41 protein-coding genes (2 of these 41 running past the window's edge) are annotated in these 57,671 nt (G+C 63.4%); 15 read left to right on the forward strand and 26 right to left on the reverse strand.

Annotated elements, in window-relative coordinates; translation table 11 throughout:
* On the forward strand, positions 1–583 hold the 3' portion of the coding sequence (locus E8E95_RS26385; protein ID WP_280355087.1) for a lipopolysaccharide kinase InaA family protein. The gene continues 35 nt to the left of window position 1, outside the view; 583 of the gene's 618 nt are visible here — the last part of the coding sequence; its start codon lies off the left edge, out of view; the stop codon is at positions 581–583.
* Between the two features lie 63 nt (positions 584–646).
* Here E8E95_RS26385 and E8E95_RS26390 read toward each other — a convergent pair whose 3' ends face one another.
* The 15 genes from E8E95_RS26390 to glnE all read right to left on the reverse strand — a co-directional run bounded on the left by E8E95_RS26390 (position 647) and on the right by glnE (position 18,343).
* A complete protein-coding gene (locus tag E8E95_RS26390) occupies positions 647–1,834 on the reverse strand; it encodes an O-antigen ligase family protein (RefSeq protein WP_280355088.1) in 1,188 nt (395 codons plus the stop codon).
* Positions 1,835–1,850: 16 nt separating this feature from the next.
* The gene (locus E8E95_RS26395) at positions 1,851–2,879 is read right to left on the reverse strand and encodes a glycosyltransferase (RefSeq protein WP_280355090.1); all 1,029 of its coding nucleotides are present in this window, start codon (positions 2,877–2,879) and stop codon (positions 1,851–1,853) included.
* A complete protein-coding gene (locus E8E95_RS26400; RefSeq protein ID WP_280355092.1) occupies positions 2,866–3,744 on the reverse strand; it encodes a glycosyltransferase in 879 nt (292 codons plus the stop codon). Before E8E95_RS26400 ends, E8E95_RS26395 begins: the two co-directional genes overlap by 14 nt.
* 8 nt (positions 3,745–3,752) lie before the next feature.
* Positions 3,753–4,709, reverse strand: a complete 957-nt coding sequence (locus tag E8E95_RS26405; protein ID WP_280355094.1) for a glycosyltransferase — start codon at positions 4,707–4,709, stop codon at positions 3,753–3,755.
* A 5-nt stretch (positions 4,710–4,714) separates the two neighbouring features.
* Positions 4,715–5,614, reverse strand: coding sequence for a glycosyltransferase family 2 protein (locus E8E95_RS26410; RefSeq protein WP_280355095.1), 900 nt, complete (start codon positions 5,612–5,614; stop codon positions 4,715–4,717).
* The gene (locus E8E95_RS26415; RefSeq protein WP_280355096.1) at positions 5,604–7,361 is read right to left on the reverse strand and encodes a carbamoyltransferase; all 1,758 of its coding nucleotides are present in this window, start codon (positions 7,359–7,361) and stop codon (positions 5,604–5,606) included. Before E8E95_RS26415 ends, E8E95_RS26410 begins: the two co-directional genes overlap by 11 nt.
* A gap of 4 nt (positions 7,362–7,365) precedes the next feature.
* Positions 7,366–8,823: a lipopolysaccharide kinase InaA family protein gene (locus tag E8E95_RS26420; RefSeq protein WP_280355098.1), complete on the reverse strand. Its 1,458-nt coding sequence runs from the start codon at positions 8,821–8,823 to the stop codon at positions 7,366–7,368.
* Entirely contained in the window at positions 8,820–9,575 is a 756-nt protein-coding gene (locus E8E95_RS26425) for a lipopolysaccharide kinase InaA family protein (protein WP_280355099.1), read from the reverse strand. Before E8E95_RS26425 ends, E8E95_RS26420 begins: the two co-directional genes overlap by 4 nt.
* Positions 9,572–10,309, reverse strand: coding sequence for a lipopolysaccharide kinase InaA family protein (locus E8E95_RS26430; RefSeq protein ID WP_280355100.1), 738 nt, complete (start codon positions 10,307–10,309; stop codon positions 9,572–9,574). The genes E8E95_RS26425 and E8E95_RS26430 overlap by 4 nt, the downstream gene beginning before the upstream one ends.
* Entirely contained in the window at positions 10,306–11,121 is an 816-nt protein-coding gene (rfaP, locus tag E8E95_RS26435) for a lipopolysaccharide core heptose(I) kinase RfaP (protein WP_280355102.1), read from the reverse strand. Before rfaP ends, E8E95_RS26430 begins: the two co-directional genes overlap by 4 nt.
* Complete coding sequence (locus E8E95_RS26440) at positions 11,118–12,239, reverse strand: glycosyltransferase family 4 protein (protein ID WP_280355104.1); 1,122 nt, start codon at positions 12,237–12,239, stop codon at positions 11,118–11,120. Before E8E95_RS26440 ends, rfaP begins: the two co-directional genes overlap by 4 nt.
* The gene (gene waaC, locus E8E95_RS26445) at positions 12,239–13,300 is read right to left on the reverse strand and encodes a lipopolysaccharide heptosyltransferase I (RefSeq protein WP_280355106.1); all 1,062 of its coding nucleotides are present in this window, start codon (positions 13,298–13,300) and stop codon (positions 12,239–12,241) included. Before waaC ends, E8E95_RS26440 begins: the two co-directional genes overlap by 1 nt.
* Positions 13,301–14,344, reverse strand: a complete 1,044-nt coding sequence (waaF, locus tag E8E95_RS26450; protein ID WP_077524776.1) for a lipopolysaccharide heptosyltransferase II — start codon at positions 14,342–14,344, stop codon at positions 13,301–13,303. It abuts the gene before it with no gap.
* 99 nt (positions 14,345–14,443) lie between these two features.
* Positions 14,444–15,367 carry a branched-chain amino acid transaminase gene (locus E8E95_RS26455; RefSeq protein ID WP_280355109.1) on the reverse strand — a complete coding sequence of 308 codons (924 nt, stop codon included), beginning with the start codon at positions 15,365–15,367 and terminating at the stop codon, positions 14,444–14,446.
* A gap of 42 nt (positions 15,368–15,409) precedes the next feature.
* Positions 15,410–18,343 (reverse strand): bifunctional [glutamate--ammonia ligase]-adenylyl-L-tyrosine phosphorylase/[glutamate--ammonia-ligase] adenylyltransferase, encoded by a 2,934-nt coding sequence (gene glnE / locus E8E95_RS26460; protein WP_280355110.1) that lies wholly within the window; start codon positions 18,341–18,343, stop codon positions 15,410–15,412.
* A gap of 280 nt (positions 18,344–18,623) precedes the next feature.
* On the opposite strand from glnE, the gene aceE reads away from it, so the two are divergent.
* The 5 genes from aceE (at position 18,624) to E8E95_RS26485 (ending at position 28,269) form a co-directional block, all read left to right on the forward strand.
* A complete protein-coding gene (gene aceE, locus E8E95_RS26465) occupies positions 18,624–21,269 on the forward strand; it encodes a pyruvate dehydrogenase (acetyl-transferring), homodimeric type (RefSeq protein ID WP_280355112.1) in 2,646 nt (881 codons plus the stop codon).
* An 11-nt stretch (positions 21,270–21,280) separates the two neighbouring features.
* Entirely contained in the window at positions 21,281–23,278 is a 1,998-nt protein-coding gene (gene aceF, locus E8E95_RS26470) for a dihydrolipoyllysine-residue acetyltransferase (RefSeq protein ID WP_280355113.1), read from the forward strand.
* A 258-nt stretch (positions 23,279–23,536) separates the two neighbouring features.
* Entirely contained in the window at positions 23,537–26,230 is a 2,694-nt protein-coding gene (locus E8E95_RS26475) for an EAL domain-containing protein (protein WP_280355438.1), read from the forward strand.
* Positions 26,231–26,300: 70 nt separating this feature from the next.
* Positions 26,301–26,948 carry a peptide-methionine (S)-S-oxide reductase MsrA gene (msrA, locus tag E8E95_RS26480; protein ID WP_280355114.1) on the forward strand — a complete coding sequence of 216 codons (648 nt, stop codon included), beginning with the start codon at positions 26,301–26,303 and terminating at the stop codon, positions 26,946–26,948.
* Positions 26,949–26,988: 40 nt separating this feature from the next.
* The gene (locus E8E95_RS26485; RefSeq protein ID WP_280355115.1) at positions 26,989–28,269 is read left to right on the forward strand and encodes an HD-GYP domain-containing protein; all 1,281 of its coding nucleotides are present in this window, start codon (positions 26,989–26,991) and stop codon (positions 28,267–28,269) included.
* 22 nt (positions 28,270–28,291) lie between these two features.
* Here E8E95_RS26485 and rlmJ read toward each other — a convergent pair whose 3' ends face one another.
* Positions 28,292–29,131: a 23S rRNA (adenine(2030)-N(6))-methyltransferase RlmJ gene (gene rlmJ, locus E8E95_RS26490; RefSeq protein WP_280355116.1), complete on the reverse strand. Its 840-nt coding sequence runs from the start codon at positions 29,129–29,131 to the stop codon at positions 28,292–28,294.
* 137 nt (positions 29,132–29,268) lie between these two features.
* Between rlmJ and E8E95_RS26495 the strand changes: the two genes are divergently transcribed.
* The 4 genes from E8E95_RS26495 (at position 29,269) to selO (ending at position 38,066) form a co-directional block, all read left to right on the forward strand.
* Positions 29,269–31,071: an acyl-CoA dehydrogenase gene (locus tag E8E95_RS26495; protein WP_280355117.1), complete on the forward strand. Its 1,803-nt coding sequence runs from the start codon at positions 29,269–29,271 to the stop codon at positions 31,069–31,071.
* Between the two features lie 250 nt (positions 31,072–31,321).
* Positions 31,322–33,064, forward strand: coding sequence for a potassium/proton antiporter (locus tag E8E95_RS26500; RefSeq protein ID WP_280355118.1), 1,743 nt, complete (start codon positions 31,322–31,324; stop codon positions 33,062–33,064).
* 164 nt (positions 33,065–33,228) lie between these two features.
* A complete protein-coding gene (gene mscK, locus E8E95_RS26505) occupies positions 33,229–36,561 on the forward strand; it encodes a mechanosensitive channel MscK (RefSeq protein ID WP_280355120.1) in 3,333 nt (1,110 codons plus the stop codon).
* 44 nt (positions 36,562–36,605) lie between these two features.
* Positions 36,606–38,066, forward strand: coding sequence for a protein adenylyltransferase SelO (gene selO, locus E8E95_RS26510; protein WP_280355121.1), 1,461 nt, complete (start codon positions 36,606–36,608; stop codon positions 38,064–38,066).
* A 222-nt stretch (positions 38,067–38,288) separates the two neighbouring features.
* Here selO and E8E95_RS26515 read toward each other — a convergent pair whose 3' ends face one another.
* Complete coding sequence (locus E8E95_RS26515) at positions 38,289–38,984, reverse strand: aspartate/glutamate racemase family protein (protein WP_280355123.1); 696 nt, start codon at positions 38,982–38,984, stop codon at positions 38,289–38,291.
* A gap of 230 nt (positions 38,985–39,214) precedes the next feature.
* On the opposite strand from E8E95_RS26515, the gene E8E95_RS26520 reads away from it, so the two are divergent.
* The 5 genes from E8E95_RS26520 (at position 39,215) to E8E95_RS26540 (ending at position 43,531) form a co-directional block, all read left to right on the forward strand.
* Complete coding sequence (locus E8E95_RS26520; RefSeq protein ID WP_280355125.1) at positions 39,215–40,189, forward strand: sulfite exporter TauE/SafE family protein; 975 nt, start codon at positions 39,215–39,217, stop codon at positions 40,187–40,189.
* 132 nt (positions 40,190–40,321) lie between these two features.
* Positions 40,322–41,599: a bifunctional O-acetylhomoserine aminocarboxypropyltransferase/cysteine synthase gene (locus E8E95_RS26525; protein ID WP_280355126.1), complete on the forward strand. Its 1,278-nt coding sequence runs from the start codon at positions 40,322–40,324 to the stop codon at positions 41,597–41,599.
* Positions 41,600–41,666: 67 nt separating this feature from the next.
* Entirely contained in the window at positions 41,667–42,101 is a 435-nt protein-coding gene (gene trxC, locus E8E95_RS26530; RefSeq protein ID WP_280355127.1) for a thioredoxin TrxC, read from the forward strand.
* 89 nt (positions 42,102–42,190) lie between these two features.
* Positions 42,191–42,634 carry a YiiD C-terminal domain-containing protein gene (locus E8E95_RS26535; protein WP_280355129.1) on the forward strand — a complete coding sequence of 148 codons (444 nt, stop codon included), beginning with the start codon at positions 42,191–42,193 and terminating at the stop codon, positions 42,632–42,634.
* 72 nt (positions 42,635–42,706) lie between these two features.
* Positions 42,707–43,531 (forward strand): universal stress protein, encoded by an 825-nt coding sequence (locus tag E8E95_RS26540; protein ID WP_280355131.1) that lies wholly within the window; start codon positions 42,707–42,709, stop codon positions 43,529–43,531.
* Between the two features lie 55 nt (positions 43,532–43,586).
* On the opposite strand, the gene E8E95_RS26545 is transcribed toward E8E95_RS26540, so the two are convergent.
* From E8E95_RS26545 to pilP, 9 genes are all read right to left on the reverse strand, one after another.
* On the reverse strand, positions 43,587–44,351 hold the full coding sequence (locus E8E95_RS26545) for a ParA family protein (RefSeq protein ID WP_280355133.1): 765 nt from the start codon (positions 44,349–44,351) through the stop codon (positions 43,587–43,589).
* 103 nt (positions 44,352–44,454) lie between these two features.
* Positions 44,455–45,522 (reverse strand): uroporphyrinogen decarboxylase, encoded by a 1,068-nt coding sequence (hemE, locus tag E8E95_RS26550; RefSeq protein ID WP_280355135.1) that lies wholly within the window; start codon positions 45,520–45,522, stop codon positions 44,455–44,457.
* A 120-nt stretch (positions 45,523–45,642) separates the two neighbouring features.
* Positions 45,643–47,061 carry an FAD-dependent oxidoreductase gene (locus E8E95_RS26555; RefSeq protein WP_280355137.1) on the reverse strand — a complete coding sequence of 473 codons (1,419 nt, stop codon included), beginning with the start codon at positions 47,059–47,061 and terminating at the stop codon, positions 45,643–45,645.
* A gap of 36 nt (positions 47,062–47,097) precedes the next feature.
* Entirely contained in the window at positions 47,098–51,543 is a 4,446-nt protein-coding gene (gltB, locus tag E8E95_RS26560; protein WP_280355138.1) for a glutamate synthase large subunit, read from the reverse strand.
* A gap of 253 nt (positions 51,544–51,796) precedes the next feature.
* On the reverse strand, positions 51,797–53,473 hold the full coding sequence (locus E8E95_RS26565) for an AAA family ATPase (RefSeq protein WP_280355140.1): 1,677 nt from the start codon (positions 53,471–53,473) through the stop codon (positions 51,797–51,799).
* Between the two features lie 9 nt (positions 53,474–53,482).
* The gene (gene aroB, locus E8E95_RS26570; RefSeq protein WP_280355141.1) at positions 53,483–54,586 is read right to left on the reverse strand and encodes a 3-dehydroquinate synthase; all 1,104 of its coding nucleotides are present in this window, start codon (positions 54,584–54,586) and stop codon (positions 53,483–53,485) included.
* A 51-nt stretch (positions 54,587–54,637) separates the two neighbouring features.
* The gene (aroK, locus tag E8E95_RS26575; RefSeq protein ID WP_077524753.1) at positions 54,638–55,156 is read right to left on the reverse strand and encodes a shikimate kinase AroK; all 519 of its coding nucleotides are present in this window, start codon (positions 55,154–55,156) and stop codon (positions 54,638–54,640) included.
* A gap of 5 nt (positions 55,157–55,161) precedes the next feature.
* Positions 55,162–57,264 (reverse strand): type IV pilus secretin PilQ, encoded by a 2,103-nt coding sequence (pilQ, locus tag E8E95_RS26580; protein ID WP_280355143.1) that lies wholly within the window; start codon positions 57,262–57,264, stop codon positions 55,162–55,164.
* Between the two features lie 57 nt (positions 57,265–57,321).
* Positions 57,322–57,671: the 3' portion of a type 4a pilus biogenesis lipoprotein PilP gene (pilP, locus tag E8E95_RS26585; protein ID WP_077524751.1), read on the reverse strand. 184 nt of this gene lie beyond the right edge of the window; the window shows 350 of its 534 coding nt (coding positions 185–534); its start codon lies off the right edge, out of view; it ends in the stop codon at positions 57,322–57,324.

A 57,671-nucleotide genomic window follows, 5' to 3' on the forward strand; every position in this document is an offset into this window, starting at 1 on the left:
GCTCGACGCAGGCGAGGTCCTGGAGCAAGACGCCCGTGGCCCCAAGGTGCTGCGCCAACCGGACGGCCAACTGCTGAAGATATTCCGGCCACGTCGCCGACTCTGGCTCGCCCGCATGCGCCCTTCAGCACAACGCTTCGCCCGAAACGCCGAATTGCTTGCCGAACGCGGAATCATGACGCCCAAGGTCAGCGAGTGCATGTGGCTAGACAAGGACCAGGCCGTCAGTGCCTGCTTCTATGAGCCGCTACCTGGACAATCGCTGGATCAGCTGTATCGCCATGTACGCCCTGAGTTCGATGCGCTACTGCCCGAACTCGGAAACTTCATCCGTACCCTGCACCAGCGCGGTATCTACTTCCGCTCGCTCCACCTGGGCAATATCCTGCGCTTGCCAGAAGGCGGCTTCGGCCTCATCGACTTTCTGGACATGCGCTTCAAACGCGGCCCGCTAAGCAGTCGATTGGCACGTCGTAACCTGCAACACCTCAATGGCTACCTGCGCCGCAGTCAGATCGACGACTTCCCCTGGCAGCGTCTGCTGCAAGCCTATGAGCAACCGGCTACTGCCAGGCCCACCTGATGGAAGCAACCGTAGAGTCGCTGAGTACTTCCACCAGCCTGGAGAAAAGCGCCGGCACTTGCTTCAACCAACGACCGGCAAGTCCCGCTCCTGCTTCTCCTGCCTGACACAGGTATCCATAGCCAGCACTAGCGCCACAGGGAGCCAGGTCACGAACCAGATGGTCGATGGCTTGACCCACGGCATCGTGCCATCAGTCAGAACCACCAGCCCAGAGTACAGCCACAAGGCCACCGTTGCGCCGCCCATCGAAGTATGGCGCCACTTGAAGGCGTGCCAGCCAGTCCAGCACCAGAGCCCTATCCACAGAAGCAGGCCAAGAGCACCAAAGCGGATACCAATATCGAGGAGCATGTTGTGCGCATGATTGAACGGAAAAGTAGTCGAATGGATCGTAATCCAGTACTCCTTGAATCCGACGCCCCGCCACCAATTGTCCAACAACAGAGCAAAGCCTTCCTGCCAGATCTCAGGCCGATACGAAAAGCCGCGACTAGCTAAAAGATCAGGATTGGCAAGGTAAATCGTCCCAATCGACAACAGCGCAATTGCCGCCCCACCAAAGGCCAGCTTGCTCCGCAACAAGACGGCCCCTCCCACACAAGACAGCACCAGACTCAGCCACACCCAGCGTGTCTCACTGAAATAAATAAACACACCGAACCCCAGCAACGCCAACACCAGCGCACATTGGAGCCCCAGCCCTCGCCTGCGGTCGAACCCAAGGAATATCGTCAGAATCAGTAGCGCGCCACAGGCCTGCGCGGCAGGAATCACAACTCGCCACAGCCCCGCTGAGACAACTCGCTCGGAAAAATCATGCCCCTGCATGAAATAAAAAATAAAAGAGGAAAGGCCAGCCGCCAGCCCACCAAAAACACCACACAGCAGCAGAAAGCCAGGGAACCGCTTCCGCAAGTACAAGGCAGATACCACAAAACCAAGCAGACTAAGAGCTATATAGAACGGCAACTTAAGCTCGCGCAACTCGCCACCGCGACCTGCATCCAAGGCAGCCACAAACATGAACCATGCAGAAGCCATTGAATACAACACGACAAACGACTTATTCAGCGGCGGATATTGTTTTCGCGCCAGGAAAAAGTGCAATAACGCTGGCAACCACAGAAGAATGATAATAAGCCGATGATAATAAGTATTACTCTGCAACAACCACGGCGCACACAAAAAGCAGGCCAAGCCAATTACAGTTAATCGCGCGAGCCAGCCAACAGAATACACGTTCCCCATAAAATCAAAATTCTATTCAGATAGAGAGATATTTTTTCAACGCGCCGAGGTAGACTTTGACGAAATTTAAAAATCCAAATTTCCTGTAAAGCTCCAGCAACTCGCGAAAATTCAAAAAGCCGACATCAATGACGCAATCAACAGCTTCACTTTTCCGCTCCCTAAACATTCTTTTCTTTGCTCTTCGCGCCTTCTCAATCAATGCCTTTTTCAAATGCGCTTCGTAAAAATCGGCATTTCCTACGTTAGAAGACGTGCGTAGACCGTCTATTTCAATCCCTACATTTTTATATACACGGTCCATGTAGCCAATGAATGCGATATTTCGAGTAGCACTGCCAGGATGCACCCGCATTAAAGTCATGGACTCTTTATCCTTCAGGCACTCCATATACGCACCGCGCAAAATACAGCGCAACAAAAAGTCCCAATCTTCCAAGGCGCGCATACCCTGATCGAAAAGACCAACTTCTTTCAAAAAGGAATGACGAAAAGCGGCAGCCTGAAGCGGCAAATTATTCTTTCGAATAAATACAGGAAAGCTTTCCTTTCCAAAACCGGAAACTGGGCGACTCCACTCCCGATGCGAGTCAAGCCCGTAGTTTGCAAATAAAGTATCCGGCTTACCATCGGAAAAGTAGCGGAACTTTGAATAAGAAATACTAACCAGCGGACAGCGCCGAAAATGATCAACATGCGCCTGCAATTTTTCAGCAGTCAGCAGATCATCAGCATCCAAAAAAATCACAAATTCCCCACGCGCTAGAGAAACCCCTTTATTACGCGCAGCGGAAACTCCCTGATTCACCTGATAGACATAGCGAACACGAGGATCTTGCTGCGCCAAGGCAGCCGCGCAACCCGCCGTCTCATCCACAGAACCGTCATCGACAATAATCGCTTCCCAATTCTTAAAACTCTGCCCCTGCAGGCTACCAACAGTCTCTTTCAAAAAGCGGCCATAGTTATAGCACGGAATAATTACCGAAACTTCGGGGTCGACCGCCTGAGTTAAAGACTTCATACCTGCATTAGCTCCGGCCATAAAACAAGCGTCCGAGAGCCCGCAAGGTCTTGCCATTCCAGTAACGAAGCGGCAACTCAGATAGCAGTTCGCGGGCCAACGCCTTGTCCTGGCGGGCGCACTTGAGCAGCATCGAGTTGCGGAAACGCGCACAGACCTCCGGATAGGCTGGGTGGCCACTGAACCGGGCATAGGTCTTCAGTACGTTATCCACCATGAAGCGGTAATTCTTGTAGGTGTTGGTCTCGTGCACCCGGTATAGCGCGAGGGGTTCCCCCAGGATGTCGATGAAGTAACCGGCATGGGTGATCTTCAGTTCGATCATCAGATCCTCAAGACGGACTTCAGGCTCGAACCCCCCGACCCGCTCCAGCGCCTCACGACGGAACAATAGCGTGGGAGCCGGTGCCCCCGGCTTGCGATCGAGGAAGACATCTTCGAAATCCAGGCGGCGGAGCGGAAGGCCGCGCGGCTTGCCGCTGGGTTCTCCATTCGCATCGATGGTCTGGATGTCCCCAGCGCAAATGCCGACTTCCGGCTTGTCCGCCAGGTAGGCGACCTGCTTGGCAATGCGGTCCGGGAGCATGATGTCATCCGAACCGAAGGGCGCGATCAGGCTACCTTTCGCGCGGGCGATGGCCTCATTGAGGGTTCTCGATAGTCCCTGGTTGGCTTGGCTTCGGAAGTCGAAACCATGGATCGCCTGCAGCGCCTGGATGCGAGCAACACTGTCGTCACGGGACCCGTCGTCCACCACCAGCAGCTCGATGTCTGGATAGCTCTGTCCCAGGACGCTAAGAATGCTCGCCTCGATATAGGGCGCGTGGTTGTAGGAGGCGATGATCACGCTCACCAGCGGCTGCTGGGCATTGTTCGTCGAAGACATGGGATTGCTCAAAAGGGATTGATCCGGGACCAGAAAGCCCGCCAGGCGGGAACGGGCTCAACCGATGGCCAGGGCTCGTCCAGAACCTTGAGAATTCGTTCGGCCAAGCGAGGGTGGGAAAGCTGCTGTTCGACGAATCGGCGCCCGCTCTCAGCCAGAGCCCGCTCCAGAGTCGAATCATCGCGCAGCCGTGCCAAGTGGGCGCGCAATTCATCGACGCTGGAGTACAGGAGCAGGTGGACACCGTCCTCAAGGCCGATGGCCGGCTCTTCACTGCCTTGGCGCCAAGCCAGCAGGACGCAGCCACAGGCCATCGCCTCGAAATTCTTTGCCATGTACTCGCCGAGGCTGACATCAGCACTGACGAAGTACCGGATGCGGTTCAGCATCTGACGGTAGGGCTCTCCGGGAGCGGTGCGCAATAGTTGCAGCGAATCCTCGGCCGCCAGACGGTCCAGCAATCGTTTCCGGTCCTGGTAGGCAGCGCTGGCGGTCCGGCCTATGAACCCCAACTCGATATCCCGTTCCACGCCCTCGAGGAAAATCGATCGCGGGTCATAGCCCTTGGGAATGAAGTGGACCTGGAAACCTTCGCCCCTCAATCGCTCGGCGACGCTGGCGCCGGTCACCACGATGCGCGCGTTGGGCAACTCCCTGTAGAAGCGGCTGAAGTGACCGCGCCAGCGGGAACTGTCCAGATAGTTCTGGCAGGCGTCCTCTTCATAGATCAGCAGGCCGGAAACTCTGCTGAGGAAGTGGGTCTGCCGGTGGATGTTCTTGAAATGAAGATCAACAAGAATCCGATCATAACGGGACAGGTCCACACCGCTCAGTGTGCGTCGCAAGTTGCGCTGGGCATCCTTGTCGAGGGTCTTCAGCTCGAGATCGACCAGTCCCCGGAGGTGTTCGTAGACGCAGGAAAAGTCTGGCTCCCGTCCAGCCGAACTGAGCGCGAGGACTTTCATAGGCTTCAGCGCAACCACAGGCGGGCAGCCTTGCGCGTGTAGGACCACTTCAGCAGCACACGCCAATCCGTGCGCAGCGCTTCTCGGTAGTACTTGCGCGCGCCGTCCTGGTCACCGGCCAGCAGGCAGGTGCGGAACAGCGACAGGCAGCGCTGGGCGCGATAGGCGGGCTTGAGCGATTGCAGACCCGCCGGCAGCTTGAGGAAGACTTCGTCGACCAGGTCCAGACCGACCTTGCGGGCTGCTTCGGCGTTGTGGCGCAGGCTGCCGGGATGCTTGTGGATACGCGCCAGCATCAGATCGAGAACTTCTACTTGTCGCTGGGTCAGACAATAGGCGAAGACCGGAATGTCCTCGCTGTGGCGCAAGTGCTCGGGATAGGGGCGCTCGAGCAGCAGTTCGCGGAGGAACACACAGGCGCCGTGGCTGAGGCCAATCTTCTTGCCCAGCAGGTAGTGCTTGAGACGTTGCGCGGATTCAGCGGGAACGGCGCTGGCGGGGTGTTCCCGCTCGCGACCATCGGGTTGGACGGCTACGTGGCCGGCCAGCCAGAGGCCGACGTCGGGTTGGTGGCGCAGGCGCTCGCAGAGGCTCGGCAGGACGCCGGCAGCCAGTTCGTCATCGGCGTCGAGGAGCAGGACATAGCGACCCTGGGCCAGTTGCACGCCGTTGTTGCGAGCAGTCGACGGCCCGGCATTCGCCTGGCGCACGCCCTGGAAAGCAGCGCCGTAGCGCTGGCTCAGGGCGGTGAATACTGCCGGGGTGTCGTCGGTGGAGCCATCGTCCACGACCCAGAGTTCGACCTCCGGGGTGGCCTGGGCCAGCACCGACTCCACGGCACGCGGGAGCACGCCCGCGTAGTTGTAGGTGGGAATGACGACGCTAAGCAGCGGCTTAGCCGACATTGTCATACCAATCCTTGCCTTCCTTGACGACGAGGATGTCTTCCATGATCAGGTACTGCAGGTCCGAGCCGTAGAACATGTTCAGCGCGTCGGTGGGCGAGCAGATCATCGGCTCGCCACGACGGTTGAGCGAGGTGTTCAGGGACACGCCGTTGCCGGTGAGGACTTCCAGCTCCTTCATCAGGTCGTACCAGCGCGGGTTGTGGCGGCGCTCCAGCACCTGGGCGCGGGAGGTGCCGTCCTCGTGCACCACTTCGGCCACGCGGGTCTTCCATTCTTCGTTGACCTCGAAGGTGAAGGTCATGAAGGGCGACGGGTGATCGACCTTGAGCATCTGCGACGCGACGGTATCCAGCATCGACGGGCAGAAGGGGCGCCAGCGCTCACGGAACTTGATCTGCTCGTTGATGCGATCAGCCACGCCGGCCGCACTCGGGCAACCAATGATGGAGCGGCCGCCGAGGGCGCGCGGACCGAACTCCATGCGGCCCTGGAACCAGGCTACGGGGTTGCCGTCGACCATGATCTTGGCGATGCGCTGCGGGGTGTTCTCGATACGCTTGAACACCGGCTGCTGCGGGTGCTTGGCGCAGGCGGCGATGACGTCTTCGTTGCTGAAGGACGGGCCGAGGTAGACGTGCTCCATCTTCTCCACCGGCACACCGCGCTTGACCGAGACATAGGCGGCGGCACCGACGGAGGTGCCGGCATCACCGGAAGCGGGCTGGACGAACAGCTCCTTCACTTCCGGACGGGCGATGATCTTCTGGTTCAGCTTGACGTTCAGCGCGCAACCGCCCGCGAAGGCGATCTTGCCGGTCTCGCGGATGATGTCGCCGAGGTAGTAATCCATCATCTCCAGCGCCAGCTTCTCGAACAGTGCCTGCATGCTGGCGGCGTAGTGGATGTAGGGGTCGTCGGCAATGTCGCCCTGGCGCTTCGGCCCCAACCACTCGATCAGCTTCGGCGAGAAGTAGTAGCCCTTGCCGTTTTCCTTATAGCGACGGAAGCCGATGACGTTGGCGTAGTCGGTATTGATGATCAGCTCACCGTTCTCGAACTTGGCCAGGCGCGAGAAGTCATACTTGGCAGCGTCGCCGTAGGGCGCCATGCCCATGACCTTGAATTCGCCATCGAGCATCTCGAAGCCGAGGTATTCGGTGATTGCACCGTAGAGGCCGCCAAGGGAGTCCGGATCGAAGAATTCCTTGATCTTGTGGATCTTGCCGTTCTCACCCCAGCCGAAGAAGGTGGTGGCGTACTCGCCCTTGCCGTCGATACCGAGGATCGCGGTCTTCTCCTTGAAGCCGGAGCAGTGATAGGCGCTGGAGGCGTGGGCCAGGTGGTGCTCCACCGGCTCGATCTTCACCTTCTTGGCGTCGAAGCCCAGTTGCTCCAGGCACCAGACGATCTTCTTGCGGTAGCGCTTGTAGCGGCGATTGCCCATGAGGATGGCGTCCAGCGCACGATCCGGGGCGTACCAGTAGCGCTTGGCGTAATGCCAGCGGGCCTTGCCGAAGAGGCTGATGGGAGCGAAGGGAATGGCCACGACGTCGACGTCGGAAGGCTTGATGCCGGCCTGTTCCAGGCAGAATTTGGCCGACTCGTAGGGCATGCGATTCTTCGCGTGCTTGTCGCGCACGAAGCGCTCTTCTTCGGCGGCCGCGATCAGCTTGCCGTCGATGTATAGCGCGGCGGATGGATCATGGCTGAGAGCGCCGGAAAGGCCGAGAATCGTCAATGCCACGGGGTTAGCCTCTTTCAGGGCAGGTGCCCGGCACCTGCGGTAAACGTTTGTCTAGTAGCTGGTGCAATGCCGACTCGGCCGGCCAGTTCCGCAGGAAGCGCGCGCGGTCCTTGGCGTAGGCCCGGGCAAAACTTGCTTCGCTGCGATGCTGGCAAACGGCATCAAGGTCGATCAGGGTCCAGCGGCCGTCCTGCCAGAACAGATTGCTGCCCTTGAAATCGCCATGGCTGATGCGTTCACGGATCAGCGCGGCAAACAGTCGGTCGAGGGCGCGTAATTCGGCTTCGGGTGGAGCACCAGCCCCATCCGGGTCATCCAGATGAGGTCGAAAACGGGCGATTATATCTTGGCCGGAGAGATATTCGGTAATCAGGTAGGCACGGCTGCGCAGCCAGAGGAAGCGCCGCTCGATCACGGCCAGCGGACGCGGTGTGGCGATGCCGAGGAACTCCAGTCGATTGCCTTCGCGCCAGCTGTGCCAGGCGCGGCTCGGCCGCCAGAAGCGTGTCAGCCAGTGCCCCAGGCCCTTGATGTTGTAGCGCTTGACCAACAGCTTGCGCCCACCGAAGGCGACCTCCGCCACGGTGGCGGTGCCTCCCTGCTTCAGCGAGCGCCCTTGCGCCAGCGCGGCATCCGGAGCCTGCAACAACTCCTCCAGGTCCGCCTGCGCTTCACGGCGGACCGCCCGCAGGCCGAACGCACCACGAACCACGCCGAACAGGCTGCAATCGCGAGCGATCTTCTTCATATAGTCGCCGAGACGCCAACGCCGCATCCGGGCAATTTCCTTTTCCAGCGCCTCCAGCGGCAAGGCATGTTCGCCGTTGACCAGCAGGTACTGCACCAGCAGCTCCTCCAGGAACGGGTCCAGCTCCGCCGGCAGCTGGGCGAAGAACACCCCCAGATTGGCCATAACCTTGTCCCGGGGGAGCGGACTTCCGGGCGTTTCGGCGCGAATGCCGCCGCCATCGATCACCTGCAGCTTGCCGCCGTGGCGCAGCAGATTGTCGAGGTGCAGGTCCTCCTGGGCGAGCCCGACCAGGTGCAACCGTGCGATGGCGCCAAGCGCCTCGCCCAGCACGGCCTGCTGGCCGTCGGACAGTGGTGCGTCACGCTCGACCTCGCGCCAGGCGTCCCAAAGACTCTCCGCCGACTCCAGGTACTCGAACAACAGCCAGCCGCCTTGCCCCGCTTGATGCCCATCGCTCAGAAGCTCCGGGGTATCGATGCCGTGCTCACGCAGCGCGCGGGCACCTGCGAGCTCGCGATGGAAGTGCCGCTCGGCCTTGCCGCCAACCAGCAGCTTGGCCAGCACCTTGCGCCCTTGCCACAGGGCCTCGCCCACGTAGCGCTGCCCGGGCAGCACCCGCAACAGGCTCTGCAGTTCCAGGCCGCCAGCGACGTCCAGGCGAATGGGCAGTTGCGGACTGCGCCCCGCCAGGGCCAGTTCTGCAAGGGTCATTGCCCGCGCTCCTTGTTGCGGCGGCGACTGGCAAGACGAGCCAGCCAATCGCTGACCTCGGCCGAATCCCGCGGACGCTCCAGATAGCCAGCCAGCAGCTCGCGCACCTCGACCTCACCCCAGGCATCCGCCCGGCGAACCAGGGCTTCCAGGTCCTTGACGCGATCACGACGACCCAGCAACAGCGGACGGGTCTTTTCCAGGTCGATCAGACAGGCGTCGAATCCGTCCCGGGCTTCTCGCAGAAAGACGTGCTTGGGATAGAAGCACCCATGTACTTGTCCAGCGCCGTGGAGACGACGTGCCAGGCCCGCTACGGCGGCAATGACGTCCGCACGTTGCTCAGCAGCCATTCCGTTCCACAGCTCGAGGTAACCGGCCAGTTCACGCCAGCCGTCCAGGGCACGGGACACCAGGATCGCGCGGCGTTCGCCATCGACCTGGCGGGTACCGAAAAACGCCGCTTGCAAGGCCGGAACACCCAGGTCCTGGTAACGGCGGATATTGCGAAACTCGCGGGAGAAAGTGGGCTCGCCAAATGGCCGCAATACGCTTCGGCTGAGGAAGTTGCTCTGCCGCTTCAGATAGTAGGCGGCGTCGCCGAGATCCAGGCGGAACACGCTGCTCCAGCCACCGCGCCCGGTATTGGGCGCATCCACTGCCTCCAGGCGCAGTGCCCAGAGCGACTCGAAGCTGTCCAGGCCGTGGCGGGCGAGAATTTCTCGATCAGCCGCTGCGATGAAGTCGCTCATTCGCGTCCCTCGAAGAACTTGAGAATCTGCCTTATCCGGCGCTTGTCGTTGCGCCCCAGGGTCGGCCGATCCCGGTATTGCAGGTAGAAGCGCAGACGCTGGCTGCGGCTCAGGTGGTACTTGGCGACCTTGTCCAGGCACGCCAGGTCCTTGATGACCCGGTAGTGCAGGAATGGCCCCCACCAGAAAGTGCCGGTCGGACAATCGATCAGGAACAGGTCGCCCGCTTCATCGACCAGCAGGTTGCGCCACTTCAGGTCGTTGTGGGCGAAGCCGTGGTCATGCAGGCTGCGGGTGGCCTTGGCCAACTGCCGGCTGACGCGGTCGACCCAATGCGGATCGGCCAGGCGCGGATCGCCCTGCTTGGCCAGTTCCGCCATGTCGATCGTGCCCTTGAGTTCCTGGGTGATCAGCGCACCACGGTGGAAGGCGCCGGCCCGGCGCTCCTGGCCCCAGCCCACGACGGGGGCGGTGGGAATGCCCCACTTGGTGAAGTGCTTGAGGTTCTGCCACTCGGCCTTGACCCGCGGCCGACCCAGCCAGCGACGCAAGCCCTTGCCAGCGCCCCAGTAACGTTTGACGTAGTAGCGCACCCCACGGTGCTCCACCCGCAGCACTTCGGATAACGGGTCCCCGGTGATCCAGTCGCCTTGCAGGGCGAACACCTTGTCGAGGTCAGCGAACAGCTCGGCAACACCGGCATCCAGCCCCTCTGCCAGTTTCCATTGGCTCACGCCTGTCCTCCCTCGGCGTACTTGCGTTCATAGCGCGAGAGCAGGCGCACGGCCTTCTGCTCGAGCCAGGCAAGGAGTGCGGCTTCATCCTTCAGCACCTGACGCAGTGGCTGGCGGAAATAGGCCTTGAGGAAGCGCAGCTTGTCGCGACGGGTCAGGCCGATGTTCAGCGCCGAGAAATACAGCCCGGCCAGGTCCTTGTCACGCCAGCGTCGAGGCGTCGCGACGCGCGTTTGCGCACGATGCAGATCGATCAGCGACAGTTTGAAGTCGGCGGCGGTGACCGGCCGTGCGGTGTGTAGCAGGAAGTGGCAGATATAGCAGTCGCGGTGGTTGACCCCAGCACGGTGCATGGTGCCGGTCATGCGCGCCACTTCGTCGACGAGCGCCCACTTCAACCGCACCGGCGGCGGATTTCGCGGCCAGTCGACACAATAGTCTTCAAGGCTGATGGTGGGCGCCAGTTCTTCGGTAACGATGAACGAGTGCTGGCGCGCCGGATTGCTGCCGCGTTCACCGAACGCCACGGCGGTCATGGTCGGTACGCCGGCTTCATGCAGTCGCTGGATGGCCGTCCATTCCTGGCCGGCACCGAGTACCGGGGCCTTGGCGGTGACCAGGTTCTTGGCGATCTCGCCCCAACCGATGCCGCGGTGAATCTTGACGAAATAACCCTCGCCATTCACTTCGGTACGCAAGGTGCGGCGGCCTTCCAGTTCGCGATAGACCTCGCCCTTGAGCGCTTCGACCTCGGCGAAGGCATCGCGCCCGGCCCAGAGCTGCTCGAAGGGTGGTTCAAGGACAAGTTTCATGGGCGCTCCGCGAGGATCACGTCCGCCGCGTGCTGCGGCATGCTGTAGAGGTCGGCACTGTCGGCGAAGGCCAGGCCGCTGGCGCTCCAGCGGGCGCGGGCGGCCTGGTCGGCGAGCATCTCCGCGAGCAACTGGTTGAGCGCGTCCTGATCGAAGGGACTGGGCAGCACGCGGCCACTATCGGCCTCGGCGATGTAGTGGGCGTAGCCACAAACGTCCGTGACCAGCACCGGCAGGCCGGCGACCAGGGCTTCCAGCAGCACCGTGCCGGTGTTTTCGTTGTAGGCCGGATGGATCAGCAGGTCGGCGCCCAGCAGGAAACGCGGGATATCGCTGCGGCCCTTTAGGATGTCTACCTGGTCGGAGATACCCAGGGCCTTCATCTGCAGCAGGAAAGGCTTGGGATCATCCTGGCCGATGACGATCAGCCGGGTGCGCTTCTTCAGCTCGCGGGGCAGCGCGGCCACAGCCTTGAGGCTGCGATCCAGACCCTTGGTCTTGAAGCCCGAACCGATCTGCACCAGCAGCAGGTCGTTGTCGCCCAGCTTGAACTCGCGACGGAACTCGGCGCGGATATCCGCGGCATTGACGGGCGCGCGGCGGTCTGCGGCAATGCCCGGCGGCAACAGGTGGAAGCGCCTGGCCGGCGTCGCGTAATGCTTGACGAACAACGGCTGCTGCACCTCGGAAATCATCAGCACCGAGGTTGCAGATTCGGGAGCGAATACTGCGCGCTCATAGTCGGAGAAATGCTTGTAGCGGCCCCAGCGGCGATAGAGTCCATTGCGCAGATTTTGCGCCTTGTCTTCGAAGCAGGGGTCGGCGGCGTAGTAGACATCCAGGCCGGGCATCTTGTTGAAGCCGATCACCCGGTCCACCGGACGCCGCGCCAGGTCAGCCTCGACCCAGGCAGTGAATTTCTCATTGCGCTTATGGTTGAACAGCGCCTTGACCGGCGCGATCAGGACCTCGAAACCTTCAGGGATATCGCCTTCCCAGATCATGGTGTAGACGCGAACGGCATGCCCACGGCGCTGGCACTCCAGGGCGATGCGCATGAAGTCGCGCTGCAGGCCACCGAAGGGGAAGTACTTGTAGAGCACGAATGCCAATTGCATCAGTGGATATCCTCGGTCAGCAGCAGGGCTTCCAGCTGGGTCGCCACGCGCTGCGGATTCAGCCGGGTAAAACATAGCGGCTGTTCACGCTTCAGGTCGAACAGGCGGATATCTTCCGCGGACGGCTTGTAGACGCAGGTCTTCTTCAGGCAGGGCGCGCAAGGGAAGTCGCTGCCCAGGTGGATCTGCGACCGCCCGTAAGCGCCGGTGAATCCGGGATTGGTCGGGCCGTAGAGCGACAGCGTCGGCACATCCAGCGCAGCGGCCAGGTGGCCGAGGCCGGTGTCCACCGCCACGCAGGCGCGCGCCCCGGCTACCACCTTGGCCATTCCTGCCAGGGATAATCTGGGGAGCACCGCGGCCTTTTCCAAGCCTTCGGCGATCCGTTCGGCGCGCGCCTTCTCCGCCGGGTTGCCCCAGGGCAGGCGCACGTGCCAGCCGTGATCGCAGGCACGCTCGGTGAGCTCGCGCCAGTACTTCTCAGGCCAGTGCTTGGTGTCCCAGGTGGTGCCATGGAGGAACAGCAGATAGGGCGATCCGCCCGGCGCATCGGCGAGCTGGGCGCGGTTCAAGCCATAGTTGCCCACGCCTTCTGGCACGCGGTAATCCAGGGCCTGAGCGAACAGCTGGCGCACGCGCTCGACAGCGTGCTGCCCCCAGACAACCGGATAGCGCCGGTCATAGAAGTGGCTGGCCAACGGCTCACGGGCGGAATCCCGGTCCAAACCCACCACCGGAGCCTTGGCGTAGCGCGTCAGCAGGGCGCTTTTCAGCAGGCCCTGGGCGTCGATCACCAGATCGTAGCGGGCTTCCCGTAGACGGCGCTTGAAGCGGCGCCACTCGCCACTCCTGAGCGTCTGCCAGATGTTCTTGCGCCAGCGCCGGATGGCCACCGGGATGACGTGTGCCACTGCCGGATGCCAGGCCGGAATCTCGGCAAACCCTTCCTCGACCACCCAGTCGAACTGGATACCGGGAATTGCACGTGCTGCATCGGTCAGCGCTGGCAGGGTGTGGATGACATCACCCAGGGAAGACGTCTTGATCAGTAGTACCCGCACTCAGCGACTCTCCACCAATTCGAGCGGGTCCGGCACCAGGCGGTCCAGGGCTTCGATCACCGGACGCGGCTTGAGCTCGCGCAGGCAGTTGTAGTGGCCGAAGCGGCAGGTACGGTCAAAGCAGGGGCTGCATTCCAGGCCAAGGCGGACGATCTCCACCTGCTCGGCCAGGGGCGGGGTGAACTGCGGCGAGGTCGAGCCATAGACCGCCACCAGCGGCCGCGCGAGCGCAGCGGCGACGTGCATCAGGCCGGAATCGTTGGACACCACGGCGCTGGCGCAGGAGAGCAGGTCGATGGCCTCGGCCAGGCTGGTTTCGCCGGAGAGGTTCACGGCTTCCTCGCGCAGGCCAGGGATCAGGCGCATGCGGATGTCTTCGCCGCCCGGGTGGTCGTTCTTCGAGCCGAACAGCCAGACTTGCCAGCCGGCACGAATCTTCAGTTCCGCCACCTTGGCGTAGTGCTCGGCGGGCCAGCGCTTGGCTTCACCGAACTCCGCACCCGGACAGAGCGCGAGCACCGGACGATCCACGTCCAGGCCGAACTTCGCCAGGGCCGCGTCGCGGCTAACCGGGTCGATCTGCAACGAGGGACGCGGATAAGGCTTGGGCAGCTCGGCATCCGGCTCGAAGGCCAGGGCCATGAAGCGCTCGATCATCAGCGGATAGCGCGACTTGTCGAGCGTACGGATGTCGTTCAGCAGGCCGTAGCGCATCTCGCCCTTCCAGCCCGTGCGTTTGGGAATGTCGGCGAACCAGGGCACCAGCGCCGATTTCAGCGAGTTCGGCAGGAGGATCGCCTGGTCGTACTGCCCCGCCAGGGACTTGCCGATCTTGCGCCGGCTGGTGATGTCCAGCACGCCGTGGCCGATGGGGAAGCTCAGGGCCTGGCGCACTTCCGGCATGCGTTCGAGGATGGGCCGGCTCCACTCGGGGGCCAGCACGTCGATCTGGCAGTCGGGATGGCGGGCTTTCAGGCACTGGAAAAGTGTCTGCGCCATCACCATGTCGCCGACCCAGGAGGGTCCTACGATCAGAATGTTCATAAGGGCAGTTTCATGCCTCAGCCTCAAGCGACAAGCCGCAAGCTCCAAGCGGCGATGACCACTTGCAGCTTGCGGCTTGCCGCGTGCAGCTCAGTCGGATTACTTGACCAGGGTGCGCCACTCGCCGTGGGCGGAGGTCTTGCCGGTCACCAGGTCGAAGTAGGCTTTCTGCAGCTTCTCGGTCACCGGACCACGACGGCCGATGCCGATCTTGCGGCCGTCCACTTCGCGGATCGGGGTGACTTCAGCGGCGGTCCCGGTGAAGAAGGCCTCGTCGGAGATGTACACCTCGTCACGGGTGATGCGCTTCTCGACCACTTTGATGCCCAGCTCGGCGGCCAGGGTCAGGATGGTGCTACGGGTGATGCCGTTGAGGCAGGAAGTCACTTCCGGGGTGTACACCACACCGTCCTTGACCAGGAAGATGTTCTCGCCCGAGCCCTCGGCCACGTAGCCTTCCGGGTCCAGCAGCATGGCCTCGTCGGCGCCGCCGGAGATGGCTTCCTGCAGGGCCAGCATCGAGTTGATGTAGTTGCCGTTGGCCTTGGCGCGGGTCATGGAGATGTTGACGTGGTGACGGGTGTAGGAACTGGTGCGCACCTTGATGCCGTTGACCAGCGCTTCTTCGCCCATGTAGGCGCCCCAATGCCAGGCGGCGACGATCACGTGGACCTTCAGGCCGGTAGCGCGCAGACCCATGCCTTCGCTGCCGAAGAACACCATCGGGCGCAGGTAGGCGCTTTCCAGGCCGTTTTCACGGACGGCGGCGCGCTGCGCTTCGTTGATCTCTTCCTTGGAGAACGGAATCTCCATGTTGAAGATGTGAGCGGAGTCGAACAGGCGGTCGGTGTGCGCTTGCAGGCGGAAGATGGCGGTGCCGTCCGGGGTGTTGTAGGCGCGCACGCCCTCGAACACGCCCATGCCGTAATGCAGGGTGTGGGTCAGGACGTGAGTGGTTGCTTCGCGCCACGGCACCAGTTCGCCGTCATACCAGATCACGCCATCACGATCGGCCATCGACATATTGCCAGCTCCTCAAGAATTCGATTGGTTCAGCCCGTCGAGTCAGTTCAAGCCCAACTCACGCCAGATCCGCGTCACGCCTTGGCGCTCCGCGTGGAACTGGTCCCCGCGCACCACCCCCGGTTGCTTTTGCAGGGCCTGGCGGTGAGCTGCTGAACGGTAGGCTTTGTAGGCTTCCTGCAGCAGGCGAACTTCGTCGCCGGTCAGCAGATTTGCCTGTTCCAGGCCATCCAGGATGCGGATGTTATCGGTGTAACGAACCAGCTCGGGATGCTGTCGTGACCAGGCCAGGGCCGCATATTGCACCATAAATTCGATATCGACGATACCGCCGGCATCCTGCTTCAGATCGAAGGCCGCCGCGGCCTCGAAGGCATTCTGACCCGTGCCGGCGGAGGTCTCACGAGTGCCGAGGTTGTCGCGCATCTTGGTCCGCATCTCGCTGACCTCGGCACGCAACGTGGCCAGGTCGCGCTCACGACCGAGCACCGCCAGGCGGACCTGCTCGAACGCGGTGGCGACTCGCGGTGAGCCTGCAAGCACCCGCGCACGCACCAGCGCCTGGTGTTCCCAGGTCCAGGCTTCATTCTCCTGGTAGCGCAGGAAGGCGCCGAGGGAGCTGACCAACAGCCCCGCCGCACCCGACGGGCGCAGGCGCATGTCCACTTCATACAGGGCGCCGGAGGTGGTCTGGGTCGTCAGCAGGTGGATGATGCGCTGCCCCAGACGCGTAAAGAACTGTGCACCATCGATGGGCTTGGCACCGTCGGTTTCGGCCTGCGGGTCGCCGTCATGGATGAACACCAGGTCCAGGTCCGAACCGTGGCCGAACTCCAGACCACCCACCTTGCCGTAGCCGACGATGATGAAATCCGGGTCACAGAGACTGCCATCCGCGCGCTTGGGCGTACCGTGCTTGGCCACCGTATGGCGCCAGGACAACGCCAGGACCTGATCGAGGATGGCCTCGGCAAGCCAGGTCAGGTAGTCGCTGACCTTCATGAGCGGCAGCGTGCCGGCGATCTCCGACGCCGCCACGCGCAGGCTGTGGGCCAGCTTGAAATGCCGCAGGGCCTCCATCTGCTGTTCCAGGTCGTCTTCCGGGATGCGCGTCAGACGCTCGCGCAGCTCCGCAGCCAGCTCGGGAGCCAGCGGCGGACGATAGAGACGGCCTTCGTTGAGCAGTTCATCCAACAGCAACGGGAAGCGGGTGATCTGCTCGGCGATCCAGGGGCTGGCAGCGCAGAGTTCGATCAGCCGCTGCAGCGCGCCTGGGTTCTCGGTCAGCAGCACCAAATAGGCGGAACGCCTTGCCACCTTTTCTACCAGCGGCAGCACCCGCTCGAGCACCAGGTCCGGATTGCCGTGTTCCACGGTCAGGTTCAGCAAACGCGGGATGAATGCATCCAGCCGCTCACGCCCCAGACGCTGCATCGCCCGCACCTGCGGACCATTGCGTAAATCGGTGAGTCGACGCCAGGCGGCGGCAGGCTCGGCAAAGCCGGCCTCACTCAACTGCCGGCACGCACTTTCCTCGTCCAGCGCCTCTTCCCAGAGCGGCAGCCATTCCCCGCCGATGCAGCTTTCGCCGTTGCCGCCCTCCTCTTCATCCGGGTCGGCAATCACCTGCTGGAAGTGCCACTCGACACGCCCGCGCCAGTACATCAGGCGCTCGTGGAAGGCGGTCCAGTCGTCGAAGCCCATAATGAAGGCGACGCGCGCGCGATCGAGGTCGTTGTCCGGCAGCATCTGGGTCTGGCGGTCGGCGATCGCCTGCAAGGCATGCTCGGTATAACGGAGGAACTCGTAGCCTTCCTTCAGCTCCGTCACCACGGGTGGTGGGAGATAGCCCTGGCCTTCCAGGGTATCCAGGACGGTCAGCAGCGGCCGCTGCTGCAAGCTGAGGTCGCGACCGCCGTGGATCAGCTGGAACGCCTGGGCGATGAACTCCACTTCGCGAATGCCGCCGGAGCCGAGCTTGACGTTCTCGGTCATGCCCTTGCGGCGCACTTCCTGCTGGATGAGCTGCTTCATCGAGCGCAGCGCCTCGATGGCGGAAAAGTCCAGGTATCGGCGATAGACGAAGGGACGCAGCATCTGCAGGAGCTGGGCGCCAGCAGCCTGGTCGCCGCCCACGGTGCGCGCCTTGATCATGGCATAGCGTTCCCAGTCGCGACCCTGGTCCTGGTAGTACTGCTCAAGCGCATTGAAGCTGAACACCAGGGGCCCGGAGGAACCATAAGGACGCAGGCGCATGTCCACGCGGAAAACGAAACCGTCCACGGTGATCGTATCCAGGGCCTTTATCAGGCGCTGGCCGAGGCGGGTGAAGAACTCTTGATTATCCAGGGCGCGCTTGGCCCCCTCGGTCTCGCCACCTTCCGGGTAACCGAAGATCAGGTCGATATCGGACGACAGGTTCAGCTCGAAGGCACCCAGCTTGCCCATGCCCAGCACGACCAGATGCTGCGGCAGACCGGAGCGATGGCCGATGGGCGTACCGAACTGGGCGCAATGGCGGCTATAGAGCCAGTGATAGGCCAGATCGATGCAGGCGTCGGCGAGATCGGAGAGGTCGCGGCAGGTTTCCGCCAGATCGGCCTGTCGGGTCAGATCGCGCCAGATAATGCGCAGCTGCTGGCGATTGCGATAGCGACGCAGGCGACGGCCGAGATCGTCTTCTTCCGCGCAGTCGTCCAACAACGAGGCGATCTGGGCGCGCAGCTCACCAGGTGCCAGCGACCGCTCCAGCTCACCGGAAGCCGCCAGCGCCAGCAGCATTGCCGGGTCGCGCTGGGCCTGATCGGAGACGAAGTCACTGGCGGCGGCGACGCGGGCGAATGCCTGCTGCCGCTCGTCGGGCCAACTGTCGAAGTCCGAGCTTCGCTCGGCGAGGGCAATGCGGACGGCAGACAGCGCCCGATTGGCGCTGGGCTGGAGGTTGGCCGAGAGGTCGGCCAGCGGCGGCAGGCTCATGGTCTATCCTTTCTGGGCTGCGGGCCGAGGCTGGGCCCGTGGCTGGCGCAGCGGTGGCGGAACAGCTCTAACTCGGGGCCTTCAGCCGACTGCGCCGCGCAGTCTGTAGTTTTACTACGAAAGATTGTATCCAGAGTGCTGAAACCTTCGTCGATTTGTAGTAAAACTACACGAGCCCGGTTCTACCCCCGGTAACAAGAATTTCGCCGCGACCGCCCCACAAGGCCGGCCGTGACCACTGGCATCCGATTCTGGAAGCCTTTCCGCCCTGGAGCAAGCCATGCAAGACCTCGATCCCGTCGAAACCCAGGAATGGCTGGATTCCCTGGAGTCCGTACTCGACAAAGAAGGCGAAGACCGCGCGCACTACCTGCTGACCCGCATGGGTGAGCTGGCGACCCGCAGCGGCACCCAACTGCCCTACGCCATCACTACGCCCTACCGCAACAGCATTCCCGTAACCCACGAAGCACGCATGCCCGGCGACCTGTTCATGGAACGCCGCATTCGCTCCATGGTGCGCTGGAACGCCCTGGCAATGGTGATGCGCACCAACCTGAACGACCCGGACCTGGGCGGTCACATTTCCAGCTTCGCTTCCTCGGCAACCCTGTACGACATCGGCTTCAACTACTTCTTCCAGGCTCCCACCGAAGAGCATGGCGGCGACCTAATCTTCTATCAGGGCCACGCCTCCCCCGGCATCTACGCCCGTGCCTTCATGGAAGGCCGTATCAGCGAAGACCAGATGGTCAACTTCCGTCAGGAAGTGGACGGCAAGGGCCTGTCCTCCTACCCGCACCCGTGGCTGATGCCGGACTTCTGGCAGTTCCCCACCGTATCCATGGGCCTCGGCCCGATCCAGGCCATCTACCAGGCTCGCTTCATGAAGTACCTGGAAAGCCGCGGCTTCATCCCCGCCGGCAAGCAGAAGGTCTGGTGCTTCATGGGTGACGGCGAGTGCGACGAGCCGGAATCCCTCGGCGCCATCTCCATGGCCGGCCGCGAGAAGCTGGACAACCTGATCTTCGTCATCAACTGCAACCTGCAGCGCCTCGACGGCCCGGTTCGCGGCAACGGCAAGATCATCCAGGAACTGGAAGGCGTCTTCCGCGGTGCCCAGTGGAACGTCAACAAGGTGGTCTGGGGTCGTTTCTGGGACCCGCTGTTCGCCAAGGATGCCAACGGCACCCTGCAACGTCGCATGGACGAAGTAGTCGACGGCGAATACCAGAACTACAAGGCCAAGGACGGCGCGTACGTCCGCGAAAACTTCTTCAATACCCCAGAACTCAAGGAAATGGTCCAGGACCTTTCCGACGACGAGATCTGGAAGCTCAACCGTGGCGGCCACGACCCCTACAAGGTTTATGCGGCCTACCACCAGGCGGTCAACCACAAGGGCCAGCCCACCGTCATCCTCGCCAAGACCATCAAGGGCTACGGCACCGGTGCTGGCGAAGCGAAGAACACCGCTCACAACACCAAGAAAGTCGACGTCGAGAGCCTGAAGCAGTTCCGCGACCGCTTCGACATTCCGGTCAACGACGCCGACCTGGAAAAACTGCCGTTCTTCCGTCCGCAGGAAGGCAGTGCCGAGTACAAGTACCTCCACGAGCGCCGCGCCGCCCTGGGTGGTTATGTGCCGCAGCGTCGCGTCAACAGCTTCAGCATCCCGACGCCGCCACTGGAAACCCTCAAGGCCATCCTCGACGGTTCGGGCGACCGTGAAATCTCCACCACCATGGCCTTCGTGCGCATCCTGGCGCAGCTGGTCAAGGACAAGGAACTCGGCCAGCGCATCGTTCCGATCATCCCGGACGAAGCCCGTACCTTCGGTATGGAAGGCATGTTCCGCCAGCTCGGCATCTACTCCTCGGTCGGCCAGCTCTACGAGCCCGTCGACAAGGACCAGGTGATGTTCTACCGCGAGGACAAGAAGGGCCAGATCCTCGAGGAAGGCATCAACGAAGCGGGCGCCATGTCCTCCTTCATCGCCGCCGGTACCTCCTATAGCAACCACAACCAGCCGATGCTGCCGTTCTACATTTTCTATTCGATGTTCGGCTTCCAGCGTATCGGTGACCTGGCCTGGGCCGCTGGCGACAGCCGCGCACGTGGTTTCCTGATCGGAGGCACCGCCGGCCGTACCACCCTGAACGGCGAAGGCCTGCAGCACGAGGACGGCCACAGCCACCTCATGGCGGCCACCATCCCGAACTGCCGCACCTACGACCCCACCTTCGGCTACGAGCTGGCGGTGATCGTGCGTGAAGGCATCCGCCAGATGACCGAAGAACAGCAGAACATCTTCTACTACATCACCGTGATGAACGAGGCCTACACCCAGCCGGCACTCCCGGCAGGTGCCGAGGAAGGCATCATCAAGGGCATGTACCTCCTCGAGGAGGACAAGAAGGAAGCCGCGCATCACGTGCAACTGCTGGGTTCGGGCACCATCCTGCGCGAAGTCCAGGAAGCGGCGAAGATCCTCCGCGAGCAGTTCAACGTCGGCGCCGATGTCTGGAGCGTCACCAGCTTCAACGAGCTGCGTCGCGACGGCCTGGCAGTCGAGCGCCAGAACCGCCTGCACCCGGAACAGAAGCCGAAGCAGACCTATGTCGAGCAGTGCCTGACTGGCCGCAAGGGCCCGGTCGTGGCCTCTACCGACTACATGAAGCTGTTTGCCGACCAGATCCGCCAGTGGGTCCCGAGCAAGGAGTACAAGGTCCTCGGCACCGACGGTTTCGGCCGCAGCGACACCCGTAAGAAACTGCGTCACTTCTTCGAAGTGGACCGTTACTGGGTGGTACTGGCAGCCCTGGAGGCCCTGGCAGACCGCGGCGAGATCGAACCCAAGGTCGTGGCCGAGGCCATCGCCAAGTTCGGTATCGACCCTGAAAAACGCAACCCGCTGGACTGCTGAGGAGACGCATTGTGAGTGAATTGATTCGCGTACCCGACATCGGCAGTGGCGAAGGTGAAGTGATCGAGCTGTTCGTCAAGGTTGGCGACCGCATCGAAGCCGATCAGAGCCTGCTGACCCTGGAATCCGACAAGGCCAGCATGGAAATACCGGCCCCCAAGGCCGGTGTGATCAAGAGCCTGAAGGTCAAGCTGGGCGATCGCCTGAAGGAAGGTGATGAACTGCTGGAACTGGAAGTCGAGGGTGCCGCCGCTGCGGCTCCCGCGCCGGCTGCAGCTCCCGCGCCCAAGGCCGAAGCACAACCCGCCGCTGCGCCGGCCCCGGCTGCTGCTCCGGCGGCCACCGGTTCCAGCGTGCAGGACGTCGTCGTGCCGGACATCGGCACCGAGGGCAAGGTCAAAGTCATCGAAGTACTGGTCAAGGCCGGTGACACCGTGACCGCTGACCAGTCGCTGATCACCCTGGAGTCCGACAAGGCCAGCATGGAGATCCCCTCTCCCGCCGCAGGCGTGGTGGAGAGCGTCGAGGTCAAGCTGGATGCCGACGTCGGCACCGGCGACCTGATCCTCAAGCTGCGCGTTGCGGGCGCTGCTCCTGCTGCAGCCCCGGCCCAGGCCGCTGCGCCGGCCGCCGCCCCGGCACCTGCTGCCGCTCCGGCTGCAGCCCCCGCTCCGGCAGCCACCGGCTCCAGCGTGCAGGACGTCTTCGTGCCAGACATCGGCACCGACGGCAAGGTCAAGGTCATCGAAGTGCTGGTCAAGGCCGGTGACACCGTGGCCGCCGACCAGTCCCTGATCACCCTGGAATCCGACAAGGCCAGCATGGAGATCCCCTCGCCCGCCGCTGGTGTGGTGGAGAGCGTCGAGGTCAAGCTGGACGCGGAAGTCGGCACCGGTGACCTGATCCTCAAGCTCAAGGTTGCAGGCGCCGCTGCCGCTCCGGCTCCGGCCGCCGCACCGGCTGCCGCGCAACCTGCGCACCGCGTACCGGACGGCGCTCACCCGGTCGCTGCCGCCGAAGTCGCCGCCATCGCGGCACTGGCCGCCGCCGCAGCGAACACCACCGGCGTACCGGCGCGTTCCAGCGGTGCCAAGGTCCACGCAGGTCCGGCGGTTCGCCAACTGGCCCGCGAGTTCGGTGTCGAACTGAACGCAGTTCCGGCTACCGGCCCCCACGGCCGCGTGCTGAAGGAAGACGTGCAGGCGTACGTCAAAGCCATGATGCAGAAGGCCAAGGAAGCCCCCGCCGCCGCTGCCGGTGCAACCGGTGGCGCTGGTATCCCGCCGATCCCGGTGGTGGACTTCAGCAAGTTCGGCGAAATCGAAGAAGTGGCCATGACCCGCCTGATGCAGGTCGGTGCCGCCAACCTGCATCGCAGCTGGCTCAATGTGCCGCACGTGACGCAGTTCGATTCGGCCGACATCACCGAGCTGGAAGCCTTCCGCGTGGCCCAGAAAGCGGTCGCCGAAAAGGCCGGCGTCAAGCTGACCGTCCTGCCGCTGCTGCTCAAGGCCTGTGCCTACCTGCTCAAGGAACTGCCGGACTTCAACAGCTCCCTGGCCCCCAGCGGCAAGGCGCTGATCCGCAAGAAGTACGTGCACATCGGCTTTGCCGTGGACACCCCGGACGGCCTACTGGTGCCGGTGATCAAGAACGTCGACCAGAAGAGCCTGCTGCAACTGGCTGCCGAAGCCGCCGCCCTGGCTGAAAAAGCCCGGACCAAGAAGCTTTCGGCGGACGACATGCAAGGCGCCTGCTTCACCATCTCCAGCCTCGGCCACATTGGCGGCACCGGCTTCACGCCGATCGTCAACGCGCCCGAAGTGGCGATCCTTGGCGTGTCCAAGGCCGCCATGCAGCCGGCGTGGGACGGCAAGGCCTTCCAGCCGCGCCTGATGCTGCCGCTGTCGCTGTCCTACGATCACCGCGTGATCAACGGCGCCGCCGCCGCGCGCTTCACCAAGCGTCTCGGTGATGTGCTGGCGGACATCCGCACCATGCTGCTGTAACTCGTTTCAAATTCGCGAGCACGCCACGCTCGTACCTCAACCCCGCCCCCCTGAGGCGGGGTTTTTTTTGACTACGCGATCCCCCAGCGCGCAAGCCGACTGTGCGCTCGCGCACAGTTTCCATGCCCCCCTTTCCACTCGCGAATTGCACCGTGCGGCATGCTTGCCAGTGCCATCATCATGATGCACCCTTGCCCGATGCTTTGAAGAAGTAGGCCGGCCCCTCTACCGGTCATAGAAGTGGAAGCCCAGCGCCCGATGAAGAGCCATCCCGATGCCGCCAGCCGTACGGTGGCCGAGATAGTGACGCAGTTGCCCGTCCCCTCGCGACTGGGCCTGATGCGTTTCGAGCGGCTCAACGAGGCCAGTTGGGCGATGCTTTTCCTCGATCCAAGCTGCGAACGCTCCCTCGGTCTTCCAGCCAGCGAGCTCTGCGCCCTGATCGACGCCCCCTACGCCAGCCTGATGGAACCGGAAACCCGCTATCGGCTGCATGACGAGGTGCAGCTGCAGCTGGCCAGCCACCCGCACTACTCCATCCAGTACACGCTGCACTCACCCAACGGCGCCTTGCGCCTGCAGGAAATTGGCGAGTCATTCCAGCAGCACGGGCGGCAACTGCTGCGCGGCTATCTGCTGGTTGCAGGCGATGCATCCGAACACAAGGAGCGGCAGAACCTCGACCTGGAGGCCCAGAACAGCCGGCTGCGTACGTCCCTGGAGCTTTACCAGCGTTCCCAGGATGACCACCTGCAACACCTGATCCGTTCCCGCGCCCAGCAGAGCCTGATCGTGCGATTGGCACGCCATCGCTACAGCTCGAGCAACCCGGCGCAAGAAGCCGCGCAGTTGATCACCCAGGCCGCGTGCGAGGCCTACGATGTGGCCCGCGTGGGCATCTGGCTGCTGGACGGCACCCAACTGTCGGCGGTCGGCCTGTTCCGCCGCGACGAGGATAGCCACGAGCATCCAGGCGCGATGGAAATGAGCCAGTTCCCGCGCTACCTCGAAGCCTTGCACAGCGGCCGCGCCATCGATGCCCACAATGCCCAGAGCGATCCGCGCACCAGCGAGCTGACCAGGACGTACCTCAAGCCGCAAGGCATCACCGCCCTGCTCGATGCCAGCATCCGCGTCGGTGGCGAGGTGGTCGGCGTACTCTGTCTGGAGCACATCGGCGCGCCAAGGGTCTGGCAGACCGACGAGATCGCTTTCGCCGGCGAGTTGGCCGACCAGTTCGCGCAGGTGCTGGTGAACCAGCAGCGACGCCACGCCACCAGCGCCCTGCACCTGTTCCAGCGCGCCGTGGAACAGAGCGCCAGCGCCTTCCTCCTGGTGGATCGCGAAGGCCTGGTGGAGTACGTCAATCCGAGCTTCACCGCCATTACCCAGTACAGCGCCGACGAAGTCCACGGCCGCCGCCTTTCGGATCTACCGGCCCTGGAAAACCTCAGCGAGCTGCTGTTCGACACCAGCTCGGGCCTGGCCGCCTGCAACAGCTGGCAGGGCGAATTCCGCAGCCGGCGCAAGAACCTGGAGCCTTACTGGGGCCAGCTGTCCATTTCCAAGGTGTTCGGTGAAGACGGCGAACTCACCCACTACATCGGGATCTACGAGGACGTCACCCACAGCAAGCTGGCCCAGCAGCGCATCGAAAAGCTGGCCTACACCGACAACCTCACCGGACTCGGTAACCGCCCCTATTTCATCCGCACCGTCGAAGAGCGTTTCAACAGCGACCGCGACACCCCGCTCTGCCTGCTGCTGGTGGATATCGACAACTTCAAGCGAATCAACGACAGCCTCGGCCACCAGACCGGCGACAAGCTGCTGGTGAGCCTGGCGCGGCGTCTGCGCAACAGCCTGAGCCCGAGCGGCATCCTCGCGCGCTTCGCCAGTAACGAGTTCGCTGTGCTGCTCGACGGGGCTGACCTGGAGAACGGACAGAAGACCGCCGCCCAGGTACTGCAAACCCTCGACAAGCCGTTGTTCGTCGACAACCAGCTGATCAGCGTCACCGGCTCCCTCGGCCTTGCCTGCGCGCCGCTGCACGGGCGCGACCCGCAAACCCTGATGAAGCATGCGGGCCTGGCCCTGCACAAGGCCAAGGCCAACGGAAAACATCAGTTGCAGCTGTTCACCGAGGCGCTGAACGCCGAGGCCAGCTACAAGCTGTTCGTCGAGAACAACCTGCGCCGTGCCCTGGCGCAAAACGAACTGGAAGTCTTCTACCAGCCCAAGCTGTGCCTGAAGACTGGCCAACTTCTCGGGATGGAGGCCCTGCTGCGCTGGCATCACCCGGAGAAGGGCATGATCAGCCCGGACCAGTTCATCAGCGTGGCCGAAGAGACCGGCATGATCATCCCCATCGGCAAATGGGTAATCCGCGAAGCCTGCCGCATGAGCAAACGTCTCTCCGCTGCAGGACTGGGCGACCTCCAGGTGGCGATCAACCTGTCGCCCAAGCAGTTCAGCGATCCCGACCTCGTCGGCTCCATCTCCGCCATCCTCCACGAAGAGCAGCTACCGCCGAAACACCTGGAGCTGGAACTCACCGAAGGCCTGTTGCTGGAAGCTACCGGCGACACCCGTCACCAGCTCAATTGCCTGAAGAGCCTGGGCCTGACCCTGGCCATGGACGACTTCGGTACCGGCTACTCCTCGCTGAGCTACCTGAAGAAATTCCCCATCGACGTGATCAAGATCGATCGCAGCTTCATCAAGGACATTCCCGAGAACCAGGACGACAAGGAGATCACCTCGGCAGTGATCGCCATGGCCCACAAGCTCAAGCTCAAAGTGGTCGCCGAAGGCATCGAAACCGCCGCCCAGCTCGGCTTCCTCCGCCGCCAGCATTGCGATGTGGGCCAGGGATACCTGTTCGACAAGCCGATCTCCGGCAAGCACCTGTTCGAAAACCTCGGTCGCTACCCCTGCCGCAAATCCCCTTGAACAGCCGTTGAAAAACGACTGCGCAATCGGGGTAACATCGGGATTCATTGCAATCCCGAGGAGACGGCTGATGGTCCTGCGTTCGCAAATACTCGCCCACAAACTCGAGCTGCCCAGTGCCGCCCAGGCCCTGCCCGGCCGCGAGACGCCAATGCCGGTGCCCGACAGCCACTACGTCAATGGTCGCCCGCTGCAAGGCCCCTTCCCCGCTGGCCTGCAAGTGGCGCAGTTCGCCATGGGGTGCTTCTGGGGCGCTGAAAGGCGCTTCTGGCAACAACCGGGAGTCTGGACCACCGCCGTGGGGTACGCCGGCGGCTTCACCCCGAACCCCACCTACGACGAAGTCTGCTCCGGCCTGACCGGGCACACGGAAGTGGTGCTGGTGGTGTTCGATCCACAGAAAACCAGTTTCGACGAACTGCTGAAGGTGTTCTGGGAAGCGCACAACCCGACCCAGGGCATGCGCCAGGGCAACGACATCGGTACCCAGTACCGCTCCGCCATCTATTGCTACGACGAAGACCAGTTGGCCGCGGCCCGCGCGAGCCAGGAGCGCTTCCAGGCGGAACTGGAGCATTCGGGATTCGGCGCCATCACCACCGAAATAGCCGAGGCGCCGGCCTTCTATTACGCCGAGGCCTACCACCAGCAATACCTGGCGAAGAATCCTGGCGGCTATTGCGGCCTGGGTGGCACCGGCGTGTGCCTGCCAGCCTGAAGAAGGGCAGACGGGGCGGTTACCGAAGGATTAGACTCAAGTGGCCAGTCGCCACCAGTTACTCGGTATGCCGTCCCGACATCACTACATCCAGCCTGAACAACTCTGCATCGGCCTGTACATCCAACTGGAGCTGGGCTGGTGGGAACACGACTTCGCGTTCAGCAACTTCAAGATCAAGGACGACGCACAGGTTCGGGCCCTGCAGGCCCTCGGCCTGAACCGGCTGCGCTACGACCCGGCGCGCAGCGATTGCGAGCCCTTGCCGCCACCCGCCGAAACGGACTCTCCGCCCCAGGCGACGGTCGCCGAAGACCCGGAAACGAAGGCGCGCCAGGTTCGCAGTGCAAAGCTCCGCCAGCTTCGCCAGCGGGTGGCCGAGGTGGACCGCCGATTCATCCAGGCCAGCCAGCAGGTCAAGACGCTCAACCAGACACTGCGGAGCCGGCCGGAAGAGGCCGTGAAGCAGGCCGGAGCAATAGTCGTGGGACTGGTCGACACCCTCCTCGGCGGGCCCGGCGCGGTGCTCCACAGCATCACCGGGAAAGCCGCCGAAGACAGTTACTTCCATGCACTCAACGTCACGGTGCTGGCCCTGCTGCTGGGCCGTCAGCTCGGTCTGGATGCGGAGGCCTGCCATAGCCTGGGCCTCGGCGGCCTCCTGCACGACATCGGCAAGATGGAAGTGCCGAGCAAGGTGCTGCTGAAAAGCGAGCCCCTGACCAAACCCGAACTGCAATTCCTGCAGCTGCACACGGATTTCGGCCTGAAGATGGGCCAGCGGCTGATGCTCGACGACGAAGTGCTGCGCATCATCCACGAGCACCATGAGCACTGCGACGGCAGCGGCTATCCGCGCGGGCTGAAGGAGGCCGGCATCGGCCGCCTGAGCAAGCTGGTGGCCATCGCCAACCAGTTCGACAACCTGTGCAACCCGCTCGACCCGCGCACCGCCCTGAGTCCCCACGAGGCCCTGGCGCTGATGTTCAAGCAGCAGCGTCAGCGATTCGACGAAGTCGCGCTGAAAGCCTTCATCCGCGCCATGGGCGTCTATCCGCCCGGCAGCCTGGTGCAACTGGATGACGACCGCTTCGCCCTGGTGCTGGGTGTGAACCCGTCGCAGCCGCTGAAGCCGACGCTGGTCGTCCACGATCCGGAGATTCCCAAGCAGGAAGCGCTGATCCTGGACCTGGAGCAGGAGCCGCGCCTGTCCATCGCCCGCAGCCTGCGCCCGTCCCTGCTACCGCTGGAGGTGCTGGAGTATCTCAGTCCGCGCCGGCAGCTGACCTACTACATCGAACCGCAGCCAGGCCGCAGCTGATACCAGCAGCGGCCTGCTTCGTTCACTCTTCGATCAGCCAATCCAGCCGCCAGCCGCCCTGGCTCTGCGCCAGGCGTTCGGCGAGCCACGGCAGGGTCTGGCGCAGCTCGTCCTCGATGCCCCACGGCGGGTTGGCAATGGCCAACCCGGAACCGTTCAAGCCGGAGTCGGCGGTGTCGGCCGCATGCACCCGCAGTTCCACGCGCAGCAGTTTGGGTGCGCCGCTGGCCTGCAGACCCTGGTAGAAGCGCCGGAGCTGACGCTGATCCTTGATCGGATACCAGATGGCAACCACGGTCTGGCGCATGCGCCCGATGGCTTCCTTGAGGGCCGTAACGCACCGTTCCAGCTCGTCGGCCTGTTCGAATGGCGGATCGATCAGCATCAGCGCGCGCTTTTCCGGCACCGGCAGTAGTGCTCGCGCCAGGTGCCAGCCCTCGCCCAGGTGCACGGCGACGCGGCGGTCGCCGGCCATGTTGTCCCTGAGCAGTTGGCCGTCTTCCGGGTGCTTCTCGTTCAGTTGCAGGCGGTCCTGCGGGCGGGTCAGGCGTCGCGCCAGCTCGGGCGAGCCCGGGTAGAAGCGCAGACTGCCATCCGGGTTCAGCTCGTGGATCACCTGCAGGTAATCGGCCATGGGCGCGGGCAGATCGGGCAAGCCCCAGAGACGGCCGATGCCTTCGCGCCATTCGTCGGTGCGACTGGCCTGGTCACCCAGGAGGTCGTAGAGGCCAACGCCGGCGTGGCTGTCGAGGACGGCAAAGGGTGCCTCTTTGCGCGACAGCAGGGCGATCAGGCGGGCCAGGGTGAAGTGTTTCAGCACGTCGGCATGGTTGCCGGCGTGAAAGGCATGGCGGTAGTTCATGGGGAATCCTCGCAAGGCGCGCATTCTACCAGCCAGCGCCCAATCACGGCTTCACCCCCTTTATCACGCTCGTGGATGTTGCTAGGCACCTTTCATTCACCGACCTAGACTCGGCTGATTCCATCCGGAGAGCCACCATGTCCGAGACCCTGCTCAGTTCCCGCAACCTGGCCTTCGAACTCTACGAAGTGCTGGACGCCGAAGCCCTGACCCAACGCGAGCGCTTCGCTGATCACAACCGCGAGACCTTCGACGCCGCCCTGGGCACCGCCCGCAGCATCGCTGAAAAATTCTTCGCCCCGCACAACCGCAAGGGCGACGAACAGGAGCCGGAGTACGTCAACGGCGCCGCTACCCTCATTCCGGAAGTGAAACCCGCAGTCGACGCCTTCCTCGAAGCCGGTTTCCTGAATGCCACGCGCAGCTTCGAACAGGGCGGCATGCAGCTTCCCACCTTGCTGTCCCAGGCCTGTTTCGCCCATTTCCAGGCGGCCAACGTCGGCAGCTCGGCGTACCCCTTCCTGACCATGGGCGCGGCCAACCTGATCGAGAGTTTCGGCAGCGACGAGCAGAAACAGCGCTTCCTGCAACCGATGATCGACGGCCGCTTCTTCGGCACTATGGCCCTGACCGAGCCCCATGCCGGCTCCTCGCTGTCGGACATCCGCACCCGCGCGGAGCCGGCCGCTGACGGCACCTACCGTATCAAGGGCAACAAGATCTTCATTTCCGGCGGCGACCACCCCCTGTCGGACAACATCGTGCACATGGTGCTGGCCAAGCTGCCGGACGCACCGCCCGGTGTGAAGGGCATCTCGCTGTTCATCGTGCCCAAGTTCCTGGTCAACGATGACGGTTCCCTGGGCAAGCGCAACGACGTCATCCTGGCCGGCCTGTTCCACAAGATGGGCTACCGTGGCACCACCTCCACCGCGCTGAACTTCGGCGATAACGGCGAATGCGTCGGCTACCTGGTCGGCAAACCCCATGCCGGCCTGTCCTACATGTTCCAGATGATGAACGAGGCGCGCATCGGCGTCGGCATGGGCGCGGTGATGCTCGGCTACGCCGGCTATCTCTACTCCCTGGACTATGCCCGCGAACGTCCCCAGGGCCGCCTGCCGGACGGCAAGGACCCGACCTCGCCCCAGGTGTCGATCATCCAGCACGCCGACGTGCGCCGCATGCTGCTGACCCAGAAGGCCTATGTGGAAGGCGCCTTCGACCTCGGCCTGTACTCCGCGCGTCTGTTCGACGACACCCAGACGCTGGCCACCGAGGAAGAACGCCAGCAGGCACACGAACTGCTCGACCTGCTCACGCCCATCGTCAAATCCTGGCCTTCGGAGTTCTGCCTCAAGGCGAACGAACTGGCCGTCCAGATCCTAGGCGGCCACGGCTATACCCGTGAGTACCCCGTTGAGCAGTACTACCGCGACAACCGCCTGAACCCGATCCACGAAGGCACCCATGGCATCCAGTCCCTCGACCTGCTGGGCCGCAAGCTGGCGCAGAACAAGGGCGCCGGCCTCAAGCAACTGACCCGACTGATCAACGACTGCTGCGCACGCGCCGCCGAATACGAGTCGCTGAACGCCCTGCGCCAGCCGCTGGAGCACCTGCTCGTGAGTCTGTCCAACGTCACCCTGGCACTGCTGGGTGACCTGATGCAGGGCAAGGTCAACCAGGCGCTGGCCAACTCGGCGCTGTACCTGAAGGTCTTCGGCCATACCGTGATCGGCTGGCGCTGGCTGGAACAGGCGATCCGTGCCGAACAGGGCCTGGCCCGTGGAAACGCCGCCGACGCCGACTTCTATCGCGGCAAGCTGCAGGCCGCGCGCTACTTCCTGACCTGGGAAGTACCCGGCTGCCATCACGAACTGGCGCTGCTGGAAGCCCGCGACGACACGTGCCTGGCCATGCGGGACAACTGGTTCTAGCCCTTTCCAGGGTTCTTCACGCCCCGCGCACATGCGGGGCTTTTTTATTGCGCGTAGCGCGCCCCCAATAACTTCTTCATCCGCATTTTCCCCTCTCCGGAACCTCGAACCCGTTCTCCTGCCCAAGGGCTTCCCGACGCTGGCAAGAACCCTGCATGAAATCTTGCAGAGCCTTGCCACCGGCAGGTTAGAATTCCTCGGCATGCGCCCCTGCATGCCGTTCCCAATCCCCATTTGCTAGGAGCCGCCAGTGGATGCCACCACCGTCAATAGCCTGTTCCTGATCGGCGCGGTGCTGGTAGGCATGAGCATTCTGGTCAGCGCCTTCGGATCGCGCTTCGGCGTCCCTATCCTGGTGGTGTTCCTCGTCGTCGGCATGCTCGCGGGCAGCGACGGCCCCGGCGGCATCGTCTTCAACAACTACTCCCAGGCCTACCTGGTCGGCAACCTGGCGTTGGCGATCATCCTGCTCGACGGCGGCATGCGTACCCGCGCGGCGACCTTCCGCGTGGCGCTCTGGCCTTCACTGTCACTGGCCACGGTCGGGGTACTGGTCACCGCCGGCCTGACCGGCGTCGCAGCCGCCTGGCTGTTCAACCTGAGTACCCTGGAAGGCCTGCTCATCGGCGCCATCGTCGGCTCCACCGACGCGGCGGCGGTGTTCAGCCTGCTCGGCGGACGCGGCCTCAACGAACGCGTCAGCGCCACCCTGGAAATCGAGTCGGGTAGCAACGACCCCATGGCCGTGTTCCTCACGGTGACCATGATCGAGATGCTCGCCACCGGCCAGAGCGGATTCAGCTGGACCTTCGTCGTGCATATCGTCCAGCAGTTCGGCGTCGGCACTGTCATGGGCTTCGCCGGCGGCTGGCTGATGCTGCAAATGATCAACCGCCTGACCCTGGCCAACGGCCTCTACCCCCTGCTGGTAGTCGCGGGTGGCCTGCTGGTGTTCGCCCTGACCAACGCCGTGCACGGCAGCGGCATCCTTGCCGTCTACCTGTTCGGCCTGTACCTCGGCAACCGCCCGATCCGCTCGCGCCACGGAATCCTGCATATCCTCGATGGCCTGACCTGGCTGGCGCAGATCGGCATGTTCCTGGTGCTGGGCCTGCTGGTCACGCCCCACGAACTCTTCCCGATCATCCTGCCGGCCCTGGGCCTGGCCCTGTGGATGATCGTGGTCGCCCGTCCACTGTCGATCTTCCTCGGCCTGGCGCCGTTCCGCGCCTTCCATGACCGCGAGAAGGCCTTCATCGCCTGGGTCGGCCTGCGTGGCGCAGTGCCGATCATCCTGGCGGTGTTCCCGTTGATGGCCGGGCTGCCCAACGCGCAGCTGTTCTTCAACGTGGCCTTCTTCATCGTGCTGGTCTCGCTGGTGCTGCAAGGCACCAGCCTGCCCTGGGCCGCCAAGCTGTTGCGCGTCACCGTGCCGCCGGAGCCCGCGCCCATCTCCCGCGCCGGCCTGGAGGTCCATCCCACCAGCGAGTGGGAGCTGTTCGTCTACCGCCTGGGCGCCGAAAAGTGGTGCATCGGCGCGGCCCTGCGTGAACTGAAGATGCCGGACGGCACGCGCATCGCGGCACTGTTCCGGGGCAAGGAACTGCTGCACCCGTCGGGCAGTACCACCCTGGAAGCCGGCGACATCCTCTGCGTGGTCGGCCATGAACATGACCTCCCGGCCCTGGGCAAGCTGTTCAGCCAGGCACCGCAACGCGGCCTCGACCTGCGCTTCTTCGGCGATTTCGTGCTGGAGGGCGATGCCCAGCTGTCGGCAGTGGCTTCGCTTTACGGCCTCAAGCTTGGCGAGCAGGACGGCCACTTGCCCCTGGGTCGCTTCATCGCCCACGAAATCGGCGGCGAGCCGGTGGTGGGCGACCAGGTGGAATGGAACGGCCTGACCTGGACCGTTGCTCTGATGGAAGGGAACAAGGTGCGCAAAGTGGGCGTCAAATTCCCCGAAGGTCAGAGCCGGCCGGGGCTGTTCCTCTAAGGGGACGCTCAAGGACGGCACTTTCAGGTCCAGGCCCCCGCCACGGAAACGATGGGGTTCGCCAACAGGGCGACCCCGGATCACAACCGCTCGTGCCCGGCAGCCCCGCAAAGGCCGTCGTGGCATATCATTAGCCCCATTTGAACCCGAGCTGCCCGATCGCGATGATTGCTTCCTTGCGCACCTTTTTCGCTGCTGCCCTGTTGGGCTTCTGCCTGACGCCGGCCTACCTGCAAGCCGCCACCACTGCTACCCCTGGCCTGCCCAAACCGGCTGCCGCACCTGCCGAGAGCAAGGCCGCCGGTACCGAGACCGCGACCAAACCCTCGATCGAGGAGCAGACCCAGTCCTTCGTCGCCAGCCAACAGGAGAGCGAGCAGGCCCTTGCCGCCCTCAAGCGCCAGCTGGAGAGCGCTCCCCGTCTTGTCGGCGAATCCCAACGGGAGCTCGCGCGGCTGAAGACCAGCCCGGCGGTGCCGGTGAAGGAGCGCTACGGCAAATCCGACCTCGGACAGCTGGAAAAGCTGCTGGACACGCGCAGCAGTGAACTGGCCGAGCTGCAGAAGGAACTCACCGAAGCCAACAGCCTGATCATCACCTCGCAAACGCGCCCGGAGCGGGCCCAGGCCGAGATCAGCAGCAATCAGTCGCGCACCCAACAGATCAACGCCATGCTCAAATCCGGCAAGGAAGCGGGCAAGGCCATCACCGAAGAGCAGCGCACCCTGCTCAATGCCGAGCTTGCCGCCCTCGCCGCCCAGACCGAACTGCGCCGCGAGGAACTCGCCGGCAACAGCCTGCTGCAGGACCTCGGCAACAGCCGCCGGGATCTGCTCATGGAGCGCATCCGCCGCCTGGAACAGGAAACCCAGGACTTGCAGTCGGTGATCAACGGGATGCGCCGGGAGAGCTCGGAGCAGACGGTGGCGGAGCTTGCCCGCGACGCTGACAAGGGCACGCCGGACAGCGTGTTGGCGAAGGAAAGCGCCATCAACCTGAAGATGTCCGATTACCTGCTGCGTTCCACCGACCGCCTCAATGAGCTCACCCAGCAGAATCTGCAGACCCGCCAGCAACTGGACAATCTCAGCCAGGCCGACCAGGCCCTGGAGGAGCAGATCAGCGTGCTCAAGGGCAGCCTGCTGCTGGCCAAGATCCTCTACCAGCAGAAGCAGGCCCTGCCCCAACTGCACCTCGACTCGAACCTGGCCGATGAGATCGCCGACATCCGCCTCTACCAGTTCGAGCTGAATCAGCAGCGCGACAAGCTGGCCAATCCCCAGGCCTACGTCGACAGCCTGCTCGCCGATCAGCCGCCGGAACAGGTCACGCCGGAACTGCGCACCACCCTGACCAATCTGATTTCCACCCGCAGTGAACTGCTCGACCGCCTGAGCCGCGAGCTGAACAACCTGCTCAACGAATCCATCACCCTGCAGCTCAACCAGAAGCAGTTGCAGGAGACCTCCCAGGCCCTGCGCAACACCCTCGACGAGCAGATGTTCTGGATTCCCAGCAACAAGCCGCTGGACCTCAACTGGCTCAAGTCCGCCCCGCACCTGCTGGAACGCCAACTGGCCGAGATGCCCTGGGGCGCGGGCGTGCGCGAACTGGGTGAAGGCCTGCTGGACCGCCCCTGGCTGTTCCTGCCCCTGCTGCTGTTGATCGGCGGCCTGCTGTGGAAGCGCCGCTACCTCTACGCCAAGCTCAACGAAATCAACCAGGACGTCGGCCACTTCAAGCGTGACAGCCAGCTGCATACGCCGATGGCGCTGTTCCTCACCGTGCTGCTGGCCCTGCCGGTCAGCCTGTTCCTCGTCCTTTGCGGTTTCGCCCTGCAGATCGATGCCCGCGGCCAGAACGCCACGCTGGGTGCGGCGCTGATGGAAATGGCCCAGGCCTGGATGGTGTTCTACACCCTCTATCGCATCCTCGCGCCAGGCGGCATCGCCGAATTGCACTTCCACTGGGATCGCCCGCAGGTCGCCTTCCTGCGCAGCCAGATACGGCGCCTCGGCGGCGTGGTCATGGCGCTGGTGGCCATCGTCACCGTGGCCGAACACCAGCCGGCAGCACTGGCCGACGACATCATCGGCGTGCTCGTGGTCCTCAGTTGCTATGCCCTGATGACCCTGGTGCTGAGCAACCTGCTGCTCGCCGAACCGATGCGCGAGCAAACCTCGCCGTTCCGCCTGCTGATCGGCGTCGCCTTCACCCTGCTGCCACTGGCGCTCATCGTTGCGGTCGGCTTCGGCTACTACTACACCTCGCTCAAGCTCACCGACCGCCTGATCACCACGCTCTACCTGCTGATCCTCCTGCTGCTGGTCGAGGCCACCTTCGTTCGTGGCCTCGCCGTCGCGGCGCGGCGTCTGGCTTACCAGCGCGTGCTTGCCAAGCGCCAGGCGCAGACCAAGGAAAACGCCGAGGGCGAGGAAGTGGTGGTGGAAGAGCCGGCCCTCGACATCGAGAAGGTCAACCAGCAATCGCTGCGCCTGATCCGCCTCGCCCTGCTGGGCGTGTTCATCACCTGCCTGTACCTGGTCTGGGCCGACCTCATCAGCGTGTTCGCCTACCTCGACCAGGTCACCCTCTACCAGTACTCCAGCGGCACCGGCGACACCGCCACCCTGGTACCGATCAGCCTGTTGGACGTACTCGGCGCACTGATCATCGCCGGCATCACCACGGCCCTCGCGCGCAACCTGCCGGGCCTGCTGGAAGTGCTGGTGCTGTCGCGGCTCAAGCTCGCCCAGGGCAGCGCCTACGCCACCACCACGCTGCTGTCCTACGCCATCGCCGGCATCGGTTTCGTCAGCGCGCTGTCCACCCTCGGGGTCAGCTGGGACAAGCTGCAATGGCTGGTCGCCGCGCTCTCCGTCGGTATCGGTTTCGGCATGCAGGCGATCTTCGCCAACTTCATTTCCGGCCTGATCCTGCTGTTCGAACGCCCGGTGCGTATCGGCGACCTGGTGACCATCGGCACCGTCACCGGCACGGTGAACCGCATCCGAATCCGCGCGACGCACATCACCGATAGCGACCGCAAGGAAGTGATCGTGCCGAACCAGATCTTCCTCACCAGCCAACTGATCAACTGGACGCTGACCGACACCGTCACCCGCATCGTGCTGGTGTACAACGTCAACCGCAGCTCCGATCTCGACCTGGAACTGGTGCGCAAGCTGCTGCTGCAGGCTACTCAAGAGAACTCGCGCGTGCTGCGCGACCCGGCGCCTACCGTACAGCTGAAGACTTACGGCGCCAGCACCCTGGAGCACGAGCTGAAGATCTACGTTCGCGAGCTGGGTGATCGCGGCCTGGCGACCGATGAGCTGAACCGACGCATCGATGAGCTGTTCAAGGAACACGACATCAATACGTCCAGCACGCCGAAGATGGACATCACCCTCACCCGCCCCGCCGAGAAACATACCGAGGGCGAAATCGCAGAAGTGACGATCAAGGGCAAGGCGCCGGTTCCGGAGGCCCGATGATCTGTGCACTTCCTGTCGGCACGGCGGCGTGACAAGCTGAACTCATGAAAAAACTCGACGAACTGCGCTTCGACAACCGCTTCGCCCGCCTGGGCGACGCCTTCTCCACCGAGGTGCTGCCCGAGCCGCTCGCCGAGCCGCGCGTGGTGGTATCCAGCCCGGCGGCCATGGCCCTCCTCGACCTGGACCCGGCTGAAGCCGACAACCCGGTGTTCGCCGAAGTGTTCACCGGACACAAGGTCTGGGCGGATGCCGAGCCACGGGCGATGGTCTATTCCGGCCATCAGTTCGGCGTCTATAACCCACGCCTTGGCGATGGGCGTGGCCTGCTCCTGGGCGAAGTGCTGAACGACACGGGCGAGTACTGGGACCTGCACCTCAAGGGCGCCGGCCAGACACCCTATTCACGCATGGGCGATGGCCGCGCCGTGCTGCGCAGTTCGATTCGCGAATTTCTCGCCAGCGAGTACCTGCATGCGCTGGGCATTCCCACCAGCCGCGCGCTGTGCGTCACCGGTTCCTCGACGCCGGTGTACCGGGAGACCCGTGAAACCGGCGCCATGCTGCTGCGCCTGTCGCCCAGCCATGTGCGCTTTGGCCACTTCGAATACTTCTACTACACGCGTCAGCACGAGCAGCTCGAAGCCCTGGGCCGGCACGTCCTCGAATGCCATTTCCCCCACTGCCTGGAACAGGAGCAGCCCTGGGCCGCCTTCTTCCGCGAAGTGCTGGAGCGCAACGCCGAGATGATCGCCCTCTGGCAGGCCTACGGCTTCTGCCACGGCGTGATGAACACCGACAACATGTCGATCCTGGGCATCACCTTCGACTACGGCCCCTACGCCTTCCTCGACGACTTCGACGCCAACCATATCTGCAACCATTCCGATGACGGCGGCCGCTACAGCTTCAGCAATCAGGTGCCCATCGCCCACTGGAACCTGGCCGCACTGGCCCAGGCGCTGACGCCCTACATCGACGTGGAACAGCTGCGGGAAACCCTCAACCTGTTCCTGCCGCTCTACCAGGCCCACTACCTGGACCTGATGCGCCGCCGCCTGGGCTTCACTTCCGCAGCCGAAACGGACGACGCCCTGGTGCAACGCCTGCTGCAACTGATGCAAGGTAGCGCAGTGGACTACAGCCAGTTCTTCCGCCGACTGGGCGATGAAGCACCGGAACAGGCGCTGAGCAGGTTGCGGGACGACTTCGTCGACCTCGCCGGCTTCGATGCCTGGGCGGCGGACTACCGGGCCCGCGCGGCGCAGGATGGCGACGACCAGCAAGCACGCCGCACGCGAATGCATGCGGTGAATCCGAAGTACGTTCTGCGCAACTACCTGGCCCAACGCGCGATCGAGGCTGCCCAGCAAGGCGACTACGCCGAAGTGCGCCAACTGCACGCGGTGCTTTCGCGTCCGTTCGACGAACAACCGGGCATGGAGCGCTTTGCCGAACGCCCGCCGGAATGGGGCAAGCACCTGGAAATCAGCTGCTCGTCCTGAGCCGCATTTCTGTAGGAGCTAGCTTGCTAGCGAACAGCGGCTTCTTCGCCAGCAAGCTGGCTCCTACGAAGTAAGGCTAACGGCCGAGCATCCACTCCAACCCCATCGCCACATGCCGCTCGGCGCTGTCCACCAGATGCTGCGGTCCTGAGTCCCTGTAGGAGCTAGCTTGCTAGCGAACAGCGGCTTCTTCGCCAGCAAGCTGGCTCCTACGAAGTAAGGCTAACGGCCGAGCATCCACTCCAACCCCATCGCCACATGCCGCTCGGCGCTGTCCACCAGAGGCAGGGGTGACTCGCAGCCGTCCAGCAAAAGACCGATTTCGGTACAACCAAGGATGGCGGCCTGCGCACCTCGTGCCTTCAACTGCGCCAACTGGTCGAGGTAGAAGGTTCGGGCGGCAGGCAGGAACTGACCCACGCACAGCTCCTGGAAGATCACCCGGTCGATTTCGTTGATGGCCTGGTTATCCGGCACCAGCACTTCGATGCCGTAGCGCTGGCCCAGGCGCTCGCGATAGAAGGCTTCCTGCATGGTGAAGCGGGTACCGAGCAGAGCGGCGCGCTCCACCCCTTGCCCATGCAGTGCCTGGCCGACGGCATCGCCAATGTGCAGGAGCGGGAGATCCACAGCCTGCTCGATGGCCGCAGCAACCTTGTGCATGGTGTTGGTCGCCAGCAATAGCGCCGTCGCACCCGCCCCCTCCAGACCTCGCGCGGCTTGCGCGAGCAGCTCACCGGCCGCCTCCCACTCGCCGGCTTTCTGTTGGGCGGCGATCTGCGCGAAATCCACCGAATGCAGCAACAGTGGTGCGGAATGCAGCCCGCCCAGGCGGTCACGAACACCGCGATTGAGCAGCTGGTAATAGGTCACGGTGGACTCCCAGCTCATTCCGCCCAGCACACCCAACATGCGCATGACACTGCTCCCCTGTAGGAAAGCTCCAGCCTAGTCCAGGCTCGTCGCAAGTCGGGCATACAGTTGCCGGGAAACACGGAGATACAGCGCAGCCCACCGCCCCTTGTTTCTTACAAAATGGAATATAAACCTGCACAAATCTTCTTAGACTCTCTAAGAAAAGCCAATTATCTTCAGCCCCCTGCTTATTCCAGCCTGTTCTACCACCCACTGTCAGGCGCTGTGCCCGCATGAAGATTCGCGACCTCGATCTCAGCCAGAGTTCGATCAACACCGAACACGAAGCGCTGGGGATCCCGCCAGTCGAAGATTTCGTTTCCCACCCCGACGACCACCCGGTCCTGCGGGCTGCGATGTGGGCGGCGATCCTCATTTTGGTAGGTCTGCTCTGCTTCCTCGCCTGGCGCCTGTTCTTCGATAACGGCGGCAACAGCGGCCTGGAGATCATCGAGAACGCGCTGACCAGCAAGGGCTTCTGGAGCGCGGTTGCGGTGGGCTTCTTCGCCCAGGTCATCGACGGCGCACTGGGCATGGCCTATGGCATCACCGCCACCACCTTCCTGCTCACCACCGGCGCCTCGCCCGCCGCGGCCAGCGCCAGCGTGCACATCGCCGAAGTCTTCACCACCGGCCTGTCCGGCATCTCCCATGTGAAGCTGGGCAACGTCAACAAATCCCTGTTCCTGCGCCTGCTGCTGCCGGGCATCATCGGCGCCGTTCTGGGTGCTGTGCTGATCACCCAGTTCGACGGCGCGGCACTCAAGCCCTTCATTTCCGCGTACCTGCTGCTGATGGGCCTGTACATCCTGAGCAAGGCCTATCGTCACATCGCCAAGCGCAAGGCACCGAAGCACGTCGCCAAGCTGGCCCTGTTCGGTGGCTTCGTCGATGCCGCAGGCGGTGGCGGCTGGGGGCCGGTGGTCACCAGCAGCCTGATCGGTTCCGGTACCGACCCGCGCACCACCATCGGTTCGGTGAACTTCGCGGAGTTCTTCCTGACCATCTCCAGCGCCACCTCCTTCATCCTCCTGGCCGGCGCCCCGGATACCTGGAAGATGGTTGCCGGCCTGGTGTTCGGCGGTCTCTTCGCGGCGCCCCTCGCCGCCCTGCTGTGCAAGAAACTGTCGCCGCGCACCCTGCTGATCATCGTCGGCTGCCTGATCACCCTGATCAGCGCCTTCAACATCTACAAGTCCCTGGCCTGATCACGCGACGACGATCTAAGGACAGAAGCAAAGGTTCTAGCCCCGGCCCCGGTCAGTCCTTTCGACGGATTGACCGGGGCCGGTGTGTTTTCACATGCTGCGTGCCTCCAATTGCCGAAGGAACGCAACTGCATGAAACCGGAAACCCTCGCCGTCCACGCCGGCTACAGCCCCGACCCGACTACCAAAGCCGTGGCCGTACCGATCTACCAGACCACCTCCTACGCCTTCGATGACACCCAACACGGGGCGGACCTGTTCGACCTCAAGGTGGCCGGCAACATCTACAGCCGGATCATGAACCCCACCAACGACGTGCTGGAAAAACGCGTGGCGGCACTGGAAGGCGGCGTTGGCGCCCTGGCAGTCGCCTCGGGCATGGCGGCCATCACCTATGCCATCCAGACGCTGGCTGAAGCCGGCGACAATATCGTCTCGGTGGCCAAGCTCTATGGCGGCACCTACAACCTCTTCGCCCACACCCTGCCGCGCTCAGGCATCCAGGTTCGCTTCGCCGCCCATGACGACATTGCCGCCCTGGAAGCGCTTATCGACGAACGCACCAAGGCGGTGTTCTGCGAGTCCATCGGCAACCCGGCGGGCAACATCGTCGACCTCGCGGCCCTGGCCGAGGCGGCCCACCGCCACGGCGTGCCGCTGATCGTCGACAACACCGTACCCACGCCCATCCTCTGCCGTCCCTTCGAGCACGGTGCGGACATCGTGGTGCATTCGCTGACGAAGTACATCGGTGGCCACGGCACCAGCATTGGCGGCATCGTTGTCGACTCCGGCCAGTTCCCCTGGGCGCAGCACAAGGACCGCTTTCCGCTACTCAATACCCCCGACCCGTCCTACCACGGCGTTACCTACACCGAAGCCTTCGGTCCCGCCGCCTTCATCGGCCGCTGCCGCGTTGTACCCCTGCGCAACATGGGCGCGGCGCTCTCGCCGTTCAACGCGTTCCTGATCCTCCAGGGCCTGGAGACCCTGGCCCTGCGCATGGAGCGTCACACCGGCAACGCGCTCGAAGTCGCCCGCTTCCTGCAAGCGCACCCGCAGGTGGCCTGGGTGAAGTACGCGGGCCTGCCGGATCACCCCGAACATGCCCTGGCGCAGCGCTACACCGGCGGCAAGCCGGCCTCCATCCTCAGCTTCGGCATCCTCGGCGGCATCGAAGCCGGTACGCGCTTCATCGATGCCCTGAAACTGGTGGTACGCCTGGTGAACATCGGCGACGCCAAGTCTCTGGCCTGCCACCCGGCCTCCACCACCCACCGCCAGCTCAACGAAGAAGAACTGGCAAGGGCGGGGGTGAGCCGTGACATGGTGCGCCTGTCCATCGGTATCGAGCACATCGACGACATCCTCGCCGATCTGGCCCAGGCCCTGGAGGCTTCCCGCGGCTAAGCGTCCGGGACTTGATTTGTGCCGGTTTCGGCTCCAGATCAGGGTCAATCCCGATCTGGAGCCAACCATGACCGATCCCCTGCTCATTCCCTGCGCCCACTGCGCCGGGCTGAACCGTATTCCCGCTGCCCGCCTGGGCGACTCTCCGCGCTGCGGCCACTGCAAGAGCGCCGTGCTTCCTGCAGCGCCCTTCGACCTGCATGAAGCCGACTTCGCCAAGCAACTGAGGGGCGACCTGCCCCTGCTGGTGGACGTCTGGGCGGACTGGTGCGGCCCCTGCAAATCCTTCGCCCCCATCTACCAGCAGGCCGCCGGCCAGCTCCAGGGGCGCTGCCGCCTGGGCAAGCTGGACAGCGAAGCCAATCGCAATCTGGCCGGCCAGCTGGGCATCCGCTCCATTCCGACCCTGATTCTGTTCAAGGACGGCAAGGAAGTCGCCCGCCAGAGCGGCGCGCTGCCCCTTGCGCAGCTGCTCGGCTGGCTCGGCGCGCAGGGCATCTGATCGCTCCGGTCAACTCGACTGGCCGTCCCGGTCATTGCCGGGACCGTCGAGGTCGCTAGGCTCTGTGAATCGCCACGCCGGAGCCCGCCATGTCCATGCCAATCGAGCTGGTTCGCCAGCTGACCGAGGAACACATCGCTTTCGTCAAACGCAGCGGCCTCCAGGCCGACATCCTGGAGCCCGGGCACGTACGCCTGCGCATGCCGTTCGAGGGCAACCAGAATCACATCGGCACGCTCTACGCGGGCGCGCTCTTCACGCTCGCCGAAATGCCCGGTGGCACCCTGTTCCTCACCAGCTTCGACAGCCGCCGCTTCTACCCCGTCGTGAAAGAGATGAACCTGCGCTTTCGCCGCCCGGCCAAGGGCGACATCACGGTGGACGCCCGAATCGACCCGGCGGAAATCGCCCGTATCCAGCGGGACGCCGAGGCGAACGGCAAGGCTGAATATTGGCTGGAGCTGCAATTGCTGGACGCCAGTGGCGAAGTGGTCGCCGAGAGCCGCGGGCTCTACCAGATGCGGGCCTACTGACGGCCTTGCCCTGGATCAATCCGTAGCGCGGGAGAAGGCCACAGAGTGTGGACCTCAGAGGAGGCCCACACCATGCTCAAGCACATACTGGTCGCCCACGACCTCAGCCGTGAAGCCGACATCGCCCTGCAACGCGCCATCCAGCTAGCCCGCCAACACGGCGCAGCGCTCACCCTGCTGCATGTGCTCGAAGACCACCTGCCCAATGCGGTGCAGGGCAACCTGCGCGATGCCGCGCAGCAGCATTTCAACGAGCACTTGGCGCAACTGGGCGCCGAAGACTGTCGACTGTTGCTACGCAAGGGCCGCCCCGCCCAGCAGATTCTCGAAGAGATGGGTGACAGCGGCGCCGACCTGCTGGTGATCGGCCGGCACCATCACAATGCACCGGAACTGTTCATCGGCACGACGCTGGAGCGCGTCGCCCGTCATCTGGCCGCCCCCCTGCTGCTGGTGGTGGGCGAGCAACCGGAAAGGCCCTATCAGAAAGGCTCCGTGGCGCTGGACTTCTCCCTGTGCGCCTGCGACGCCCTGCGTAAGAGTTATGCGCTGCTGCCGCACGACGCCAGCCTCGTCGCGCTCAATGTGATGGAGCTGGGCAGCCGCCTGCTCTCGAAAAGCAGCCAGTCAGCTGACTTGCTCGCCACTCAACGGGAACTGCTGGAGCGGCTGCTGGAGGACGAGCTTGTCGGACTTGGCGACTCCGCACCGGCCGTGCAGCTTGAAGTGGTGCGCGGCGCCCTGCCCCGCGCGCTGGACGACGCCATCGCCGCGCAACGCCCCCAACTGCTGGCCCTCGGCAGTCACGGCCGTAGCCTGATCTCCCAGGCACTGCTCGGCAGCCTTGCCCTGCGCTACCTGCAGAACCCGCCCTGCGACCTTTTGCTGGTCAAATAACGCATTCGCCCCGGCAAGCCGGGGCGAAACAGGGTGATCTTCACTTCCGCTGGGCTCAGCTTTCCAGCAGCTCGTGCAACTCGACGAACTGCTGGGTCAGTTTGTGCCGAGGCTCCAGGTAGATCAGCGGTTTGCAGGCCTGGTGCGACTCGCGCATCTTCACCGACATCATCAGGTTAACCGGCAGTACCGGCAGACCTTCCTCCACCAACTCATCCAGCAACTGCTGTGGCAAGGTGGCGCGCGGCTGGAACTGGTTGACCACGATGCCTTCCACTTCCAGGCCCTCGTTGTGGTCCTCCTTCAACTCCTCGATTTCCGCCAGCAGCCCATAGAGCGCATTGCGGGAGAAGCTGTCGCAGTCGAAGGGAATCAGGCAACGATCGGCGGCGATCAGCGCAGAAACCGTGTAGAAGTTCAAAGCTGGCGGCGTGTCCAGATAGATGCGGTCGTAGTCCTCGCTCAGGTCCTCCAGCAACTTCCGCAGCTTGTTGATCTTGTGCTTGGCCTCCAGCTTCGGCTGCAGATCGGCCAGCTCCGCCGTGGCGGTGACCACATGGAGGTTGTCGTAGGGCGTCTCGTAGATATCCACCTTGCCCTTGCGGAAGGCGGTGGCCGACAGCGTCTGCTTGAAGAAATCGGCAATGCCCATGGGGATATCTTCACCGGTCAGACCGGTCAGGTAGTGCGTGGAGTTGGCCTGGGCATCCAGATCGATCAGCAGGGTGCGATACCCCTGCGAAGCACTCACTGCTGCCAGGTTGCAAGCAATGCTGGACTTGCCCACTCCGCCCTTCTGATTGAAAACCACGCGCCGCATCCCACACCTCCAAAGCCTGACTAGTAGCGGATTCTATGCAACGCCCGTGACAAGGGCGAGGTCAGACACAAACAAAAAGGGTCGCTTTCGCGACCCTCGATGATTAGCAATGGTATTGCGCCGACAGCTCGTGCACCGCCTCAAAGAAGGCGCCAGCGTGGGCTGGGTCGACTTCCGGGGTGATGCCATGGCCGAGGTTGAATACGTGGCCAGAACCCTTGCCGTAGGCGGCGAGGATACGGCCCACCTCGGCGCGGATGGCGGCCGGGTTGGCGTAGAGCACGGAGGGGTCCATGTTGCCTTGCAAGGAGACCTTGTCGCCGACGCGGGCACGTGCGCTGCCGATGTCGCAGGTCCAGTCCAGGCCGAGGGCTTCGGCGCCGGTATCGGCCATGGATTCCAGCCAGAGGCCGCCACCCTTGGTGAAGAGGATCACCGGTACGCGTCGGCCGTCGTGCTCGCGGATCAGCCCGTCGACGATCTTCTTCATGTAGGCCAGGGAGAATTCCTGGTAGGCCGCCGCCGAGAGGCTGCCACCCCAGGAGTCGAAGATCTGCACCGCCTGGGCACCGGCCTTGATCTGGCCGTTCAGGTAGACGGTCACCGACTGGGCCAGCTTGTCCAGCAGGGCGTGCATGGCCTGTGGATTGTCGTAGAGCATCGCCTTGGACTTGCGGAAGTCACGGCTGGAACCGCCTTCGACCATGTAGGTCGCCAGCGTCCATGGGCTGCCGGAGAAACCGATCAGCGGCACACGGCCATTCAGCTCGCGGCGAATGTTGCGCACGGCGTCCATCACGTAGCCCAGGTCCTGCTCCGGGTCGGGAATCGGCAGGGCTTCGATGTCGGCGAGGCTGCTCACCACTTTCTTGAAGCGCGGACCTTCGCCCGTCTCGAAGTAAAGCCCTTGGCCCATGGCGTCAGGGATGGTGAGGATGTCGGAGAAGAGGATCGCCGCGTCCAGCTGGGGATAACGATCCAGCGGCTGGACGGTGACCTCGCAGGCCAGCTCGGGGTTCTTCATCAGGCTGACGAAGTCACCAGCCTTGGCGCGGGTGGCACGGTATTCCGGCAGGTAACGACCGGCCTGGCGCATCATCCAGACGGGAGTGACATCAACGGGCTGCTTGAGCAGGGCGCGGAGGAAACGGTCGTTCTTCAAGACGGTCATGGCAGTGTCCAACGAAAAAGTGCGGGCATTTTCGCAGAGCCCAATGCAAAAGGCACGGCGGGTGCCGTGCCTTTTGTCCATCGCGACATTCGGTCGCTGCGCTCCCAGTCCCTTAAGCGCTTAGACGCCCAGGTAGTCCAGGATGCCTTCGGCAGCCGTGCGGCCCTCGAAGATCGCCGTTACCACCAGATCGGAACCACGGACCATGTCGCCACCGGCGAAGATCTTCGGGTTGCTGGTCTGGTGCTTGAACTGCGACTGCGCGGGAGCGACCACACGGCCCTGGTTGTCGATGCTGATGTCGAACTGCTCGAACCAGGGAGCCGGGCTCGGGCGGAAACCGAAGGCGATCAGCACGGCTTCAGCCGGGATGATCTCCTCGGAACCCGGGATCGGCTCGGGGCTGCGACGGCCACGGGCGTCCGGCTCGCCGAGACGGGTCTCGACCACCTTCACACCTTCCACCTTGTCTTCGCCGACGATGGCGATGGGCTGGCGGTTGAAGAGGAACTTCACGCCCTCTTCCTTGGCGTTCTTCACCTCTTTGCGCGAGCCCGGCATGTTCTCTTCGTCACGGCGATAGGCACAGGTAACGGCCTTGGCGCCCTGGCGAATGGAGGTGCGGTTGCAGTCCATTGCGGTGTCACCGCCACCCAGGACCACCACGCGCTTGCCCTTCATGTCGACGAAGTCCTCGGGGGACTTCTCGAAGCCGAGGTTGCGGTTGACGTTGGCGATCAGGAAGTCCAGCGCATCGTGCACGCCCGGCAGGTCCTCGCCCGGGAAACCGCCCTTCATGTAGGTGTAGGTACCCATGCCCATGAAGACTGCATCGAACTCCTCGAGCAGCTGGTCCATGGTCACGTCCTTGCCCACTTCGGTGTTCAGGCGGAACTCGATACCCATACCGGTGAAGACTTCACGGCGACGGCTCAGCACCTGCTTCTCGAGCTTGAACTCGGGGATACCGAAGGTCAGCAGACCGCCGATTTCCGGGTTCTTGTCGAAGACCACCGGGGTCACGCCGTTGCGCACCAGCACGTCGGCGCAGCCCAGACCGGCCGGACCGGCACCGATCACGGCAACGCGCTTGCCGGTGGGCTTGACCTTGGACATGTCCGGACGCCAGCCCATGGCGAAGGCGGTGTCGGTGATGTACTTCTCCACCGAGCCGATGGTCACTGCACCAAAGCCGTCGTTCAGGGTGCAGGCGCCTTCACAGAGGCGATCCTGCGGGCACACGCGGCCGCAGACTTCCGGCAGGGTGTTGGTCTGGTGCGACAGTTCGGCGGCAGCCAGGATGTTGCCTTCCGACACCAGCTTCAGCCAGTTCGGAATGAAGTTGTGCACCGGGCACTTCCACTCGCAATACGGGTTACCGCAGCCAAGGCAGCGGTGAGCCTGGTCAGCCGCTTGCTGCGGCTTGAACAGGTCATAGATCTCGACGAATTCCTTCTTGCGCTGGCGCAGCAGTTTCTTCTTCGGATCCTTGCGCCCGACCTCGATGAACTGGAAGTCGTTGTTCAGACGTTCAGTCATTAAAAAAACCTCATCAAACCACTTCAGGCGCTGTTGTTATTGCGGGTTGGCACGGGTGCTGGAGAGCAGCGAAGCGAGGCTCGCGGCCTTCGGCTTGACCAGCCAGAACTTGCGCAGGTAATCGTCCAGGTTCTCCAGCAGGTGAGCACCCCAGTCGCTGGAGGTTTCCTTCACGTACTCGACCAGCACACTGTGCAGGTGGCTACGGTAGGCCTCCATGGACTCGTTGCTGATGCGCTGGATTTCCACCAGTTCGTGGTTGACCCGGTCGACGAAACTATTGTCCTGGTCGAGCACATAGGCGAAGCCGCCAGTCATGCCGGAACCGAAGTTGTAGCCGGTCTTGCCGAGAACGCAGACGAAACCGCCGGTCATGTACTCGCAGCAGTGGTCGCCAGTACCTTCCACCACAGTGTGGGCACCAGAGTTACGCACTGCGAAACGCTCGCCTGCGGTACCCGCGGCGAACAGTTTGCCGCCAGTGGCGCCGTAAAGGCAGGTGTTGCCGACGATGGCCGACTCCTGGCTCTTGAACGGGCTGCCTTTCGGCGGAGTAATCACAACCTTGCCGCCGGTCATGCCTTTGCCGACGTAGTCGTTGGCATCGCCTTCGAGGTACAGGTTCAGGCCGCCGGCGTTCCACACGCCGAAGCTCTGGCCCGCGGTACCGCGGAAGCGGAAGGTCACCGGGGCGTCTTTCATGCCCTGGTTGCCATGACGACGGGCGATCTCACCGGAAATCCGCGCGCCGATGGAACGGTCGCAGTTGCAGATATCCAGGTCGTAGACACCGCCGCTCTTGCCTTCGACTGCCGCTTTGGAGATGTCCCACATCTTCTCGGCCAGCAGACCCGGGTCGAAGGGCGGGTTCTTCTCCACTTCGCAGAACTGCGGCTTGTCGGCCGGGATGTGGTCGCTACCCAGCAGCGGGCTGAGATCCAGGTAACCCTGTTTCTCGGTATCACCCGGCAGCATTTCCAGCAGGTCGGTACGACCAATCAGCTCGCTCAGGCTACGCACGCCCAGCTTGGCCAGCCACTCACGGGTTTCTTCGGCGATGTAGGTGAAGAAGTTCATCACCATTTCGACGGTGCCGATGAAGTGGTCCTTGCGCAGCTTGTCGTTCTGGGTGGCGACACCGGTGGCGCAGTTGTTCAGGTGGCAGATACGCAGGTATTTGCAACCCAGGGCGATCATCGGTGCGGTACCGAAGCCGAAGCTTTCGGCGCCGAGGATGGCCGCCTTGATCACGTCGAGGCCGGTTTTCAGGCCGCCGTCGGTCTGTACGCGTACCTTGCCGCGCAGGTCGTTGCCGCGCAGGGTCTGGTGGGTTTCAGCCAGGCCCAGTTCCCACGGGCTGCCGGCGTACTTGATGGAGGTCAGCGGGGATGCGCCGGTGCCGCCGTCGTAGCCGGAGATGGTGATCAGGTCGGCATAGGCCTTGGCCACGCCAGCGGCGATGGTGCCGACGCCAGCTTCAGCCACCAGCTTCACCGAGACCAGGGCCTGCGGGTTGACCTGCTTGAGGTCATAGATCAGCTGGGCCAGGTCTTCGATGGAGTAGATGTCGTGGTGCGGCGGCGGCGAAATCAGGGTCACGCCGGGCACTGCATAACGCAGACGAGCGATCAGACCGTTGACCTTGCCGCCGGGCAGCTGGCCACCCTCACCGGGCTTGGCGCCCTGGGCGACCTTGATCTGCAGCACTTCGGCGTTGACCAGGTATTCCGGGGTGACACCGAAGCGGCCGGTCGCCACCTGCTTGATCTTGGAGCTCTTCACCGTGCCGTAGCGCGCCGGGTCTTCGCCACCCTCACCGGAGTTGGAGCGACCGCCCAGGCGGTTCATGGCCTCGGCCAGGGCCTCATGGGCCTCGGGAGACAGTGCGCCCAGGGAAATACCCGCGGCATCGAAGCGCTTGAAGATGGACTCCAGCGGCTCGATCTCGTCCAGCGACAGCGGCTGATCGATGGTCTTGACCTTGAGCAGGTCGCGCAACATCGACACCGGGCGGCTATCCACCAGCGCGGTGTATTCCTTGAACTTCTCGTAGTTGCCCTGCTGCACGGCAGCTTGCAGGGTGTTCACCACGTCCGGGTTGTAAGCGTGGTATTCGCCACCGTAGACGAACTTCAGCAGGCCGCCTTGCTGGATGGCCTTGCGGTTGTTCCAGGCTTCGAAGGCCAGCAGCTTCTGCTCGGACTCGATGTCGACGAAGCGCGCACCCTTGATGCGGCTGGCGACGCCACGGAAGCTGAGGTCCACCACTTCTTCCGAGAGGCCAACAGCTTCGAAGAGCTGGGCGCCACGGTAGGAGGCGATGGTGGAGATGCCCATCTTCGACAGGATCTTCAGCAGGCCCTTGGAGATGCCCTTGCGGTAGTGCTTGAAGACTTCGTACAGGTCGCCCAGTACTTCGCCGGTGCGGATCAGGTCAGCCAGAACTTCATAGGCGAGGAACGGGTACACAGCGGACGCGCCGAAGCCCACCAGCACGGCAAAGTGGTGCGGGTCGCGGGCGGTGGCGGTCTCGACCAGGATGTTGCAGTCGCAACGCAGGCCCTTTTCCACCAGACGGTGGTGAACGGCGCCGACCGCCAGAGAGGCGTGGGCCGGCAGCTTGCCGGGGGCGATGTGACGGTCGGTCAGGACCAGCAGCACCTTGCCGGCACGCACGGCTTCTTCGGCCTGGTCGGCCATGTTGCGCACGGCCGCTTCGAGGCCGAGGCTCTCGTCGTAGTTCAGGTCGATGATCTGCCGTTCGAAGCCCGGGGTGTCCAGGCTCATCAACGCGCTCCACTTGGCCGGGGAGATCACCGGGCTGCTGAGGATCACGCGGGTGGCATGGTCAGGCGACTCGCTGAAGATGTTGCGCTCGGCACCGAGGCAGATCTCCAGGGACATCACGATGGCTTCACGCAGCGGGTCGATCGGCGGGTTGGTGACCTGCGCGAACTGCTGGCGGAAGTAGTCGAACGGCGAGCGTACGCGCTGGGACAGCACGGCCATGGGGGTGTCGTCGCCCATGGAGCCGACCGCTTCCTGGCCTTGCTCGGCCAGCGGGCGCAGTACCTGGTCACGCTCCTCGAAGGTGACCTGGAACATCTTCATGTACTGCTTGAGCTGGTCGCTGTCGTAGCTGGCCACGCCATGGTCGTCATCCAGCTTGGCCTGGATGCGCACCGCGCTTTGACGCAGCCACTGCTTGTACGGGTGGCGCGACTTCAGGCGGCTGTCGATGTCGTTGGTGTTGAGGATCTGGCCGGTCTCGGTATCCACCGCGAGGATCTGCCCGGGACCGACACGGCCCTTGGCGAGTACGTCTTCCGGCTTGTAGTCCCACACGCCGATTTCCGACGCGAGGGTGATGTAGCCGTTCTTGGTGGTGACCCAGCGGGCCGGGCGCAGGCCATTGCGGTCAAGCAGGCAGACGGCGTAACGGCCGTCGGTGAGCACGACGCCGGCGGGGCCGTCCCAGGGCTCCATGTGCATGGAGTTGTATTCGTAGAAAGCGCGCAGGTCGGCATCCATGGTTTCCATGTTCTGCCAGGCCGGCGGGATGATCATCCGCACGCCACGGAACAGGTCGATGCCGCCGGTGACCATCAGTTCCAGCATGTTGTCCATGCTGGAGGAGTCGGAACCGACGCGGTTGACCAGCGGGCCCAGCTCGTCGATGTCGGGCAGCTGCTCGTTGGCGAACTTGGTGCGACGAGCGACCGCCCAATTGCGGTTGCCGGTAATGGTGTTGATCTCGCCGTTGTGGGCGAGGAAGCGGAAGGGCTGCGCCAGCGGCCACTTCGGCAGAGTGTTGGTGGAGAAGCGCTGGTGGAAGACGCAGATGGCGGTCTGCAGGCGTTCGTCACCCAGGTCCGGGTAGAACTGCTGCAGGTCGGCCGGCATCATCAGGCCTTTGTAGATGATGGTCTTGTGGGAGAAGCTGCAGATGTAGTGGTCGGCGTCCGCGGCATTGGCCACGGAGGAACGGCGACGGGCACTGAACAGCTTGACTGCCATTTCCTGGTCGCCCAGGCCTTCACCACCGACGAACACCTGCTCGATCTGCGGCAGGCGCTCCAGGGCCAGGCGGCCGAGGACGCTGGTGTCCACCGGCACCTTGCGCCAGCCGATCAGTTGCAGGCCGGCAGCGAGGATTTCGCGATTCATGTTTTCGCGAGCTGCTTCGGCGCGAACCGGGTCCTGGTTAAAGAAGACCATGCCGACTGCGTATTGGGCAGGCAGCTCGACCGAGAAGGTTTCCTTGGCGATGGCGCGCAGGAAAAGGTCGGGTTTCTGGATCAACAGACCACAACCGTCGCCGGTCTTGCCGTCGGCGTTGATACCGCCGCGGTGGGTCATGCAGGTCAGGGCTTCGATGGCGGTTTTAAGAAGATTGTGGCTCGCCTCGCCCTGCATATGGGCGATCAAGCCGAAACCGCAGTTATCCTTGAATTCATCAGGATGGTACAGACCTGCTTTCATAGGGGAACTCTCACCAGGGTTGCCTTCAGAAAAAGGCAGAATTGCTTTGTAATTCAACTCCTTACCATACGCGCCGGACTTGACGCCAGCTTTTGCGTAGGGCAAAGGGAGGTCATTGTACATAGCGCTTTGGTCGACCACAAATCTTCGTGGCCAACCTATGAACGCCAATGTCGCAAAAATGAATGAATGAACCGGAAGGTCGTGCTAGCGACCACCCGGTCAAAAGGCGAGGGATCAGGCTCGCAGAATACTAGCGAGCCATTTCCTGCTGGATGCTGGCGAAAGTCTTCGGCCAGGGTTTACCAGCCTGGACCTTGGCTGGCAAAGATTTGATCGCGGCCTGCGCTGCGGTGCGACTGGGGAAGCTGCCGTAGGTCACGACATAGAGCGCCTTACCCTGGTGCTGCTTCTTGAAGTAGCGGTACTGGCCACCGTTCTGCTGAACGAAGGCCTTGGCGCTGCCCTCGGAACTGGTGCCGAGCACCTGCAGGGCGAAGTGGCTTCCCGTCTGACCGCTGTACCAGCCATTACCCGATGCACCACCGGTCGACGCAGCCGCTGCCGGCGCAGGTTTCTCGGCCGGCTTGGCGACCTGGGCGGGCGCGGCGGCGGGTTTGGCAGTAGCAACTGGCTTGGTAGCGGCGCTCGGCACGGCGGCCGGAGCAGCAGCCGGCGCGGCCGGTTTGGGCGCTGCAACCGGCGCGGCGGGCACAGCCGCGATGGGCTGGGTCGGCTGGGGCAATGGCTGCGCCGACGCGATCGGCTCTACCGGCGCTGCAGGCACCGGACTCGCAATCGCGCCTTGAGGCGGCGCGCTGGTGGTAACGGTAGGCGGCACATTGGCGACCCCTTCGGGCGCCGGGCCATCTTCCGGCTCCCCTTGACCAGCAGCCTGAGCCAGCGGCTCACGAATCACCGGCTGGGCCTCACCCACCAACGGCAACGGCAGCGGTTGCGAGGAACCCGCGAACTCGACGGCCGGCGAACCGGAATCCGTTTCGCCGGCGGGCTGACCTGCAGGCGCCTGCCCTTGGGACTGGGCGGCGGTTGCCGGCGCGGTCTCGGCGCCACTTTCGTTACGGCCCTGCATCATCCAGGCAGCAATCACACCGATCCCGACTACGGCGAGGGCGAGCAGGTGCTTCTTCGGCAGATTGAAGCCACCTGCGGACTTCCGCGAGGCACCGCGCTCCGCAAGCATGGCCTCGACCATGAGATCGCGCGCTACCTGATTGATCGAACCCGGCCAGCCGCCGGATTGCAGGTGAATGTCTTCCACCTGCTCATCGCTGAGCACGTCGATGCCACGCCCCGCACCTTCAAGGCGCTGGGCGAGGTACTCGCGGGTTTCTTCCGGGGTGTACGGCTGCAGCTCGATGACATGGAAGCGTTCTTCACCCTCGACCAGTGCATCCAGGCGGGCCAGCAGCGAGTCCTCGCCAAACAGGAATACGTGGGTACGCGCTTCGACACTGCCCTCGGCCAGAGCCAGCAAATTGTCGAGGGAGGCGTCGTCCAGTTCCTCGGCGTCATCCACCAGGAGGTAGACCTCCTGGCCGGTCAGGGCAAGCTGACCGACCTGGGCAAGAATGGAGCGCACATCAGCCTGTGCAACATTCAGCCCCTGGGCGATCTGACGCAGCATTCCACCCGCCTCGACCGAACTGCGCGCCGAAACCACCAGGCTCTGAACCGCCTGCTTGTTGGTGCTCGCCACCAGGGCCTGACGCAGCAGCGTCTTGCCGCTGCCGTGGGGGCCGCTCACCACCAGCATCAACTGGCTGTAGCGAGCCAGGTGGTGCAGCTGACCCAGCACCGGCTTGCGCTGGGCCGGGAAGAACTTGAAGCCAGGCACCCGCGCCGCGAACGGGTCATGGGTGAACTGGTAGTGACCGAGGTAGGCCTCGTCGGCGTGCAGGCTGCTCATGGGAATCCTTTACTCTCCAAGCTTGTCGGCCAGGGCGCGATAGTCGGCGGCCAGGGTGGCCTCGAGCACGTCACGCGAATAATCGGCAGTCACGACGGCATCGCCAATCCGGCGCAGCAGCACCAGGCGCAATTGGCCATCGAGTACCTTCTTGTCTACGGCCATGTGCTGGAGGAAATGTTCCGGCGTCATGTCCATTGGCGGTACGACCGGCAAGCCGGCACTGCGCAGCAAGCGAATCGCCGCGTCGCGCTCGTCGGTGGAAATCCAGCCTAGGCGGCAGGACATTTCCAGGGCCATGACGGTACCCGCCGATACCGCCTCACCGTGCAACCAGGCGCCGTAACCCATGTGGGTCTCGATGGCGTGGCCGAAGGTGTGGCCGAGGTTGAGGATCGCGCGCAGCCCGGACTCGCGCTCATCGACACCCACCACCCGCGCCTTGGCGGCACAGGAGCGCTCGATAGCATCGGTCAGTGCGGCCGCATCGAGACCGCGCAGGGCAGTCATCTTTTCTTCCAGCCAAGGCAGGAAAGGTTCGTCGCAGATCAGGCCGTACTTGATCACCTCGGCCAGACCAGCGGACAACTCGCGCTCCGGTAGGGTGCGCAGGCTGTCGGTGTCGATGATCACCGCCTTGGGCTGGTAGAAGGCACCCACCATGTTCTTGCCCAGCGGGTGGTTGATCCCGGTTTTGCCGCCAACCGAGGAATCCACCTGGGACAACAGCGTCGTAGGTACCTGGATGAAGTCCACACCACGCTGGTAGCACGCAGCGGCAAAGCCGGCCATATCGCCGATGACCCCGCCGCCCAGGGCGATCACGGTGGTGCGTCGATCATGGCGAGCGCCCAGCAGGGCATCGAAGATCAGCTGCAAGGTTTCCCAGTTCTTGTGCGCCTCGCCGTCGGGCAATACCACCGGCAGCACCGAGTAGCCCTGCAAGGTCTGGGTCAGCGTTTCGAGATAAAGGGGTGCAACGGTCTCGTTGGTGACGATGGCCACCTGACGACCGGCGATGTGCGGCGTGAAAAGCTCCGGGCGCGACAGCAACCCAGAACCGATATGGATGGGATAGCTACGCTCGCCAAGATCGACTTGAAGTGTCCGCATGGGGCCCCCGATATAAAAAGGGCTAAAGGATAGCGCAGTTCCGCCCGCGCTTTAACGGGGCGGAAGTGCCTGGAGGCGCGCCAGTATTTCTTGAACCACCATGCGCGGCGGCCGTTCATCGGTTTCGATGATGATGTCGGCGATCTCCCGATAGAGCGGATCGCGAATGGCCATCAGGTCGCGCAGGACTTTACCTGGATCAGCCGAACGCAACAGCGGCCGATTGCGGTCGCGTGAAGTGCGCTCGATCTGCTGCTCCACCGAGGTGTGCAGATAGACGACTCGTCCCCCGCCACGCAGGGCCTGGCGATTGGCCGGACGCAGAACCGCGCCACCACCGGTCGCCAGGACCACGCCGTCATGACCGCAGAGTTCCTCGATCATCGATTGTTCGCGATCGCGGAAACCCTGCTCGCCCTCGACGTCGAATATCCAGGGGATATCCGCTCCAGTGCGCTGTTCGATTTCCTTATCGGAGTCCTTGAAGGGAAGTCGCAGTTCTTTAGCAAGCAAACGCCCGATGGTGCTTTTTCCTGCCCCCATCGGGCCAATCAGAATCAAATTTCGCACCGATATCAGCGACTCACCGCAATGGCCTGGTTGTTCATGATGCGGGGAGTGAGGAATACCAGGAGCTCGGATTTCTTGTCCTGAACCACGTCGCGACGGAACATGCGGCCGAGGAAGGGCAGGTCGCCGAGGAAGGGCACCTTGTCCACCGCCTTGGTTTGGGTGTTGGAGAATACCCCACCTATCACGATGGTTTCACCATCATTGACCAGTACCTTGGCGTTTACCTCGTTCTTGTTGATCGGCGGTACACCGTTCAGGGCGTTGCCGAAGTCCGGCGCGTCCTTGGTGACCTTGACCTCCATGATGATGCGGTTGTCCGGCGTGATCTGCGGAGTCACTTCCAGAGACAGGGCCGCTTCCTTGAAGGACGTGCTGGTGGCGCCGCTGGAACTGGCTTCCTGATAGGGCACTTCCTGGCCCTTGAGGATCTTCGCGGTTTCCTTGTCGGAGGTGACCACCTTGGGCTGCGACACGATTTCACCGTTACCGGTCTTCTCCATCGCCGACAGTTCGAGGTCGAGGATGGTGTTGTCGGTAATGAAGCCGATGCCGATGCTCGAGGTGGCGCCGGTGGCACCCAGGTCGACGAACGGGGCGTTGGCCAGGTTCACGTTGCCCGCCTGGTTGGCAGCCGGACGACCGAGACCACCGCCACCGACGACGAAGTTGTTGTCGCCGATGCTCGCACCGCGCCAGTTGACGCCCAGAGCCTTGTCATAGTCGACGTTGGCTTCGACGATGCGCGCCTCGATCATGACCTGACGAACCGGGATATCCAGCTGGGTCACGATGCGACGCAGCTCTTCCAGTTTGTCCTGGGTCTGGTAGGCGATGATGCTGTTGGTGCGGTCATCCACAGTGATGGAGCCGCGCTCGTCAGTACCGGCCGCGCTCGGGTCACCGCTGGTGACGGACTGGAACAGCTTGGCGATGTCTGCTGCCTTGGCGTAGTTCACCTGGATCAGCTCACGGCGCAGGGGCGCCAGTTCGGCGATCTGCTTCTGCGATTCCAGCTCCTGGCGTTCGCGGGCGGCGATCTCGTCTGCAGGCGCAACCAGCAGCACGTTACCCACTTTGCGCTTGTCCAGGCCTTTGGTCTTCAGCACCAGGTCCAGCGCCTGGTCCCAGGGCACATTCTGCAGGCGCAGGGTGATGTTACCCTGCACGGTATCCGACGCCACGAGGTTGAGGTCGGTGAAGTCGGCGATCAGCTGGAGAACAGAACGAACGTCGATGTCCTGGAAGTTCAGCGACAGCTTCTCGCCCGAGTAGGCGAAACGCTCGGTCTTGCGCTTTTCCACGTCATCCTGGGTCAGCGGCTTGATGCTGACGGTCAGCTTGTTGTCGGTCTGATAGGCCAGGTAGTCGTAGTAACCGGTCGGTTCGATGCTGATGCTGGCATTGGCGCCGGAGCCAGAAGCGCTGACGAACTGCACCGGAGTGGCGAAATCCTTCACGTCGAGACGCACACGCAGCGGCTCGGGAATCTGGGTCTTGGAGAAGTCCAGGCGAATCTTGCCGCCCTGCTCCTGGATATCCGGACTGACGCTGGGATCGGACAGGGTGATGACTACGTTCCCCTCTCCCTGCTCACCGCGCTGGAAGTCGATGTTCTCGATGGCGCGCCCAGCGCTGGCGTAGCTTTTGGTTGGCTGAGAGGCGCTCAGGGTAGTGGCCACCGGAGCGGGAGCGGACGCTACGGTGCGAGGTGCTGCGGACGAAGCCGCGGAATCGCCCACCAGAACGTAGAGGTTACGGCCATCCACACGGGTACTGTACGGCACCAGGGTCGACAAGTTGATGATCAGGCGCGTGCGGTCCTTGGCTTCCACGACGGTCACGCTGCGAGCGTTCCCCACACCCAGCTCGCGATTCTTGGAGCCCAGTTTGTTGGTCACACCCGGCAAGTCCAGGGCAATACGCGCAGGCTGCTCGATGGTGTAGCCGCGCGGAGCCGTCACCGGCTCGTCGAATGCCAGCTTGAGTTCAACCCTGTCGCCTGGGAGAGCCGCGACATCCAGTGCCTGCAGGTTCGCAGCCAATAGCGCTGGCGACAGCAGGGCGGCCAATAGCGTGATACCAAGGCGCGATAGCGAGCTTTTCATCATCTGGTTCCGTTGTGCAGACCGGTAGTTATTCTTCATCGGTGGTTCACCTCGCCCTCAAGAGCGCTCCCTGAGCGCGAGACTACGTGGACGCTCCAGCCATCCACCTTCCCCGTCCGGGACGATCTCGATCACGTCGACCTTGGCTTCGTCGATCCCGACGACACGACCATGGTTACGTCCCAGATAATCCCCAACCTTGACCCGGTGCACCCCTCCAGCACCACTGACCAAGGCAAAGGTCCCCGAGCCGTTGGACAAGGTGCCCACCATCTCGAAGGACTCGATATTGAAGCCTTCGAGGAACTGTTTGACCCGGGTTTCGTCCGGGTGAATGTCCTTCGAACCCTTCTGCTGCTTTGCCAGATCGATCTTGATCGGCGGCTGGAAGGGACTGCGCAGGGCGG

It is taken from the genome of Pseudomonas sp. BN414 (assembly GCF_029871275.1).
In the GTDB taxonomy this organism is placed as follows: Bacteria; Pseudomonadota; Gammaproteobacteria; order Pseudomonadales; family Pseudomonadaceae; genus Metapseudomonas; species Metapseudomonas resinovorans_C.

What these genes read in the sequence shown, in the direction of transcription:
- E8E95_RS26565 (WP_280355140.1), bottom strand. Translation starts at nt 53,473, where the DNA reads ATGAGCAGCCTGCACGCCGACGAGGCCTACCTCGGTCACTACCAGTTC.
- glnE (WP_280355110.1), bottom strand. Translation starts at nt 18,343, where the DNA reads ATGAGCCTGCCGCCGCTGGCCGACCTCTCGGCCAACCTCCAGCCCAGC.
- gltB (WP_280355138.1), bottom strand. Translation starts at nt 51,543, where the DNA reads ATGAAAGCAGGTCTGTACCATCCTGATGAATTCAAGGATAACTGCGGT.
- E8E95_RS26555 (WP_280355137.1), bottom strand. Translation starts at nt 47,061, where the DNA reads ATGACTGAACGTCTGAACAACGACTTCCAGTTCATCGAGGTCGGGCGC.
- E8E95_RS26405 (WP_280355094.1), bottom strand. Translation starts at nt 4,709, where the DNA reads ATGAAAGTCCTCGCGCTCAGTTCGGCTGGACGGGAGCCAGACTTTTCC.
- E8E95_RS26440 (WP_280355104.1), bottom strand. Translation starts at nt 12,239, where the DNA reads ATGCAATTGGCATTCGTGCTCTACAAGTACTTCCCCTTCGGTGGCCTG.
- E8E95_RS26535 (WP_280355129.1), top strand. Translation starts at nt 42,191, where the DNA reads ATGTCCATGCCAATCGAGCTGGTTCGCCAGCTGACCGAGGAACACATC.
- E8E95_RS26390 (WP_280355088.1), bottom strand. Translation starts at nt 1,834, where the DNA reads ATGGGGAACGTGTATTCTGTTGGCTGGCTCGCGCGATTAACTGTAATT.
- E8E95_RS26545 (WP_280355133.1), bottom strand. Translation starts at nt 44,351, where the DNA reads ATGCGGCGCGTGGTTTTCAATCAGAAGGGCGGAGTGGGCAAGTCCAGC.
- msrA (WP_280355114.1), top strand. Translation starts at nt 26,301, where the DNA reads ATGGTCCTGCGTTCGCAAATACTCGCCCACAAACTCGAGCTGCCCAGT.
- hemE (WP_280355135.1), bottom strand. Translation starts at nt 45,522, where the DNA reads ATGACCGTCTTGAAGAACGACCGTTTCCTCCGCGCCCTGCTCAAGCAG.
- E8E95_RS26540 (WP_280355131.1), top strand. Translation starts at nt 42,707, where the DNA reads ATGCTCAAGCACATACTGGTCGCCCACGACCTCAGCCGTGAAGCCGAC.
- E8E95_RS26515 (WP_280355123.1), bottom strand. Translation starts at nt 38,984, where the DNA reads ATGCGCATGTTGGGTGTGCTGGGCGGAATGAGCTGGGAGTCCACCGTG.
- aroB (WP_280355141.1), bottom strand. Translation starts at nt 54,586, where the DNA reads ATGCGGACACTTCAAGTCGATCTTGGCGAGCGTAGCTATCCCATCCAT.
- waaF (WP_077524776.1), bottom strand. Translation starts at nt 14,344, where the DNA reads ATGAACATTCTGATCGTAGGACCCTCCTGGGTCGGCGACATGGTGATG.
- rlmJ (WP_280355116.1), bottom strand. Translation starts at nt 29,131, where the DNA reads ATGAACTACCGCCATGCCTTTCACGCCGGCAACCATGCCGACGTGCTG.
- E8E95_RS26520 (WP_280355125.1), top strand. Translation starts at nt 39,215, where the DNA reads ATGAAGATTCGCGACCTCGATCTCAGCCAGAGTTCGATCAACACCGAA.
- E8E95_RS26525 (WP_280355126.1), top strand. Translation starts at nt 40,322, where the DNA reads ATGAAACCGGAAACCCTCGCCGTCCACGCCGGCTACAGCCCCGACCCG.
- E8E95_RS26455 (WP_280355109.1), bottom strand. Translation starts at nt 15,367, where the DNA reads ATGTCGATGGCCGATCGTGATGGCGTGATCTGGTATGACGGCGAACTG.
- trxC (WP_280355127.1), top strand. Translation starts at nt 41,667, where the DNA reads ATGACCGATCCCCTGCTCATTCCCTGCGCCCACTGCGCCGGGCTGAAC.
- E8E95_RS26495 (WP_280355117.1), top strand. Translation starts at nt 29,269, where the DNA reads ATGTCCGAGACCCTGCTCAGTTCCCGCAACCTGGCCTTCGAACTCTAC.
- E8E95_RS26395 (WP_280355090.1), bottom strand. Translation starts at nt 2,879, where the DNA reads ATGGCCGGAGCTAATGCAGGTATGAAGTCTTTAACTCAGGCGGTCGAC.
- pilQ (WP_280355143.1), bottom strand. Translation starts at nt 57,264, where the DNA reads ATGAAAAGCTCGCTATCGCGCCTTGGTATCACGCTATTGGCCGCCCTG.
- E8E95_RS26475 (WP_280355438.1), top strand. Translation starts at nt 23,537, where the DNA reads ATGAAGAGCCATCCCGATGCCGCCAGCCGTACGGTGGCCGAGATAGTG.
- E8E95_RS26420 (WP_280355098.1), bottom strand. Translation starts at nt 8,823, where the DNA reads ATGACCCTTGCAGAACTGGCCCTGGCGGGGCGCAGTCCGCAACTGCCC.
- E8E95_RS26425 (WP_280355099.1), bottom strand. Translation starts at nt 9,575, where the DNA reads ATGAGCGACTTCATCGCAGCGGCTGATCGAGAAATTCTCGCCCGCCAC.
- aceE (WP_280355112.1), top strand. Translation starts at nt 18,624, where the DNA reads ATGCAAGACCTCGATCCCGTCGAAACCCAGGAATGGCTGGATTCCCTG.
- selO (WP_280355121.1), top strand. Translation starts at nt 36,606, where the DNA reads ATGAAAAAACTCGACGAACTGCGCTTCGACAACCGCTTCGCCCGCCTG.
- E8E95_RS26400 (WP_280355092.1), bottom strand. Translation starts at nt 3,744, where the DNA reads ATGTCTTCGACGAACAATGCCCAGCAGCCGCTGGTGAGCGTGATCATC.
- E8E95_RS26410 (WP_280355095.1), bottom strand. Translation starts at nt 5,614, where the DNA reads ATGTCGGCTAAGCCGCTGCTTAGCGTCGTCATTCCCACCTACAACTAC.
- mscK (WP_280355120.1), top strand. Translation starts at nt 33,229, where the DNA reads ATGATTGCTTCCTTGCGCACCTTTTTCGCTGCTGCCCTGTTGGGCTTC.
- rfaP (WP_280355102.1), bottom strand. Translation starts at nt 11,121, where the DNA reads ATGAAACTTGTCCTTGAACCACCCTTCGAGCAGCTCTGGGCCGGGCGC.